47 protein-coding genes (2 of these 47 only partly in view) are annotated in these 57,671 nt (G+C 40.5%); 19 read left to right on the plus strand and 28 right to left on the minus strand.

Going from position 1 to position 57,671, the window contains the following annotated elements; all coding sequences use genetic code 11:
• The 5 genes from P162_RS07730 to P162_RS07750 form a co-directional block, all read left to right on the plus strand.
• Window positions 1–834 carry the final stretch of a M13 family metallopeptidase gene (locus tag P162_RS07730; RefSeq protein WP_031426710.1) on the plus strand. Its footprint begins 1,227 nt before the window's first position, so only the last 834 of its 2,061 coding nucleotides appear in the window; its start codon lies off the left edge, out of view; it ends in the stop codon at window positions 832–834.
• Window positions 835–1,120: 286 nt separating this feature from the next.
• A complete protein-coding gene (locus P162_RS07735) occupies window positions 1,121–4,012 on the plus strand; it encodes a WD40/YVTN/BNR-like repeat-containing protein (protein WP_051907824.1) in 2,892 nt (963 codons plus the stop codon).
• Window positions 4,013–4,246: 234 nt separating this feature from the next.
• Window positions 4,247–4,906 carry a succinate dehydrogenase cytochrome b subunit gene (locus P162_RS07740; protein WP_031426712.1) on the plus strand — a complete coding sequence of 220 codons (660 nt, stop codon included), beginning with the start codon at window positions 4,247–4,249 and terminating at the stop codon, window positions 4,904–4,906.
• A gap of 3 nt (window positions 4,907–4,909) precedes the next feature.
• On the plus strand, window positions 4,910–6,913 hold the full coding sequence (locus P162_RS07745; RefSeq protein ID WP_031426713.1) for a fumarate reductase/succinate dehydrogenase flavoprotein subunit: 2,004 nt from the start codon (window positions 4,910–4,912) through the stop codon (window positions 6,911–6,913).
• A 127-nt stretch (window positions 6,914–7,040) separates the two neighbouring features.
• Window positions 7,041–7,787, plus strand: a complete 747-nt coding sequence (locus P162_RS07750; protein ID WP_031426714.1) for a succinate dehydrogenase/fumarate reductase iron-sulfur subunit — start codon at window positions 7,041–7,043, stop codon at window positions 7,785–7,787.
• Between the two features lie 67 nt (window positions 7,788–7,854).
• Here P162_RS07750 and radA read toward each other — a convergent pair whose 3' ends face one another.
• The 4 genes from radA to panC all read right to left on the minus strand — a co-directional run bounded on the left by radA (window position 7,855) and on the right by panC (window position 11,559).
• Window positions 7,855–9,219 (minus strand): DNA repair protein RadA, encoded by a 1,365-nt coding sequence (gene radA / locus P162_RS07755; protein WP_031426715.1) that lies wholly within the window; start codon window positions 9,217–9,219, stop codon window positions 7,855–7,857.
• Between the two features lie 139 nt (window positions 9,220–9,358).
• A complete protein-coding gene (locus P162_RS07760; RefSeq protein ID WP_031426716.1) occupies window positions 9,359–10,336 on the minus strand; it encodes a YbhN family protein in 978 nt (325 codons plus the stop codon).
• Between the two features lies 1 nt (window position 10,337).
• Window positions 10,338–10,688 (minus strand): aspartate 1-decarboxylase, encoded by a 351-nt coding sequence (gene panD / locus P162_RS07765; RefSeq protein WP_031426717.1) that lies wholly within the window; start codon window positions 10,686–10,688, stop codon window positions 10,338–10,340.
• Window positions 10,689–10,707: 19 nt separating this feature from the next.
• Window positions 10,708–11,559 carry a pantoate--beta-alanine ligase gene (gene panC / locus P162_RS07770; protein ID WP_031426718.1) on the minus strand — a complete coding sequence of 284 codons (852 nt, stop codon included), beginning with the start codon at window positions 11,557–11,559 and terminating at the stop codon, window positions 10,708–10,710.
• A 194-nt stretch (window positions 11,560–11,753) separates the two neighbouring features.
• On the opposite strand from panC, the gene P162_RS07775 reads away from it, so the two are divergent.
• The 3 genes from P162_RS07775 to glmS are packed head-to-tail and all read left to right on the plus strand — an operon-like array spanning window position 11,754 to window position 16,062.
• Entirely contained in the window at window positions 11,754–12,563 is an 810-nt protein-coding gene (locus P162_RS07775; RefSeq protein WP_031426719.1) for a glycogen/starch synthase, read from the plus strand.
• A 16-nt stretch (window positions 12,564–12,579) separates the two neighbouring features.
• Window positions 12,580–14,208 carry a DUF4270 domain-containing protein gene (locus P162_RS07780; protein WP_164076234.1) on the plus strand — a complete coding sequence of 543 codons (1,629 nt, stop codon included), beginning with the start codon at window positions 12,580–12,582 and terminating at the stop codon, window positions 14,206–14,208.
• Between the two features lie 6 nt (window positions 14,209–14,214).
• Window positions 14,215–16,062, plus strand: a complete 1,848-nt coding sequence (glmS, locus tag P162_RS07785; RefSeq protein ID WP_031426722.1) for a glutamine--fructose-6-phosphate transaminase (isomerizing) — start codon at window positions 14,215–14,217, stop codon at window positions 16,060–16,062.
• Window positions 16,063–16,302: 240 nt separating this feature from the next.
• On the opposite strand, the gene P162_RS07790 is transcribed toward glmS, so the two are convergent.
• From P162_RS07790 to P162_RS07835, 10 genes are all read right to left on the minus strand, one after another.
• The gene (locus tag P162_RS07790) at window positions 16,303–17,877 is read right to left on the minus strand and encodes a SulP family inorganic anion transporter (RefSeq protein ID WP_031426724.1); all 1,575 of its coding nucleotides are present in this window, start codon (window positions 17,875–17,877) and stop codon (window positions 16,303–16,305) included.
• Window positions 17,878–18,022: 145 nt separating this feature from the next.
• Window positions 18,023–18,652 (minus strand): carbonic anhydrase, encoded by a 630-nt coding sequence (locus tag P162_RS07795; RefSeq protein ID WP_031426725.1) that lies wholly within the window; start codon window positions 18,650–18,652, stop codon window positions 18,023–18,025.
• Window positions 18,653–19,060: 408 nt separating this feature from the next.
• Window positions 19,061–19,849 (minus strand): SH3 domain-containing protein, encoded by a 789-nt coding sequence (locus P162_RS07800; RefSeq protein WP_081868392.1) that lies wholly within the window; start codon window positions 19,847–19,849, stop codon window positions 19,061–19,063.
• A complete protein-coding gene (locus P162_RS07805; protein ID WP_410471163.1) occupies window positions 19,846–21,597 on the minus strand; it encodes a BatD family protein in 1,752 nt (583 codons plus the stop codon). Before P162_RS07805 ends, P162_RS07800 begins: the two co-directional genes overlap by 4 nt.
• A 119-nt stretch (window positions 21,598–21,716) precedes the next feature.
• A complete protein-coding gene (locus P162_RS07810; protein ID WP_031426729.1) occupies window positions 21,717–22,601 on the minus strand; it encodes a tetratricopeptide repeat protein in 885 nt (294 codons plus the stop codon).
• 117 nt (window positions 22,602–22,718) lie between these two features.
• Window positions 22,719–23,777: a vWA domain-containing protein gene (locus tag P162_RS07815; RefSeq protein WP_031426730.1), complete on the minus strand. Its 1,059-nt coding sequence runs from the start codon at window positions 23,775–23,777 to the stop codon at window positions 22,719–22,721.
• A 122-nt stretch (window positions 23,778–23,899) separates the two neighbouring features.
• The gene (locus tag P162_RS07820) at window positions 23,900–24,904 is read right to left on the minus strand and encodes a vWA domain-containing protein (RefSeq protein ID WP_031426731.1); all 1,005 of its coding nucleotides are present in this window, start codon (window positions 24,902–24,904) and stop codon (window positions 23,900–23,902) included.
• Entirely contained in the window at window positions 24,904–26,619 is a 1,716-nt protein-coding gene (locus tag P162_RS07825; protein WP_051907825.1) for a hypothetical protein, read from the minus strand. Before P162_RS07825 ends, P162_RS07820 begins: the two co-directional genes overlap by 1 nt.
• Window positions 26,579–27,445 (minus strand): DUF58 domain-containing protein, encoded by an 867-nt coding sequence (locus tag P162_RS07830; protein ID WP_031426733.1) that lies wholly within the window; start codon window positions 27,443–27,445, stop codon window positions 26,579–26,581. The genes P162_RS07825 and P162_RS07830 overlap by 41 nt, the downstream gene beginning before the upstream one ends.
• Window positions 27,446–27,613: 168 nt before the next feature.
• Window positions 27,614–28,618, minus strand: coding sequence for an AAA family ATPase (locus P162_RS07835; RefSeq protein ID WP_031426735.1), 1,005 nt, complete (start codon window positions 28,616–28,618; stop codon window positions 27,614–27,616).
• Between the two features lie 420 nt (window positions 28,619–29,038).
• On the opposite strand from P162_RS07835, the gene P162_RS07840 reads away from it, so the two are divergent.
• The 5 genes from P162_RS07840 to P162_RS07860 all read left to right on the plus strand — a co-directional run bounded on the left by P162_RS07840 (window position 29,039) and on the right by P162_RS07860 (window position 33,130).
• Window positions 29,039–29,794 (plus strand): SDR family NAD(P)-dependent oxidoreductase, encoded by a 756-nt coding sequence (locus tag P162_RS07840; protein ID WP_031426737.1) that lies wholly within the window; start codon window positions 29,039–29,041, stop codon window positions 29,792–29,794.
• Between the two features lie 73 nt (window positions 29,795–29,867).
• On the plus strand, window positions 29,868–30,257 hold the full coding sequence (locus P162_RS07845) for a four helix bundle protein (protein WP_031426739.1): 390 nt from the start codon (window positions 29,868–29,870) through the stop codon (window positions 30,255–30,257).
• 57 nt (window positions 30,258–30,314) lie between these two features.
• Window positions 30,315–31,451, plus strand: coding sequence for an ATP-binding protein (locus P162_RS07850; protein ID WP_031426741.1), 1,137 nt, complete (start codon window positions 30,315–30,317; stop codon window positions 31,449–31,451).
• Window positions 31,451–32,185: a metallophosphoesterase family protein gene (locus tag P162_RS07855; protein WP_031426742.1), complete on the plus strand. Its 735-nt coding sequence runs from the start codon at window positions 31,451–31,453 to the stop codon at window positions 32,183–32,185. The genes P162_RS07850 and P162_RS07855 overlap by 1 nt, the downstream gene beginning before the upstream one ends.
• Before the next feature lie 24 nt (window positions 32,186–32,209).
• Window positions 32,210–33,130 (plus strand): oxidoreductase, encoded by a 921-nt coding sequence (locus tag P162_RS07860; RefSeq protein ID WP_031426744.1) that lies wholly within the window; start codon window positions 32,210–32,212, stop codon window positions 33,128–33,130.
• A gap of 169 nt (window positions 33,131–33,299) precedes the next feature.
• Here the strand turns inward: P162_RS07860 and P162_RS07865 are convergent, their stop codons facing one another.
• The 11 genes from P162_RS07865 to pdxA all read right to left on the minus strand — a co-directional run bounded on the left by P162_RS07865 (window position 33,300) and on the right by pdxA (window position 43,686).
• Window positions 33,300–34,373 (minus strand): PA0069 family radical SAM protein, encoded by a 1,074-nt coding sequence (locus P162_RS07865; RefSeq protein WP_031426746.1) that lies wholly within the window; start codon window positions 34,371–34,373, stop codon window positions 33,300–33,302.
• A gap of 111 nt (window positions 34,374–34,484) precedes the next feature.
• Window positions 34,485–35,399 carry a Gfo/Idh/MocA family protein gene (locus tag P162_RS07870; RefSeq protein ID WP_081868393.1) on the minus strand — a complete coding sequence of 305 codons (915 nt, stop codon included), beginning with the start codon at window positions 35,397–35,399 and terminating at the stop codon, window positions 34,485–34,487.
• 26 nt (window positions 35,400–35,425) lie between these two features.
• Window positions 35,426–36,208 (minus strand): enoyl-CoA hydratase/isomerase family protein, encoded by a 783-nt coding sequence (locus P162_RS07875; protein WP_031426750.1) that lies wholly within the window; start codon window positions 36,206–36,208, stop codon window positions 35,426–35,428.
• An 87-nt stretch (window positions 36,209–36,295) separates the two neighbouring features.
• Complete coding sequence (locus P162_RS07880) at window positions 36,296–37,771, minus strand: sensor histidine kinase (protein WP_031426752.1); 1,476 nt, start codon at window positions 37,769–37,771, stop codon at window positions 36,296–36,298.
• A gap of 29 nt (window positions 37,772–37,800) precedes the next feature.
• Window positions 37,801–38,349 (minus strand): CopD family protein, encoded by a 549-nt coding sequence (locus P162_RS07885; protein WP_031426753.1) that lies wholly within the window; start codon window positions 38,347–38,349, stop codon window positions 37,801–37,803.
• 109 nt (window positions 38,350–38,458) lie between these two features.
• Complete coding sequence (accC, locus tag P162_RS07890; RefSeq protein WP_031426754.1) at window positions 38,459–39,811, minus strand: acetyl-CoA carboxylase biotin carboxylase subunit; 1,353 nt, start codon at window positions 39,809–39,811, stop codon at window positions 38,459–38,461.
• A 72-nt stretch (window positions 39,812–39,883) separates the two neighbouring features.
• The gene (gene accB, locus P162_RS07895; RefSeq protein WP_031426755.1) at window positions 39,884–40,384 is read right to left on the minus strand and encodes an acetyl-CoA carboxylase biotin carboxyl carrier protein; all 501 of its coding nucleotides are present in this window, start codon (window positions 40,382–40,384) and stop codon (window positions 39,884–39,886) included.
• A gap of 27 nt (window positions 40,385–40,411) precedes the next feature.
• Window positions 40,412–41,407, minus strand: a complete 996-nt coding sequence (locus tag P162_RS07900) for a beta-ketoacyl-ACP synthase III (protein WP_031426757.1) — start codon at window positions 41,405–41,407, stop codon at window positions 40,412–40,414.
• A gap of 285 nt (window positions 41,408–41,692) precedes the next feature.
• On the minus strand, window positions 41,693–41,893 hold the full coding sequence (gene rpmF / locus P162_RS07905; protein WP_031426758.1) for a 50S ribosomal protein L32: 201 nt from the start codon (window positions 41,891–41,893) through the stop codon (window positions 41,693–41,695).
• Window positions 41,894–41,902: 9 nt separating this feature from the next.
• Entirely contained in the window at window positions 41,903–42,448 is a 546-nt protein-coding gene (locus tag P162_RS07910; protein ID WP_031426759.1) for a YceD family protein, read from the minus strand.
• Window positions 42,449–42,606: 158 nt separating this feature from the next.
• Window positions 42,607–43,686, minus strand: a complete 1,080-nt coding sequence (gene pdxA / locus P162_RS07915) for a 4-hydroxythreonine-4-phosphate dehydrogenase PdxA (protein WP_031426760.1) — start codon at window positions 43,684–43,686, stop codon at window positions 42,607–42,609.
• 102 nt (window positions 43,687–43,788) lie between these two features.
• Here pdxA and P162_RS07920 point away from each other — a divergent pair, with 102 nt between their 5' ends.
• A complete protein-coding gene (locus P162_RS07920; RefSeq protein WP_031426762.1) occupies window positions 43,789–44,379 on the plus strand; it encodes a riboflavin synthase in 591 nt (196 codons plus the stop codon).
• Here the strand turns inward: P162_RS07920 and P162_RS07925 are convergent.
• On the minus strand, window positions 44,360–44,581 hold the full coding sequence (locus tag P162_RS07925) for a hypothetical protein (protein ID WP_031426763.1): 222 nt from the start codon (window positions 44,579–44,581) through the stop codon (window positions 44,360–44,362). The genes P162_RS07920 and P162_RS07925 overlap by 20 nt on opposite strands.
• A gap of 500 nt (window positions 44,582–45,081) precedes the next feature.
• Window positions 45,082–49,017, minus strand: coding sequence for a hybrid sensor histidine kinase/response regulator transcription factor (locus tag P162_RS07930; RefSeq protein WP_031426764.1), 3,936 nt, complete (start codon window positions 49,015–49,017; stop codon window positions 45,082–45,084).
• 351 nt (window positions 49,018–49,368) lie between these two features.
• Here P162_RS07930 and P162_RS07935 point away from each other — a divergent pair, with 351 nt between their 5' ends.
• Genes P162_RS07935 through P162_RS07955 form a run of 5 tightly spaced genes read left to right on the plus strand, consistent with a single transcriptional unit; the run spans window position 49,369 to window position 57,012 of the window.
• Window positions 49,369–52,329 (plus strand): SusC/RagA family TonB-linked outer membrane protein, encoded by a 2,961-nt coding sequence (locus tag P162_RS07935; RefSeq protein WP_031426765.1) that lies wholly within the window; start codon window positions 49,369–49,371, stop codon window positions 52,327–52,329.
• Window positions 52,330–52,339: 10 nt separating this feature from the next.
• Complete coding sequence (locus tag P162_RS07940) at window positions 52,340–54,040, plus strand: RagB/SusD family nutrient uptake outer membrane protein (RefSeq protein ID WP_031426766.1); 1,701 nt, start codon at window positions 52,340–52,342, stop codon at window positions 54,038–54,040.
• A gap of 34 nt (window positions 54,041–54,074) precedes the next feature.
• Window positions 54,075–54,866: a SusF/SusE family outer membrane protein gene (locus P162_RS07945; protein ID WP_031426767.1), complete on the plus strand. Its 792-nt coding sequence runs from the start codon at window positions 54,075–54,077 to the stop codon at window positions 54,864–54,866.
• A gap of 9 nt (window positions 54,867–54,875) precedes the next feature.
• On the plus strand, window positions 54,876–55,946 hold the full coding sequence (locus tag P162_RS07950) for a family 43 glycosylhydrolase (RefSeq protein ID WP_035917293.1): 1,071 nt from the start codon (window positions 54,876–54,878) through the stop codon (window positions 55,944–55,946).
• A gap of 4 nt (window positions 55,947–55,950) precedes the next feature.
• Window positions 55,951–57,012 (plus strand): cellulase family glycosylhydrolase, encoded by a 1,062-nt coding sequence (locus P162_RS07955; RefSeq protein WP_031426769.1) that lies wholly within the window; start codon window positions 55,951–55,953, stop codon window positions 57,010–57,012.
• 370 nt (window positions 57,013–57,382) lie between these two features.
• On the opposite strand, the gene P162_RS07965 is transcribed toward P162_RS07955, so the two are convergent.
• Window positions 57,383–57,671, minus strand: the final stretch of a protein-coding gene (locus P162_RS07965) for a protein-disulfide reductase DsbD family protein (RefSeq protein WP_031426771.1). Its footprint extends 1,691 nt past the window's final position; only the last 289 of its 1,980 coding nucleotides appear in the window; its start codon lies beyond the right edge, outside the window; its stop codon occupies window positions 57,383–57,385.

The raw sequence follows: 57,671 nt of genomic DNA on the forward strand, positions 1-57,671 counted from the left end.
ACTAAAGTAAAAGCGATCGAAAAACTTAATAAATTCACCGTAAAAATTGGCTATCCAGATAAATGGGAAAATTATGCATCGCTTGATGTGGATGCAGATAAGAGCTTCTTTGAAAACATGATTGCGGTAAGCAAATGGAACAGGGAAGATAATTTAAGTGATTATGGTGAGCCGGTAGACAAATCTAAATGGGGCATGTCGCCGCAAACCGTAAATGCATATTTTAATCCATCATTCAACGAGATCGTTTTTCCAGCCGCAATATTGCAGCCTCCATTTTACAATTATCAGGCTGATGAAGCCGTGAATTATGGTGGCATTGGTGCAGTGATAGGACATGAGATTTCGCACGCCTTTGATGATAGTGGAGCACGTTTTGATGGTGATGGCAACCTTAAAAACTGGTGGAGTGATAAAGACCTGGAGAATTTCACCGCTAGGGGGGATGCCTTGGCACAACAGTACAGCGACATTGAAGTGGCAGACAGTCTTTATATAAACGGTAAGTTTACCTTAGGGGAAAATATAGGTGATTTAGGAGGTGTTCTTGCATCTTATGATGGGTTGCAAAAGTTTTATACCGAAAATGGAAAACCAGATAATATAGATGGTTTTACACCAGAACAGCGCTTTTTTATCTCCTGGGCAACGATATGGCGTACAAAAATGCGTGATGATGCCTTGCGCACGCGTATCAAGACAGATCCACATTCTCCAGGAATGTACCGCGCCTACGTGCCATTACAAAATGTTGATGCTTTTTACGAAGCGTTCAATATCAAGAAAGGCGATTCTATGTTTGTACCGCAGGAAGAGCGGGTTAGAATCTGGTAAGATTACCTGAAAATAACTATTCAAAAAGCCTGAAATATTGACTATTTCGGGCTTTTTTTATGTCCTTTTCTAGGCGATTTTAAACGCTATTTTTATGTTTAACCAGAATTTTTCCTCTTTTGCTTTTGAATATTAATGGCCTTTTAATGTTAGATAATGCTGATACCTGCACTTAAAATCCAGCAATTAAGGCAAAAAGAAAAATACAGGCATTTTGCTCATCGAATGCCAAAAACAGGTAATTTATCTTTAATTTGTACGTTTTTAGCAGCTAATCCACTCGTACATGAAATTCAAAGCATCCTTACTTCTACTCGCACTGTGCAGTTTTCCTTCCGTGAAAGCGCAGCAACCGGCCACTGCGGGAGAAACACTGCAAGAAGCAGTTACAAATCTTCAAAACAAAGCCGCTGCTTCCCTTGTACAAAATGTTCCGTTTAAAAATATAGGCCCCAGCATCATGAGCGGCCGTGTGGTAGACCTTGCCGTCAACCCAAAAAATTCGGCTGAATTTTATGTTGGTTATGCTTCTGGAGGGGTTTGGCATACTAAAAATAATGGAACCACCTTCACTCCCATTCTGGACAATGCGGCGACGCAAAATGTGGGGACGATCGCGGTTGACTGGTCGTCAAAAACCATTTGGGTAGGTACTGGCGAGAATAATGCCTCGCGATCATCTTACGCGGGCATTGGTATTTTAAAATCTACTGATGGCGGTAAAACCTGGGTAAATAAAGGCCTTACCGATGCACATCATTTTGGCCCTATCAGCATCAATCCCACAAATACCAGTGAGGTGACCGTTGCGGTTACCGGCCATTTGTATTCACCCAATCGTGAACGTGGAATTTATAAAACCACAGATGGCGGGGAAACCTGGGAAAAAACCCTTTTTGTGGGGGACCAGACTGGAATTATAGATCTGGTGCGCGCAAAGGACAATCCTCGTATTTTATTTGCCACAGCATGGCAAAAAGATCGAAAAGCATGGGATTTTGATGGTAGTGGTAAATATTCTGGGATTTATAAAAGTTCCGATAGCGGTACGACCTGGGATTTGATTTCTACCGAAAACAGTGATTTTCCAAATGGAGAGGGCGTGGGCCGCATTGGCCTTGCTGCCTATGATTCCAATACCATTTATGCTGTACTTGACAATCAAAATCACCGTAAACCGACAAAAAACACTAAAAAAGAGGGCTTAAATAGGGCCAATTTTGAAGATATTACCATGGATGCCTTTATGGATCTGGATGATAAAACCCTGGATGCCTTTCTACGGGATAATAATTTTGAGGACAAATATGACAGTAAATCTGTCAAAAACATGGTCAAATCAGGCACGATCAAACCTACAGATCTTGCGAAGTACCTGGAGGATGCAAACAATGCGCTTTTTGATACGCCGGTAATAGGCGCTGAGGTTTACCGCAGTGACAACGGCGGCATCAGCTGGAAAAAAATGAACGAGGATTTTATAGAAGACGTGTTTTACAGTTATGGTTATTATTTTGCATGGATTCGTGTTGACCCTTCTAACAAAAACAAGATTTACATAGGAGGTGTACCCATTATCAAGTCTGCAGACGCAGGAAAAACCTGGAAATCCATTGATGCGGAGAATGTACATTCTGACCACCACACCCTTTGGATAGATCCTAACCTGCCCGGCCACCTTATCAATGGCAACGATGGCGGTGTGAATATCACCTATGACGATGGCGCGACCTGGAGCAAAAACAATGCGGAAGCGCTGGGACAATTTTATGATATCGCGGTAGACAACCAGAAACCCTACAAAGTTTATGGCGGCCTTCAGGATAATGGTGTCTGGGTGGGCGATCATACCGCGACTAATGACAAAGGCTGGGAGTCTGACGGTGAATACCCCTGGAAAAGCATTATGGGTGGTGACGGTATGCAGGTACAGATAGATTCCCGAAATCCCGATATTGTTTACACCGGTTTTCAGTTTGGTAATTATTTCCGGCTGGATCGCGAGAAAGATACACAAACCTATATTCAGCCCAAGCATCAATTGGGCGAGTCACCTTACCGCTTCAACTGGGAAACGCCTATATTACTTTCCCCTCACAATCAGGATATTTTATATCTGGGTGCCAATAAACTCCTGCGTTCCTTTGATCAGGGCGCAACCTGGGAAGCCATTTCAGAAGACCTGACCCACGGTGCAAAAGAAGGCAATGTTGCTTACGGCACGCTTTCAAACATAAGCGAATCGCCGTTTCAATTCGGACTTATTTATACCGGTAGCGATGACGGAATCATACAGATCACTCAGGACGGTGGTGTCAATTGGGATATCTTATCTAAAGATCTTCCCGTAGATCTCTGGGTAAGCAGCGTAGTTGCTTCCCAGCATAAAAAAGAACGTGTTTATGCCACGTTAAACGGGTACCGATGGGATGATTTTACGCCCTATGTTTTTAAAAGTGATGACTACGGAAAAAACTGGGAGCCCATTGCAGAAGGATTACCGTTATCACCAGTAAATGTTATTATTGAAGATCCTGCAAAAGAAAACATCCTTTATCTGGGTACAGATAACGGTGCCTATATCTCCATGGATGCTGGCGTAACCTGGGAACTGTTCAGTAAAAACCTGCCACCAGTGGCCGTACATGACCTGGCTGTTCAGCAGGAGGAAAAAGACCTGCTCGTTGCAACCCATGGCCGAAGTATTTACCTTGCAGATATAGAACCCTTTCAGGCTACAACAAACCTAAGTTCCCTACAGTTTTTCGAGCCTAAGGAAGTGCAATTTTCTTCGCGATGGGGAAGCAAGCGCACCTGGGGAAAACCGAATATTCCAAAGACGGAATTGGTATTTCTATCCCCAGAAAAAGGAGAGGCCACGATTACCCTTCGATCTGCAAATGACAAGGAAATCAAGCAATGGAGAGTTGCGGCGGTAACAGGCTATAATTACATCAATTATGATCTTTCTATCCCCGAGAATGGCAAAAAAACCCTTGAAAACGGCAAAAAAGAGCTGGAAATCACAAAAGCGGACGATACTAAATATTATTTGCCAGCGGGCAACTATAACCTTACGATTTCCATCAATGGGAAATTCTCTAAAACCAAGCTGATCATCAAAGAAAATTCCACCACAAATCGCTATTCTGCACCTGATCCTGAAACAGAAGACTAGTTTTTAATCCAATACGTTTAGCTCTATCTTAGAAGCATACGCAAAGAGGTCTCTTTAGCGCATTCTATTTTTAGTGGTTTTGTTTAGAAATAAGCCTATTCCGCAAGCGATTGCGCGTATGGGCTTAAACAATCCTGTTCCTTATTTATACCCATTCCAAAAGGGGCGGTAAAGTTTGTAAAACAGGCTTCTGAGCCGTATTTTTGTATCCATAAATTAAAAACACTTATTTAAATGGGAATCATTTCCTCTTCTGTAGCCAGAAAGTTCTCAATGGCGCTTTCAGCCTTGTTCCTTATCGTTTTTCTGACCCAGCATTTCACAATTAACGTGACATCAACATTCAGTCCGGAAACTTTTAATTCCTGGTCACATTTTATGGGTACTAACGTACTTGTACAAGCTGTACTGCAACCCATTCTAATATTTGCGGTTGTTTTTCACTTTATAATGGGTTTTATACTTGAATATAGAAACCGCAATGCGAGGGGCGTAAAATATGTAAGCTTTAAGGGAAATAAAAACTCTACCTGGGTATCGCGTAACATGCTTATTTCAGGATTGGTAATTCTTGCTTTTCTTGGACTTCACTTTTATGATTTCTGGATTCCCGAAATTATACACAAATATATAGAAGGGCAACCCAACAATGAAGCAGAACGTTATTACCCTGAGCTGGTTGCAAAATTTGCAAGTCCGGTACGCACAGGGCTTTATTGCCTTGCATTTGTATTGCTGGCCATGCACCTATGGCATGGTTTTTCATCTACTTTTCAATCGGTAGGCTTCAACAATAAATACTCGAAAGGCCTAAGAACAGCTACGTTGGTTTATGCCGTAGCAATCCCTGCGGGATTTGTATTCATAGCCATTTACCTTCACTTTCAAAATTAAATTATGTCCATACTAAAATCACCTATGCCCGAAGGGCCACTTAAAGATAAGTGGACACAACATAAAAATGACATTAACCTGGTAAACCCGGCCAACAAGCGTAATATTGATATTATTGTTGTGGGTACCGGTCTTGCCGGTGGCAGTGCCGCGGCTACACTCGCCGAACTGGGCTATAACGTAAAAACATTTTGCTATCAGGATTCACCACGCCGTGCGCACTCTATCGCTGCACAGGGAGGGATAAACGCTGCAAAAAATTACCAGGGGGACGGGGATTCAAACTACCGCTTGTTTTACGATACCGTAAAAGGTGGCGATTACCGTTCACGTGAAGAAAACGTTTACCGCCTGGCGGAAGTTTCTTCAAATATTATAGATCAGTGCGTGGCACAGGGAGTTCCTTTTGCCCGTGAATATGGTGGCTTGCTTGATAACCGCTCCTTTGGCGGTGTGCTTGTTTCCCGTACGTTCTACGCTAAAGGTCAGACTGGCCAGCAATTGTTACTTGGTGCCTATTCTGCAATGAACCGCCAGATCAACCGTGGTAAAATCCAATCGTTTAACCGTCACGAAATGCTAGACCTTGTGCTTGTAGACGGAAAGGCGCGTGGTATTATCGCACGGGATCTTGTAAGCGGTGAGATAGAAAGACATTCTGCTCACGCCGTGGTTATCGCTTCCGGTGGATATGGTAACGTGTTTTTTCTTTCCACCAACGCAATGGGAAGTAATGTAATGGCCGCCTGGCGTACACACCGCCGTGGAGCTTATTTTGCAAATCCATGCTATACGCAGATTCACCCTACCTGTATTCCGGTTTCCGGTGAACATCAGTCTAAATTAACATTGATGTCTGAATCCCTTCGGAACGATGGCCGCATTTGGGTTCCCAAGAAGAAAGAAGATGCAGAAGCGGTTCGTTCTGGAAAGCTTAAACCCACCGAAATTAAAGAAGAAGACCGTGACTATTACCTGGAGCGTCGTTATCCTGCTTTTGGTAACCTGGTCCCTCGGGATGTGGCCTCAAGGGCTGCTAAAGAGCGATGCGATGCCGGTTATGGAGTAAATAAAACGGGTGAAGCTGTTTATCTTGATTTTGACAGCGCTTTCATGCGCTACGGAAAAGAAAAAGCCTTTAGTTCTGGTATGGACGATGCTACCGATGCGGAGATAAGGGCTCTTGGAGAAGCTGAAGTGGAAGCCAAATATGGTAACCTCTTCCAGATGTATGAGAAAATCGTAGATCAAAATCCATATAAAACCCCAATGATGATTTATCCTGCGGTACATTATACCATGGGAGGGCTTTGGGTAGATTATAACCTGCAGACCACCATCCCCGGTTGTTATGCAGCCGGTGAAGCAAATTTCTCAGACCACGGTGCAAACCGCTTAGGTGCCTCTGCACTCATGCAGGGATTAGCAGATGGTTATTTTGTGCTTCCCTACACCATAGGCGATTATCTTTCTCATGACATTCGTACGGGAACCATACCTACTGATTCGCCTGAATTTGACCAGACCGAAAAAGATGTCCGCGCCCGTATCGATAAATTGATGAATGGCAGCGGAAAGCATTCCGTAGATCATTACCATAAAATATTGGGTAAGATCATGTGGAACAAATGCGGTATGAGCCGTAATGCCACGGAACTACAGGAAGCGATGGATGAAATTTCCGCATTGAGGAAGGATTTCTGGAAAAATGTACGTGTACCAGGAACCGCCGACTCAAAAAATGCCGAACTTGAAAAAGCAGGCCGCGTAGCTGATTTCCTAGAACTGGGAGAACTTTTTGCAAAAGACGCGTTGACGCGTAATGAATCTTGCGGTGGTCACTTTAGGGAAGAATATCAAACCGAAGAAGGCGAGGCCTTGCGTGATGATGAGAACTTCTCTTTTGTATCTGCATGGGAGTATAATGTTGACCCACGTAATTCACAGTTGCACAAAGAAGAGCTCACCTTTGAGAACATCGAGGTGAAAACAAGAAGTTATAAGTAATTAATTTGCTGATGATTTTGGATCTTATAGGTAGCATATATAACTACTTAACAAGACCAAAATTGGCGAAATGAAAAGAATATAAGTCCGGTTGCAGATTATACTGGATGAAAAAATAAAACAAGCTATGAAACTCACATTAGAAATATGGCGTCAGGATGGCCCCAAAGCAAAAGGAGGCATGAAAACGTATCCCATTGATGGTATTGACGGGGACATGTCGTTTCTTGAAATGCTTGACGTTCTCAACGAAGAATTGATCAATAAGGGAGAAATTCCCGTAGAATTTGACCACGATTGTAGGGAAGGCATCTGTGGAAGCTGTGATTTGCAAATCAATGGTGAGCCTCACGGTCCAGACCGCATGGTAACCACCTGCCAGTTGCACATGCGCAAGTTTAAGGATGGTGATACGATCGTGATTGAGCCTTTTAGGGCAAAAGCATTTCCAGTGATCAAAGATCTTATTGTAGATCGTTCAGCTTTTGACCGTATTCAACAGGCGGGTGGTTATATTTCGGTAAATACCTCAGGGAATACCGTTGATGCTAATGCAACACCTATTGAGAAAGAAAAAGCAGATGAATCCTTCTATGCAGCAACTTGTATAGGTTGTGGCGCCTGCGTGGCAGCCTGTAAAAATGCAAGTGCCATGCTTTTTACCTCTGCAAAAGTATCTCAGTTTGCATTATTGCCGCAAGGTGAAGTAGAAGCCGCTGAGCGTGTTAAAAACATGGTATATCAAATGGATCTTGAAGGTTTTGGTAACTGTACCAATACCGGAGCCTGCGAAATAGAATGTCCCAAAGGAATTTCCCTTGAAAATATTGCCCGGATGAACCGAGAATATATGGGCGCTGTTTCCGAAGGATAATTTCAATACGAATTATTTAAAAAAACCCTCTCTGATCAAAACCAGAGAGGTTTTTTTTTATTTTGAATTACGCCATAACCCATTCCACAACATCGTTCATCTTTGCAACCCGAATGATTTTAATAGCATAATTCTGCTTGGGTACTTTGCAGTATTTGGAGATCATAATATGTTCAAAACCCAGCTTTTCTGCTTCCAGAATGCGCTGCTCCACACGGGGGACAGGCCGAATTTCTCCAGCAAGTCCTACTTCTGCAGCAAAGCAGATAGTCTTTGGGATGGCCATATCTTCGTTACTGGAAAGTATCGCAGCGACCACAGCGAGGTCAATCGCAGGATCATCAACAGATATACCGCCGGTTATGTTTAAAAAAACATCTTTGGCTCCCAAGCGAAAACCCGCACGCTTTTCAAGCACGGCCAGTAGCATATTAAGGCGTTTCGCGTTATAACCCGTCGCACTACGTTGTGGCGTGCCATAAACGGCGGTACTTACCAGCGCCTGGATTTCTATCATTAGCGGACGCATACCTTCCAGCGTTGCCGCGATGGCAGTCCCGCTGAGTTCTTCATCATTTTTGGAGATCAATATCTCTGAAGGATTGGAAACTTCACGCAAACCGCTGCCCTGCATTTCATAAATGCCCAACTCATGCGTGGAACCAAACCTGTTTTTATGCGCTCGTAAAATCCGGTAGACATGGTTGCGGTCGCCTTCAAATTGCAAAACGGTATCTACCATGTGCTCTAAAATCTTGGGGCCAGCTATGGTTCCATCTTTTGTAATATGTCCTATAAGGATGACCGGCGTGGAGGTTTCCTTTGCAAATTTTATGAGTTCGCTGGTGGTTTCCCGTATCTGGGAAATACTACCGGCGCTGCTCTCTATATAATCAGAATGCAAGGTTTGTATAGAATCGATTACGACGATATTAGGCTCGGTCGCTTCGATCTGTTTAAAGATATTCTGGGTTTTGGTTTCCGTAAGGATAAGGCAATTTTCGGCATTGGGGTTGATTCGTTGTGCCCGCATTTTTATCTGCTGCGCGCTTTCTTCCCCAGAAACGTAGAGCGTTTTATAGGGCAGCGTGAGGGCGATTTGCAGCATGAGAGTACTTTTCCCTATGCCCGGTTCGCCGCCCAACAGCGTGAGAGATCCCGGCACCAGTCCGCCGCCCAAAACCCGGTTGAGTTCGCCGTTGTTTGTATTCATTCGGGCTTCGGCAATCGTGGAAATTTCGTTGATTTTCTGCGGTTTGGCTACGCGTTTTGTAGACGCTGCTGCAGATTGTTTCCAGTTGCTCTTTTCTTCTTTCTGAATTACTTCTTCCGCAATGGTATTCCACTCTTTGCACGCCGTGCATTGTCCTTGCCATTTAGAATATTGCGCACCACAATTTTGACAGAAATAGGTTGTTTTTGTCTTTGCCATAATTCAATTGAAAATTAGTCTTCACTCCTCCCCACCCAAAAGGGAAGGTAAACCGATTCGGTCAACTTGAAATTGTTTCAGATTCTCATCAGAAATATTCAGAGGTTAAAATTTAATTCAAAATAACGGATTGAAAGTTTTATTTTTTAGCTCTTCTATTATTATAAATGGGAAGCAGGATAAAAGAAAGAGCCCCAAGCACGATAACCAATAAAGTTTGCGCTCCCCAAAGAATCCAGCCGAAAGCTTCACCAGAGGCCTTACTGATATCAAAAACCATCAACAGCGCGCCAATGGCAACGGGATACACACCTATACCGCCATTTGTGGCGGAAATACTGAAAGAACCTACCACAAAAGCGGCCAAAATAACACCTATACTGGCGTTTTCCAGTTCTGGAACGGTAAATTTAATCACCCAAAACATCAAAACATACATTACCCAGATAAAAACAGTGTGGAAAATAAAGGCCGCTTTGTGCTTCATCTTCAGGATGCTTTTCATTCCTTCCAGGAGTCCGCTCACAAATGTTCGCACTTTTACGATAAACGTGTTTTTTGACGTTTGTAGTACTTTAAAAAAACCGAATAAGAGCAAAAGCAGAATAGCCAATACCCCAACGGTTATCAAAGGGTTGATATTTTTAGATTCCAAATATCCCAATAGATCATCACTTTGAAAAAGAAGCGCAAGCGCGACCACCAGCAGGAGCATGATAAGATCTGCGATACGTTCTGAAATTATAGTACCAAAGGCTTTTTCAAAAGGGACTTTCTCATAGGTTGTAAGTGTCGCCCCCCGCAACACTTCGCCTGATCTGGGAATGCCCAGATTTGCCAAATAGGCAACCATAACCGCCATAAAACGATTTGCAAAAGTAGGATGAAATCCTAACGGTTCAAGCATAAATTGCCAGCGGTAGGCACGTGAAAGATGACTGAGAATCCCCAGGATTAAGGACAATATTATCCAGCCTGGTTCAACATTTACTATATTTTCCCAAAGCGTTGCCCTTTGTTCCGGCGTGGCCGAAGCCAGCGAATACCAGATCAAAAAAAGACCCAGGCCAAGGGGAATAATGGTTTTTAGTACTTTTATGAACGCTTTACGGGACACCCTATTTCAGAAGGTTGGTGTGTTCATCTGGGAAAACGAGCGTAGGTTTGAATTGTTTTGCTTCTTCTACTTCCATAAAAGCATAAACGATTAAGATAAGCATGTCGCCTTTTGCTACTTTACGTGCGGCAGCACCGTTCAGTGTAATTTCCCCACTGTTGCGTGGACCGGGGATGGCATAGGTTTCCAGACGTTCACCATTTGTGATGTTCACGATCTGTACGCGCTCGCCCTCAATGATGTTTGCAGCTTCCATAAGATCTTCATCTATGGTAATGCTGCCTATATAGTGCAGTTCTGCCCCAGTGACCTTTACCCGGTGTATTTTTGATTTTACTACGTTGACTAACATAAGTGCAAAGTTACGGTTTTTAAGTAAGGGAAAGGGTGTCGATCAAGCGTATATCTCCTGCAAAAACAGCTATAAAAGCTCTAAAATCCCCCGATTTTGATCCGTTTTTTGCGGGTTTTAAGGTGTTTTGATCTGCTATTTCAAAATATTCCAGTTTCAAAAGCTCATGCGCAGCGAAGGCTTCTTCAACCCACTGTTTTAGTTGGTCGATTGACTTTTCATTAAAATCTTCCCGTACCTGCTTTAAGATTTTATAAATAAAAGGTGCCGCTTCTGTATGTTCTGGAGTCAGACGAACATTACGGGAACTCTGGGCGAGACCGTCCTCATTTCTGTTAATGGGAGCACCTATGATTTCTACCGGGATTTGTTCTATCGCTACCAACTTTTTGATTATCTGCAACTGCTGAAAGTCTTTCTCACCAAAAAAGGCTTTATCTGGTTTGACAATTTCGAACAAATGACTCAAAACGGTGCCTACACCTTCAAAATGACCGGGACGGAAAGCACCTTCCATCACTTTATCAAGACCTTCAAAATCGTAGACTTTGCTTTTCACCTCTTCGCCGTAAACTTCTTCTGGTTCTGGGGTGAAAACAATAACTTTTTCGCCGTAAGGCTTAAGGATAGCAAGATCTTTTTCCAGGGTTCTGGGGTAATGCTCCAGATCTTCCTTATTATTAAACTGGGTAGGATTCACAAAAATACTTACGACAACTGTGTCGCACTGATGCGAAAAAGCAAAGTCAATAAGGCTGATATGCCCAGCGTGCAAGGCACCCATAGTAGGTACAAAGCCTACGATCTTACCAGATTTGCGGAGGTTTGCAACGGCCCTTGAAATCTCGAGTCTTTTAAAATAACCTTTCATCGCTTAAATTTAACAGGGCGCAAACTTACTATATTACTGGCAATCTGCATAAAATTTAGTAATTTTGCATGTTTTTTAGCCTTAATAATAATATGAAGAGTGGTTTTGTTAAAATGCCAATAGGCTTTTATAGAACGGATCAAACAATCAACTTTTAGGTAAAGGCTGACACTCTTGCCATAAATAAACAATCTATGAAAGATAAGAGGATATTATACGTATCATCTGAAGTTATACCCTATTTACCAGAAACTGAAATTGCATCAATGTCTTTTGATGCACCTCAAATGGTAAACAGTAAGGGCGGGCAGATCAGGATTTTTATGCCCCGTTATGGTAATATTAATGAACGCAGGCATCAACTTCATGAAGTTATCAGGTTATCTGGGATGAATCTTGTCATTAATGATTTTGACATGCCCCTAATCATCAAAGTGGCGTCAATCCCTAAAGAACGTATACAGGTCTATTTTATAGATAATGAAGAATACTTTAAGCGGAAAGCAACTTTTACTGACGAAGATGGAAATTTGTTTAAAGATAACGATGAACGCGCCATATTCTTTGCAAAAGGTGTGGTCGAAACCGTAAAAAAATTAAATTGGGCGCCAGATATTATTCACGTACATGGCTGGCTGGCTTCTTTGTTGCCGCTCTATTTGAAAAAATATTATGCGAGCGAACCGCTCTTTAAAGAAAGCAAAATTGTCATGTCTGTATACAATTCTGGTTTCAATGGTACGTTAAATGAGGAACTTATCGATAAGATCGCGTTTGATGGTATTGATAAAAAGGAAATCGATGAGCTTAAAAAACCCACATATGAAAATCTGATGAAAGTGGCAATAGACCATGCAGATGCTGCCATAATAGGCTCTCAGGATACTCCAGAAGAGTTGATAAATTATTTGAACACCACAAAAATACCGGTGCTTCCCTATAAAAGGAAAGAAGAATTCGCTCAGGCTTATGAGGAATTCTACACAAAAAAGGTATTAGCTTAAAAACATGTTGAAATTGTTGAAAACCACATATTACAAAGCCGTTTTTCTGGCATTTATAAGTATTTTTATATATAGCTGTCAAGATGATTACCTGGAAATAGGAAGCAACCTTGTAGATAATGTAAGTTATAAAGGGGATAGTCTTAAACTTCCAGTTATCTCTTATAACCAATCCTTCTTTAACGATGCAGGCGTTCAGACCAGTGGATTGAGTTCTGGTGCCCTGGGCATTTATAAAGATCCTGTTTATGGTAATACCATAGCTTCAACTCTATCTCAATTAGCGATTAGCCCTGCAAATCCCACGGTGGGTGAGAATGCTGAAATAGATAATATAGTGGTAAGCATCCCATATTATAGTACTGCCGTAGGAGCAACAGAAGCTGGTGGGACAGAGTATCGCCTGGATTCCGTTTACGGCAATGCTGCAATGAACATTAGAGCTTATAGATCCAACTATTTTCTAAGCGATAATGACCCACAGGATATTTCAGAATCAGCTATTTATTATAGCAACCAACTCAAGCAATTCACGGGAATACGCGGGGATCTTCTCTTTTCTATAAATAATGTAAAACCCTCTAAAGAAGAAATTGTTACGACAATTGTCCCTGATTCTACCGCTGCAGATACAACGGCAACTGTAAATAGATCGCAACCAGCATTGCGCTATGAACTTAATGCCGAAGAAATTGCTTACTTTAAATCGGCAATTCTAGACCAGGCTGGAAAGGATGTGCTTTTTAACCAGAATAGTTTTAAAAACTATTTTAGGGGACTTTATTTAGAAGCAGAACCTATTAACGATGATGGTTCCTATTTTCTATTTGACCGTTCTGGGTCACAGATTCAAATTTCATACACCGCAGACGGTAGTGGTGAATCGCGGGTACAGTCAAGTATAACACTTTCCCTTAGCCCATCTTCGGGTGCGATAGGAGTAGTGGGCTATGATAACAATTTTAAACCTGAAATTATAAGTCAAGTTACAAATGCTGATCCTATTGCAGGTGACGAAAACTTATTTTTGAAAGGTGGTCAGGGAAGTATGGCAGTTATAGACCTTTTTGGCGAAGATGCTGATGGCGATGGGATACCAGAAAGATTAGAGGAATTGCGTGCCGGATCTCAAAAGCTCATCAGGGAGGCAAACCTTACTTTTTATGTGGATCAACAAAAAATAAATCAGTTGGGCGGTTCTGCAAAAAATGCACCATTACGTATCTATATCTACGATCTAGAAACAAATCAACCTCTGGAAGATTATGTGAACGATGCTCAAAGAAATACACAAACAGGAGCTATTTTAGGAGTTGGAACAAGTCATTTGAGCCCTTTGGAAACAGATGCTGATGGTAATGGAGTTCGATATACCATTAGAATAACAGATCATATTAAAAACCTGCTTAATCCTGAAAACGAATCACCTAGCACAAAACTAGGTGTCGTGGTAGCCCAAAATTTATTAAATTTGGGCGTTGCAACTGGAGCAATCCAGAATACAGGCGCAACCCTGGTACCCAAGCGTTTGCCAATAACTTCTATCTTATCACAAGAAGGCATCATTTTATATGGTAATGCAAGTACAGATGCAAGTAAGAGATTATCTCTTAAATTATATTTTATAGAAACCCCTAATCAATAATAAATTATGTGCGGAATTGTAGGTTATATCGGAAAAAGGGATGCTTATCCCATTATTATAAAAGGTTTACAACGTCTGGAATATCGTGGATACGATAGTGCCGGCGTTGCTCTTTACAATGACAATGAAATTCATCTTTGTAAAACAAAAGGAAAGGTATCTGATCTGAAGGAAAAGGCAAAAACGGATATTTCCACAGAAGGAAAGTTAGGCATAGGCCACACGAGATGGGCTACACATGGTGTTCCCAATGATGTGAATTCGCATCCTCATTATTCTAACTCCGGTGATCTGGTAATTATCCACAATGGGATTATCGAAAACTACGAGTCCATTAAAAAAGAACTTAAGAATAGAGGGTATACTTTTAAATCTGATACAGATACAGAGGTTTTGGTTAACCTAATAGAGGATGTACAGAAAAACGAAGACGTTAAACTTGGTAAAGCCGTTCAGATTGCGCTTAACCAAACTGTAGGTGCTTATGCGATAGCTGTTTTTAGCCGTAAAAAACCTAAAGAAATCATAGTTGCACGTTTAGGTAGCCCTCTTGCTATTGGTGTAGGTGAAGATGAGTACTTTATCGCTTCAGATGCTTCTCCATTTATTGAATATACTTCAAATGCAATTTATTTAGAAGATGGAGAGATGGCTGTAGTGCGTACGCACAAACCTCTCAAAATCCTTAAAATTAAAGATGATAGTCTTGTAGCTCCTTACATTCAGGAACTACAGCTTAATTTAGAGCAAATTGAAAAAGGCGGTTATGAGCACTTTATGCTCAAGGAAATCTTTGAACAGCCACAGGCCATTAAAGATACCTTTAGAGGTAGAATGTTAGAAAAGGAAGGCATGATCAAAATGGCCGGAATGGATGAGCACATGAATAAGTTCCTAAATGCAAAACGTATCGTTATTGTTGCGTGTGGAACTTCATGGCACGCCGGTCTTGTAGCTGAATATATTTTTGAAGAGCTCGTGCGTCTGCCGGTAGAAGTGGAATATGCTTCAGAATTTAGGTACCGTAATCCCGTTTTAGAAAAAGACGATGTTGTTATTGCAATTTCTCAAAGTGGGGAAACCGCAGATACGATGGCGGCAATGAAACTGGCCAAAGAAAACGGGGCATTTGTTTTTGGTGTCTGTAATGTGGTAGGGTCTTCTATTTCACGCGAAGCTGATGCTGGTGCTTACACCCATGCTGGTCCAGAAATAGGTGTTGCTTCCACAAAAGCATTTACGACCCAGATTACTGTTTTAACGCTTATTGCGCTTAAAATGGCGTATGAAAAGGGTAAAATTTCCAAATCAGATTTTCATATGCACCTTCAGGAGCTGGATCGCATTCCTGAAAAAGTAGAAAAAGCGCTTAAATACAATGATCACATTGAAAAAGTTGCAGATAAGTTCAAAGACGCGCCTAACTTCCTTTATCTGGGAAGGGGATTCAATTTCCCGGTGGCATTAGAAGGTGCACTTAAACTAAAAGAGATCTCTTATATACATGCAGAAGGATATCCAGCTGCAGAAATGAAGCACGGTCCCATCGCCCTCATTGATGAGCAAATGCCCGTTCTCGTAATTGCCACCCGAAAGGGACATTATGAAAAGATCATTAGCAATATACAGGAGATAAAATCGCGTAAAGGTAAAATTATCGCCGTTGTGACCGAGGGTGACGAACAGGTAAAAGATCTTGCAGATTATGTAATCGAAGTTCCAGAAACAATGGACAGCATGTCCCCTTTGCTTACAACAATCCCTTTACAGCTACTTTCTTATCATATTGCCGTCTTGTTAGGCAAAAATGTAGATCAACCCAGAAACCTTGCGAAAGCGGTTACTGTAGAATAGTAAGACAAATTTATTCAAATAATTAAAACCCTCCTCAATCTACTATTGAGAAGGGTTTTTTATTTGGAAAGTATAGCGTAAAAAATATGAAAATTAGATAGTTTCCCAAATTTGGAAATCCTAATTGAAATCTTTGTCGGAAAACTAGCTATTAAATTGTTTGTTCTGACCTGGCAAAGTCAGTTAGATTTATATCAAATAAAGCTAAAATAATGGTGTTTAAAACAGATTATTAGATTATTACAGTAATTTTTCCCGCTCAAAGAACTCAAAATAACTTTCGGGATTTTCTATGTTTCCCCTTTCGGAAACTACCGTAACCGCAATATTTTTATCGTGCGCTTTAACTCTGAAGTCATCTAGAATTTCAATAATATCATTGTCAAGATATTTTGTCTTGCGGGTATCAATATACAAATGTGTTCCCGCATCTAAATTGTTAAGTTCTTTCAATATTGCGCCTTTGTTTATAAAGGTAACCTCTTCGGCAAGGGTCATTTTAACCTCCTTGTCATTTTCCCCCTTTTTATCAATATGAAGAAAATGCGAGTTTTGATAACTCTTGACAAGAATTACAAAAATACCAATGGCAAGACCCAGACTTATCCCGATAAGCAAATCTCCAAAAACGATTCCCAAAATCGTGACTATAAACGGCACGAACTGTTTCCAGCCCAGAGTGTACATCTGGATGAAGAGTTTTGGCTTTGCCAATTTATAACCCACTAAAAACAGCACCGCAGCAAGTACGGAAAGTGGAATTAGATTGAGGATATTTGGAACAACGATAACCGAAATAAGCAATAAGAAACCATGAAGGATCGCAGACATTTTTGTCGCCCCGCCAGATTGTATGTTGGCTGAGCTCCTCACAATTACTTGTGTGACCGGCAAACCACCTATCATTCCTGAAATAACATTTCCCGTGCCCTGGGCAAAAAGCTCCCTATTTGTGGGTGTGGTATTTTTATGTGGGTCCAGTTTATCTGTAGCTTCAACACATAAAAGTGTCTCGAGACTGGCAACCAGTGCTATTGTAAAAGCAGTTACCCAGATATCCATGCGTCCTATCATCGCAAAATTAGGCAGCGTAAACTGATTGATAAAGGAGTTAAAATCTTCAGGAATGGGCACGGAAACCAAATGTTCATCACTAATACCCCACTCGGTTCCCTGTGTTGCCAGATAATAGATAATTCCTAGTGCAACAGCAACGAGAGGTCCCTGTACCAGTTTAAAAATCCTGCCTTTTTTAGAAAGAACAGCATCCCACAACACAAGTATTGCCATACCTATACAGGCAATCAGTGTTGCTCCTATACTTATATTGCCTACAATATTACCTAGTTCAGAAAATGTATTTTCCCCATCTCTCTGAAAAAATCCCCAGTCCCCTTCCGGGTCGGCATCGTATCCAAAGAAATGAGGTATCTGTTTTAAGATTATTATAATCCCAATACCCGTAAGCATTCCTTTAATGACAGAAGAAGGAAAATAATAGCCAATAACCCCGGCTCTGAGCACTCCGAACAAAATCTGTATACCGCCACCCAGAACTACGGCAAGCAAGAGGTTTTCATAACCGCCCAGCGTTGTGATTGCTGCAAGCACGATGGCAGAAAGCCCCGCAGCAGGTCCACTTACACCCAGGTTAGAGCCGCTAAGGGCACCAACTATTATACCGCCTACAATACCAGAAATCAATCCGGAAAAAAGTGGTGCGCCACTCGCGAGGGCAATACCTAAACAAAGCGGTAGCGCCACAAAAAATACTACGATAGCCGCCGGAATATCATTTTTTAAATGTTTAAACATATGTGTTCCTTTAGTTTGTTTATTTGTTTTTCTTACCCTCTCATGATGGCTATTCTTTAGTTGCACGCGGCAAAAAATCGATTGAGTTTAATAATATATGTAATTGTCAACTTCAAAAAATTGACAATACAATTTTTCTGAAGCCTTAATCGTCCAATCTATAGATTTCCATAATGTTATCAAGTATGGCATCAAAATCGATTTTGAGATCTATTAATTTTCCAGAATGTATGTCAAAAACCCACCCATGTACCGTAAGACCTCGTTTACGTATTGCACGTTGCACATCAGCTGTTTTTATGACATTTACACACTGTTCCTGAACATTTAACTCCACAAAGCGTTTGTAGCGTTCTTCCTCATCTTCAATTGCATTAAGCTTGTCTCTATGCGTGCGGTACACATCCCTGATATCCCGTAACCATGGATTTAAAATCCCCAAATCTGATGATTGCATGGCAGCTTTAACTCCCCCGCAATAATAATGACCGCAAACCACGACATGATCCACTTCAAGGTGCACAACGGCATAGTTAATTACAGACATTGAGTTGAGGTCTGTATTGGGAACCATATTGGCAATATTACGGTGTACAAAAGCATCTCCAGGTCCCACACCCATAAGCTCTTCTGCAGATACACGGCTATCACTGCATCCTATATAAAGGATTTTAGGCGATTGCCCATCAGATAAATTCCTGAAATATTCAGGATCTGTGCTGATTCGTTCCTCGACCCATTCTTTATTATTTTCAAATATTTTCTTGATATCCATAGTCTGTTTTGGTTTTTATTATTGTATAAACTTTGACGCTTTCAGCGTTTTTAGATGTTGGTAGTTTGTAGAGATTTATAAGAATTTACCTTAACAAACCGAAAACTTAATAGTATTGCACTACCAGTAAGGCAAACTATATCAAAAACTGATAACACGTATAATATATATAGGAAGAATATAATGTATACAACATTACTGAAAAATGCATGATAGAACGCATGGAGGTTCTATATACAACTCAGTTTGTGATTTTACATATTAATTCCCTAAAAAATTGATTTCCCAACTTTATTAAATAACGCAGTATTATTCAGATTTAATAAGAAAGCTGATATATTATATACGCATTATTCGTAAATCTATAAAATGTTTACAAATAATACGCTAAAACGGCAATAATTAAATCTAAAGGGCTTTGATGTCTGTTTTGGGAATCCAACCTTCTTTACCATCGGCCAGCTGTATCTCGCTCCACTCTTCCCGGACAGAAAGAATGCGCACTTTAGTTCCTTCGTGCAATACAAAAGCTTCTTCACTGCTCATTTTTGGTTCTTGCCTTACTTCCACCGTGGGCGAAAAGACAATGGCAATATTATTCTCATTTGTTTGGGATTGGGATCTGAAAGCGAAGAAAAGTGCGCTTAGCCCTAGAAAAAATGAAAGACAGGTGGCCGTAAAAAACAGACGCTTTTGTGCTGTTGAATACACAAAAAAATAGACTAGGAAGCACCCCATAAAAAGCATTGTAAAAACTACTGCGGCCGTCGCCCATCCATCTATGGTAAATAAATTCAGAATGGACTTATACCATTTTGAAAATGTATTTTGTGGTAACGGCGTTATCGCATCAATGGTCATATTCTGGGCAAATACCAGGTTACTTTTTATATCTGCGTCGCCCGGTTTTAACTGAAGTGCACGTTCATAGTTATAAATACTGGGAGCAATACGGTTGAGTTTATAATTGGCATTTGCAAGGTTATAATACAACGCGGCAGATTCCTGTTTAAGTTCTAAAACCCTAGAATATTTATCAATTGCATCCTGATAGTTTTCGGCTTCGTATGCCGCGTTCCCCTTTTCAAAATATTGTGCAGCACTTTGACTTTGCACACTGCTGAAAACCAGGCAAAAAAGCATAAAAACCATCGAATAGAGCGTTATATTTTGCTTAAAAGAACTTTTATTTCTCATAACTGTTTATCCATTTCAGAAATAACCTGAGCCGCCTTGTCGTAATCTTTTTGCATGGTTACATCACTTGAAGGGGTGTATCTGGCAAATTCACAGCTTTCAAGAACACTTAAAAAAGCCGCAGAAGTTTCTTCTTTCACAGTACGCTGTTGTAGCAAACTCTTGATACGTTCTTTACTCATATCGCTGGTTTGTATATTCAGTTTGGCTTTAAGATAATTGTGCAGACAGCGTTCTAGGGCAAGGTAAAAGGCTTTCTGGTCGCCCATATTCTTTTTGGCTTCGCTCAGGAATTTACGGGCCATCCTATCTGCTTTGCGTAGCCGGTTTCCTTTGACATCTGCTTTGTATTCCCGGCGCTTTCTGTTGGCCAATAAAATCAAGGGAATAAATAGCAGCGGACTGGCCATTAATGACCAAAATGCAGTTGATCTAAAAAAACGCTTTTCACCCATAGGTTCTAAATCAGCATCTGTTTTGATGTATCTAAACTGATTGCTGGCAACTACTTCTTTTTTATTTGCTGTATCCCCATTTGCCGTAGTTACCGCCTCTGGCCCTTTTTCAACGTTTATCAATAACTCCTCTGAGGTAAGTGTGCGGTACTTATCGGTTTTTGGATCAAAATATGAAAAACTGATTTGCGGAATGGGATATTTACCTTTTACCTGGGGCACTACCGTATAACGATCTGCGATACTTCCAGACATTCCGTTGATATTCGTATTGATAGTTTCATCATGCTCCGGCTCATAAACTTCAAGGGCACTGGGGAGTTTCGGTTTGGGCAATTTAAAAAGCTTAAGGTTGCCATTACCGCTGGCGGTGATATTGAGATTCAGGGATTCACTTGCTTTTAGTTCTTTTTTAGTCGTGGTGACATTAAAGTCAAAATTACCCACAGCACCACTAAAATCTGCCGGTTTTCCCTGCTCAGGAAGCGGTTTTACGGTTATTTTTCTATTATTTGCAGCTACGGTTAGTTTTTCTGGCCGGGTAACGTATCCTCCAAAGATATCGCGGCGTTGTGTAGGTACCTCAACATTGAGGCTGAGGGCAAGGGGCTCTATGGTCAGATCTCCTGTTTTTTGAGGATATAACAGGGTCCTTCTTAAGATAACATACCGGTAAGGTTCGCCATCGTAAGTACCATCATAAACCTTAAACTGTTTCTCATCAATACTTTGACTCCAGAAATCTGCAAACTTAGGCGCATCTATTTCATTCCAACCATTGACCGCTGTTTGCGGGGAAACATAGAGTTTATAAACCACGGTAATAGCTTCATTGAGATAAGGCTTAGTATTAGAAACCTCTGCCACAAGATGTATTTTATCTTCAACCGCGTATTGCGGACCGGCCTCATCATTGGGGTTGTTTACCGCGCCGGTAACTTCAATATCAAGGGGAATGGTTTTGTAGGTATTGCCAGCGATACTAATTTCTGCCTGGCCTATTTTTAAGTTTCCGGTCGTATTTGGTGCAAGAAAATAAGAAAAGGTCTTAGAAAAACTCTTCTTTCCGTTTATCCATTGCTGACTAATGGACTGATTGGGACCTCCCACCACGGTGAACCCTTGAAAACTGGGCGGCTGAAAATTATCACCATCCTGATTCATCTCAAAATCCACACGCAGCCGTTCATTGACGCCAAGCTTGTTTTTACTTACCGTCGCATCAAACTGCACCTTCTGAGCCAGGGAATGGAATCCCACGCTCAAAAAAAGAAGTAGATATGCAAAGTTCATTTTCATTTGATATTCGTTCTAATACTGTTTTCCTTCAAGTTAGACCTACAAGGAATCGCTCATTCTTCGCGAAATACCTTGCAGGTCAAATCTTAGTTCCCCCTTAGGGCTTAGGGGGATTACCAGTCCTTGTCTGTTTTTACTTTGGCACCTTTTACCTTTTCGGCATTTATTTTATCCTGCACTTTATTCTCTTCGTTTTTCATGGCTTCTAGCAGACTCTGTACCTGCTGTGGAGAAAGTTGGCCCTGGCCTTGTTGTGGTTGCGGCTGCTTCTGGTCGTCCCCATTTTCAGGTTTTTTCTGGTCTCCTTCCTTATCATCTGGCTTTCCTTTATCATCTTTCTCATCTTCGCCTTCTTTCTTCTCATCTCCCTTATCATCCTGATCTTTGGGCTTGCCATCATCTCCTTCTTTATCGTCGCCCTTATCTTCTTTTTTATCTTTGTCCTGATCTTTGTTTTCGTCTTTGTTCTTATCATCCTTGTCATCATCACCCCCGCCACCGTTTTTCTCGTCTTCCTTTTTTGCAAGAGCCAGATTATAACGTGTTTCTTCATCTGTAGGATCGTTGCGCAGCGCGTTTTTATAAGCTTCTACCGCTTTTTTGAAATCTTTTTGCTGATACAGCGCGTTCCCCAGATTGTGAAAAGCCTGATGCTTCTCCTCTTTTGTTTTTGCAACTTCAATGGCCTGTGTATACCGGGCCATTCCTTCGGCGTACTTTTTATTTTTGTAGTAATTGTTGCCCATGTTATACTTAGCCGAAAGGTTTGCTGGGTCTTTAGCGACTGCTTTACGATAGGCCGTTTCCGCTAAAGCGAAATCATTATCCTCAAGTTCGGCATTACCTTCAGCTACAAAATTTTGCGCTTCTTTTAATGCTGGATTTTCTTCAGCATCTGCTTGTTGATCTGTAGTTGTTTGCGCAAAAATGACCGAAAGACTGCCTAGAAAAAACAGTAAAAACAAGCCATTTTTGGCTATTTTATAAGGTAAAATCATCCAATTTATTTTTTAAGAGCTTGAGTAGTAACTCCAGATATTATAAAACTAAAAAATCTTCTGAAGTTTTCATTCTATAGTTTTTGATACAAAACACCTGTAATACAAATTTAGGCATCAGCCAACTTGTTTCTCCTTTTCATTAAAAAGATTAAGTCGGGATACCCAGCCTGTTTTACGTTCCAATAGGAATATATCAAGGAATAGCAACAATAATGCCGCGCCTATAAACCATTGAAACTGATCTTTAAAATCTGCGAATTGCTTGGCTTCAAATTCTTTTTTGTCCATCGCATTGAAGTTGTCTTTCATATTATCTACGATTTCCTGCGTATTTGTACCGTCTAAATATTCGCCATTCGCCTCATCCGCGATGGCTTTTAATGTGGTCGCATCTAGTTTTGTAATAACGGTTTCCCCTTCCTGATCCTTTTTGTACGACTGAATGACGCCGTTTCTTTTTAGGGGAATGGGTCCGCCTTTTTCGGTGCCCACGCCTATGGTAAAAATGCGTATGCCTTCTTCCGTGGCAGATTCTGCAATGGCCGCGGCGTTACCTTCATGATCTTCCCCGTCTGAAACGATCACAAGCACACGATTGGTCTGGCCCTCGTCATCGTAATAGGTTTTAGCCAACTCGATCGCGTCTTTAATTGCTGTTCCCTGACTGGATAGCATATCTGTGTTCATAGAGCCCAAAAACATTTTTGCACTGCTATAATCTGTAGTGATGGGCAATTGTGGAAAAGCACTGCCGGCATAGGCGATAATGCCCACGCGGTCACTGCCCAGGTTATTGATAATCTGCCCTACCAACTGTTTGGACTTTTCCATACGGTTAGGCGCGATATCCTCAGCGAGCATACTTTTTGAAACATCTATCGCAAATACCACATCTACCCCTTCCCTTTTAACGGTTTCCAGTTTGGTGCCGATTTTAGGATTTACAAGCCCCAGACTTAAAAATGCAATCGCAAGGCAGACTACTATAATTTTTAGGGCAGGTTTGAAGCGCGACCGCTGCGGAGTTAGTTTTTGTAAAAGTTCGCGGTCACCGGTAAAGCGTTTTTGTGCACGGATTTTCCAAAGGGAAAGCCCAAAAAATAGCAGTAAAACCGCCGGAATAGCGAGCAATACCCAGAACCATACTTTCTCGTCTAATAAAATATTATTCATTATTATTCTTATTGTTCCCCCCAGCCCCCAAAGGGGAGCTAAGCGCTATTTTCATAATTGATATCGTGGAAACCACCCCTATTTTCGCTTGCTGCTAATTCCCCCTTCGGGGGTTAGGGGGATTACACAAAACTTCTAAATACCGTATTGCGCAACAAAACTTCCAGCAAAAGAAAGCCAAGGGCTAAAAGTGCCAGCGGACGATATTTTTCTTCATAATTAGTGTATTTAAACTCCTCTACATCGGTTTTTTCAAGCTTGTTGATTTCTTCATAAATATCTTGAAGCTTTTGATTATCCGTTGCACGGAAATACAAGCCGCCCGTCTTGTCTGCAATTTCCTTCAGCAAATCTTCATCAATTTCCACCGGAATATTACCGTATTGAAAACTTCCATCTGATCGAATAGAGACCGGCGATAAGGCAGTTCCGTTTGTTCCCAGACCAATGGTGTATACTTTGATACCAAACTCAACAGCGAGTTCACTTGCAGTGGTAGGTTCTATAAAACCGGCATTGTTCACCCCATCGGTCATTAAAATGATCACTTTGCTCTTTGCCTTGCTATCCTTCAATCTGTTTACCGAAGTCGCTAAACCCATACCGATAGCGGTTCCGCCTTCAATAATACTGTTGTACTGAATATCGTCAAGCGAACTCAATGCAATGGCCTTATCGCTGGTAATGGGCGTGCGGGTGTAACTTTCTCCCGCATATTCCACGAGGCCAATACGATCATTCGGCCGACCTAAAATAAATTCCCCTGCCACATTTTTAAGTGCTTCCAGCCTGTTGGGCTTCAAATCTTTTGCCAGCATACTTGCTGAAACGTCAATAGCAATTACGATATCAATCCCACGCGTGGTTTTGGTCCTTGTAGAAACATCTACGGTACGCGGCCGGGCGAGTGCGGCAATGAGAAAAGCGAGCGCAAGCAACCGAAGCACAAAGAGCACGGGGCGCAATTTTGGCAGAAGTCCGCTGCCCGTTTTAAAGCCTTTTAAGCTTGAAATTTTAACCTGAGCGGTAAGTTTATTGCGTTTCCAGAAATACCAGGCAATGGCAATGGGCAGCACAAGGAATAGCCAGAAAAATTCAGGATTTTGAAATTCAAAATTGTCAAACATCAGTTGGTCGCTTTTTGAAGTTCAACGGAATTGATCACTCGGTCTGTCATCTCATTGGCGTATTTATCGTCCTCTCGATGCACAACAATTACCTGTTGTATCACTCCGGGCGTGGTAAAGGTGAGCATAACATATTCACCGGTCCTAAAGGTTTCAGGTTTGCCTTCTACCGGAAATTCACCGGTACCAAAGGTCTTTAATCCTTCTGCGCCTTCTGGAGTGGTGTATTTTTCACTTTTTACAACCAGGTTTTTTGCGCCCTGCTGCTCCATACCCGAAATAGAACCATCTACTGATTTTTGCAGGTCGATCTCCTGCTCCCCAGGAACCCGAATGTTGTTTACCATGACTGCAAAATCATCCAGGTAACTTCCGTAGGCAAAAGCGTTCATTTCAACTTTTCCTTTTAGTTCGTCAGGAAGTGGCAATTCGGTACGTTTAAGGACTTTTGGGGTAGAAATGGTGATGGGCGGGAACCCATATTCACTCCGAATCCAGTCGCCCTCCAGCAATTCTTTTGACGGATGGCCCAAAAAGTTGTCTTTCACATAATCAAAACCTTTTGTCGCGATCAATATTCCTGCGGAAAGAATCAAAATACCCAATACACCGAAAACCCCGGTAAGGATCAATTTACGCTTTCTCCTACGCTCCAGGTTATCGCGGTATTCCGCATCGCGCATCAATTCTTCTTCTGTGGGCGGCGGTATACTTTCGTGCGTTTCTTTGACCACTTGCTCTACCACCAGACGATCTGCTTCAGATTTTCCAGCTTCGGGAGTGATGCGGGCAAATTTGGTCAGATCTGCCGTGCGCAGCACCTGCTCCAGTTTTTTAATGGTTTCGGTACTAAAATCTATATGGCCGCTCTCCTTTTCCAGGTAAAGACGTTCTATAAGTTCGCCAGTCGTACTTTCCATGGAACGGTCATAAACCTCTTCATCCAGATAATGTTTGACAATATCCGTAAGTCTTGAATAGTATGCTTTTGTCGCGGTCTGGTCTGTAGATCTCCCGGGGGTTTTATATTCTTCATCCAGCTGATGCAAGGATACAAGCGCCTGTTCAAAAGGCGGCAATTTTTTCGCTGCTTCGGCTTTTTTCCGGCTACGCCGAATGATAAAAAACAGAAAGGCACCTATTAGCGCTAAAATACCAAGGATCCACAATGCCCAGACCCACCAGTTACTAGAAGCTTTTTCTACTGCAATAATTCCTTTAATATCGTAAAGTCCCTGTTTTGTGGTATCCGTTACTACGGTATTTACCTCAACCCGTAGCGAATCTGTATAAAATGGAGTCTGCCCTATGCTGATCGTTTGCCGTGGGATGGTGTACGAACCGCTGTCAAACTGGGTAAGCCCATAGCGTTTGATGAGCGTCATTTTTTGCTGGGCGAAAGTAGTATCTACTTTGAAGGAATCTATCATTTCCAGCGGTGCAAAGGTTTGCCCTTCTGGGAACACGACCAGATCTGTAGAATCTGCAAGGATTACATTTACGGTATAATTAAGCTGCTCGCCTATTTTTATGCTGTCGCGGTCAATTGCTGCGGCAACTTCCTGAGCATTTGTCTGTAAAGTGGTGAAAAACAGGCAAAAAAGGGCGAAAATCACCTTAAAAATCTCTTTTTTTGACTTATTATGGGCTGTTTTTACTACTTTCATTCGTGTATTATCCTCTTCGTTTAAAATAACCCAGTAATTTTTTGACATAACTATCATCGGTACGCACATCTATTACGCCAGCGCCGCTTCGCGTAAAGCTCTCCCTGTAATAATTAACTTTATCCTGATAAAATTTTGAATAGTTATCGCGTACTTTTTTACTTCCCGTATTTACAAGCAGGAGTTCACCTGTTTCCTCATCTTCCATTTGCACCACGCCCAGACTGGGAATAGCCTCTTCATGACGATCATAAATACGAATACCCGTAATATCGTGGCGCTTAGCCGCGATTTTTAAGGTATCGCGGTACTCTTCTGCAATAAAATCTGATAGTACAAAAACAATGGCTTTTTTCTTCATGACGCGAGACAAAAACTTGAGCGCCTGCGCAACATCGGTTTTTTTGCTTTTGGGTTCAAATTCGAGCAGTTCTCTAATAATGCGAAGTACGTGTGATTTTCCTTTTTTAGGCGGAATATACAGTTCGATACCATCAGAAAACAAGATCAAACCGATTTTATCCTTGTTCTGCGTCGCAGAAAATGCCAGTGTAGCGGCGATTTCAGTTACGATTTCCGATTTAAATTGTTGATCTGTCCCAAAAAATTCTGAGCCGCTCACATCAGCGACCAGCATCATGGTAAGTTCGCGTTCCTCTTCAAAAACCTTGATATAAGGTTCACTATAACGGGCGGTAACATTCCAGTCAATATTGCGCACATCGTCGCCAAACTGGTATTGCCGTACTTCACTAAAGGTCATCCCACGACCCTTGAAGGTAGAATGATATTCCCCGCCAAAAATGTGATCAGACAGCCTGCGCGTCTTGATCTCAATCTTGCGTACCTTTTTTAGAAGTTCTTTAGTATCCATTCCCCCTAACCCCCAAAGGGGGCATTTAATACGTTAATATTTACATTTTTATCTGTCAATTTAAATGCTTTTTCCAATTTAAAATTTTCAGTTAATCCGTCCAAGTTGGTGTTCCCCGTATTGTCTCCGACGAGGAGGAACGATGAGAGGAAGACACAGCTAGGGGGATTAAGGTACTTCGATCTCGTTAACGATCTTGTTAATGATCTCTTCGGTAGTTACATTTTCAGCTTCGGCTTCATAGGTAATACCAATTCTATGACGCAGCACGTCGTGAACGACGGCGCGTACATCTTCAGGAATCACGTAGCCCCTGCCGCGTATAAATGCAAAACATTTTGATGCAGTCGCCAGGTTGATACTTCCCCTGGGCGAAGCGCCAAAATTTATAAGTGGTTTCAAATCCGAAAGTTTATAGTTTTCTGGATAACGTGTGGCAAAAATGATGTCAAGAATATATTTTTCGATTTTTTCGTCCATATAAACTTCACGAACGGCTTCTTGTGCACGCAAAATCTGCTCTACGGTCACCACGGGATTCACCTTCTCGTAACTGCCTTTTAAATTTTGGCGTACGATCAATTGTTCATCGGCAAGTTTTGGGTAATCAATAACTGTTTTTAGCATAAAACGGTCAACCTGCGCTTCTGGAAGTGGATAGGTTCCTTCCTGTTCTACCGGGTTTTGAGTAGCCATAACCAGAAAAGGTTTATCAAGAATAAACGTCTCATCCCCTATGGTTACCTGCTTTTCCTGCATGGCTTCCAGCAGGGCACTCTGTACTTTAGCCGGAGCCCTGTTAATCTCATCTGCAAGCACAAAATTGGCAAAAATGGGTCCTTTTTTGATACTGAAATCATTCAGTTTCATATTATAGATAAGCGTACCCACAACATCTGCGGGAAGTAGGTCTGGCGTAAACTGAATACGGCTAAAAGAACCGTGAACCGCTTTTGAAAGGGTATTAATAGCAAGTGTTTTTGCAAGTCCAGGTACACCTTCAAGCAAAATATGACCCTGGCCCAGAAGACCAATGAGCAACCGCTCTACCATGTGTTTTTGACCCACGATGACCTTATTGATCTCCATCGTAAGCACTTTTACAAAAGCGCTCTCGCGTTCTATTTTTTCATTAATGGCCCCTATATCTACCGGGTTACTGGTTTCTTCCATAACAGTTCTATTCGTTTAATGGGTTTTCAACTCTACAATCTTCGTTTTTATTGCTTCATGCCTTGTTAATAACAGGTTAAATACCCCACGCTTAACAGGCATTAAAAAATCATTTTCTAATTTCAAAATCCTATTTTTAGGAAAGCGGAATTTAGCAATTACAGCACGTTTTTTAAAGGATAAATAAGGTTTGTGCCAAAATGTTTTTAATACGTGCCTTATCCATTCACTTTATTGAAATATATAAATACAAAACAATACAATGCCTGATCCTATTTTAGGAAAGCGCTTTGTATTATTCTGATCACGCAAAGCATCAAAGGCTTTGCCCCGTTCTAAAGACGATGCATTTAATTGCATGTTGCAAAAAAGAAGTAAAACATAAAAAAAAATTTAACACCAGTTGATAACCCATTCAAAATGAACACAAAAACAGCATTAATAACAGGTGCCAGTAGCGGTATAGGCCAGGCAACTGCAAGGGAGTTTGCAAAGCAGGGCATCAATGTGATCCTTTGCGGAAGGCGGCAGGAACGACTTGACCAGTTGAAAGGTGAACTTTCAAAGCAGGTAGAAGTCACTACCCTTAGCTTTGACGTTAGGGACAAAAAAGCGGTAACTGAGGCCATTGAGTCGCTGGAGTCCCCTTTTGACCAGATTGATATCTTGATCAATAACGCCGGTAACGCCCACGGACTAGATACCATTCAGGATGGTGATAGCGACGATTGGGACGCCATGATAGACATCAACGTAAAAGGACTTTTGTACGTAAGCGATACCATAATCCCGCAAATGATAGCCCGTAATGCAGGTCATATTATCAATATTGGTTCTACTGCCGGGAAAGAGGTGTATCCTAAAGGGAATGTGTACTGCGCCAGCAAACATGCCGTTGACGCCATCAATCAGGGCATGCGTTTAGATCTCAATGGTTACAATATCCGGGTGGGCGCGGTAAACCCGGGCATGGTAGAAACAGAATTCAGTGAGGTGCGTTTTAAAGGCAATACAGAAAAAGCTCATAAGGTGTATCAGGGTTTCAAACCGCTGCAAGCGCAGGATGTGGCCGAAATTATCTATTTCGTAACCTCCCGCCCTGCACATGTAAATATTGCTGACCTTATGGTAATGAGTGTTGATCAGGCCAGTTCAACAGTGGTGAGTAAGGGCTAAAGCCGTTGCAGGTTGCAGGTTGCAGGTTGCAGGTTGCAGGTTAAAATGTAAATTCAAATAGAAAATCTAATTTATGGCAAAGGTTTCGCAATTTGAGGATTTGGAAATCTGGCAAATGGGTCGGGAAATTGCCAATGAAATATGGTCACTAATTGAAAGCTCTCCTCTTAAAACGGATTTTCCGCTAAGGAATCAAATCAATAGATCTTCCGGATCGATAATGGACAATATTGCTGAAGGTTTTGAACGCGATGGAAATAAGGAATTTAGCCATTTTTTGAGTATTGCGAAAGCCTCTTGCGGGGAAACAAGATCACAACTGTGCCGCTGTTTAGATAGAAAACATATTGATAAGGACACTTTTGATAAACTAAGAATCAAGACAATTACGACAAGTTCAAAGATTAAGGCACTCATGATTTACCTAAAAAATTCAGAACGAAAGGGCTCAAAGTTTGACTAGTTTGGAAATGTCAAACGTGCAACATGCAACCTTTAACATCAAACCTTCGAAGCAGCCATGATCAACAAACGCCTTCTTATAAAAAACCTGCTCGCGCATAATGACGAGAACAGTTTTTATGATAAAAAGCGAAAAATTGACATTGGTAATAAAGAAGGGAAGGCCAAGTTCCTGAAGCATGTTTGTGCGTTGTCCAACTCTAATCCTAAGAACAACAGTTTTATCGTGATTGGGGTAGAAGATCTCAATAATGAGATTGTGGGCGTGCCGTTTTTTGACGATAGCAAAATTCAAAACCTCATCAACGCGTATTTAACAAATCCGCCATTGGTTTCCTATGAAAATATTCCGTTTCCCAACCTGCCCTTAGATTTAGTGGTGGGACTGGTTACCATTCGGCCAACGGCAAAACTCACCGCGCTTCGCAAGAACATCTGGAAATATTGGGGCGGAAGCGTTTTTATGCGTGACGGAAGCATCTCCATGCCCAAGGTTTTTGATATACATATAGAAGATGTGAACAGTGCGATCGTTGCTTCCATTGAAAATCATGCGCGCAACAGTATTGGACTTACCCTTGACGGGGTTCTTGATTTTATTAATCACCGCCACAAAGATCTTTATACGAATTATAAAGTTTTTAAAGAACAGTTTGTGGTCTGCTGGGCCGGTAACCAGAAAAAAGTAAAGGATAAAACTTTTTACAGCCGTGTGGATATTGAACTTATCAACGAGCAGGTCAGACTTTTTTATTCTGCGCTTGACGAAGTTTCCATCAGCCTTACCGAAGATACATTTACCATTTTGGAATATGTACATTTAGGCCTTCAGAACAGTTTTAAATATTACCCTCTTGAGGAATTGACCATTCGGTTCAAGGAAAATGGTTTTTATAGTATAGACAGTAAATTAGTCTTTGAAACGCCCGAATTTGATAAAAAACTATTGCACCACATTTATAATAACAACAATGCGATCCTTGCAAAACTGAAAACCGGGAAAATCCTAAATAAAGGAGAACAGGCAGATTTAAATAATTTAGCTTCCTCGTATCTTATTTGCTATTTCAATGGTTTTGACCACGCCATGGATAAACTGGAAGAGGCGCGACCTTACCTAAGGGCCTTTGGCGAAAAGATATACGCTACCTATAAAGATAACATACGCATTCTGAGAAAAATAAAATACAATTAATGGGAAGAACACTCGCCATAGGCGACATACACGGAGGGCTAAAAGCATTAAAACAGGTACTGGAACGTGCAAAATTAACACAGGATGACCATATTATATTTCTGGGCGATTATGTAGATGGCTGGAGCGAAAGTGCTCAGGTCATAGATTTTCTGATGGAATTCAAGCAGAAACACAGCTGTACATTTATACGTGGCAATCACGACGAACTCGTACGCAAATGGCTGGAAAATGATGATCTCAATCCAAAATGGCTAAAGCACGGCGGCAGAAGCAGCATTTTTTCTTATACTGATTACACTAAGGAACGTATTGAGGAGCATATGAATTTCTTTGAAAGCCTTGAAAATTACCATATTGATGATAAAAACCGGCTCTATGTTCATGCCGGCTTTCAAAACCAGAACGGACCAGCATTTGAATGGGACCCCATCGTATTTTACTGGGACCGTACCCTCTGGGAACTTGTGATCGCCATGGATCATTCCATTCCAAAAGATGATCCTACCTACCCCAAACGACTCACGCACCATCCCGAAATTTTCATTGGTCATACACCTGTTACCAGAATAGGGGAAGAAAATCCTGCACAACGCGCCACGGTTTGGAACGTTGATACAGGCGCTGCCTTTAAAGGCCCCATCTCGATTCTGGATGTAGATACTAAAGAATTCTGGCAAAGCGATCCTGTTTTTACCTTTTATCCCGAAGAAAATGGCCGAAATGAGTCATAAATCGGTTAGTTTAGCTTGAAAATCATGAGTTTTAATTTGAAAAATATCAAATCCCAACCGCAACGCGTCGCGCTCGTAACAGGCGCTAACGGTGGTCTGGGTTTTGAAACCACACGCGTTTTGCTCAGCAAACACATGCGCGTGGTCATGGCATGCCGTGATCTCGACAAAGGTGCAAAGGCAAAGCAGAAGCTTCTTGACCATTATCCTGAAGCCAGGCTGGAACTGCTGCCGCTCGACCTGGCCAGTCTGGATTCGGTACGGAATTTTGCTGAGGCATATCTTGAAAAATACAGTCGGTTGGATCTGCTTATCAATAACGCCGGGGTGATGGTCCCACCATATAAAGTGACCGAAGATGGTTATGAACTTCAATTTCAGGCCAATTATCTGGGCCATTTTTTATTGACCGGCCTACTCCTGGAACGTTTAACAAGTACCGAAAAATCCCGCGTGGTACTATTGAGTTCTAAAGCGCACGAACGGGCTTCCATCAATTTTGAAGATCTACAAAGCGAAAAAAACTACGCCAGGTGGAAAGCATACGGCCAGAGCAAATTGGCCTGTTTGATATTCGCAAAAGAACTGAATAGAAGGCTTCGAAGGAATGATTTTCAAACTATCGCTGTGGCCGCACATCCCGGAATTTCAAACACCGGTCTTTTTCGGTATTTTCCTAAATGGTTCAACCAAACCCTAGGACCTTTGTTATCACCATTTATAAGCCATCCCCCAGAGAAAGCGGTAAAACCAACCCTAAAAGCGGCACTGGAAAAAAACATAACCGGCGGAAGTTATTATGGTCCCACCGGGTTTATGGGTTTTAAAGGTGCACCGGGTAAAGTTCAGTCTTCTGAAAATGCAAATGATGAATCTGTTGCGAAACGGCTTTGGAAAGTTTCTGAGGAATTGGTGGGATTTAAGTATTTGGATTCATCCAATTAGTCATTTCTACTCAACGAGAAATCACGCTAGCTACTAAAAAATACCTTTTTGATACTTTATTGCCTTTTTGTCTCGTGTCGTTGAAATGATCTTTTTTATTAGTTCCGAAAGATCACATTAAGACGCCATTTTCGAATAAAAATTCAAAACTTGAAATTAGCAACTTCCTTTAAAACAACGACAACTGCCCTGGCCGAAACTGCTCAAACAACTCACAATTTAAAGGTGGGATTCCACGATCTGGCATAAAACGTCTTCTTCCCAGCTCAACCTGTGCTTTTATTTGTTCGGCAAATTCCCCAGAACCTTTGATTCTTCGCCCGTATTGGGAATCATTTAAATTGCCGCCATGACATTCCGCGATCTGGTGCAGGACTTTATCCGCGCGGTCTGGCATCGCTTTCCTGATCCAGTCTTCAAAAATCCCGGCAATTGCACCATTGAGCCGCACCACGGTATATCCAACCGATTTTGCCCCACATTCCGCCGATTTCTTGATTAGCGGAAGGATTTCATGCGCGTTGATTCCCGGGATTATGGGCGCTGCCATTACACGTACCGGTATACCTGCATCGTTAAGCTGCTGCACCGCTTCAAAACGCTTTTTAATGGTAGCCGTTCTAGGTTCCAGTAAGCGGCGTGTTTTTTCCTCCAGCGAAGTGATCGAGATATTTACCTGTATCAGGTTGTCTTTAGCTAAGTCCTTTAGGATATCAAGATCCCTGGTAATTAGGGCATTCTTGGTAATAATTCCCACCGGATGGCGATATCTTTGAAAAACCTGTAGTAGGTTTCGGGTGATTTCTAGCTTCTTTTCCACCGGTTGATAACAATCTGTATTGCCAGAAAGAACAATGGGCGCGGCCTTCCAACTTTTTTTTGCCAGAAAGGTTTCGAGCAGTTCTACCGCATTTTTTTTGACCAGGATTCGGCTTTCAAAATCGAGTCCGGCATCATAACCCCAATATTCATGAGAATTGCGCGCGTAACAATAAACGCAGCCATGTTCGCAGCCCTGATATGGATTCAATGAATATCCCATGCCCACATCTGGGCTTTCCACTTTATTGACAATTGTTTTAGGGAAAGTTTCCAGAAAAAGCGTCTGAGTATTTTCGGCATCATCACCTTCTTTCTCACAATAATTGAGAAAATCATCGCGCACCTCATGGCTATGTTCAGCAAACCGATTACTGACATGTTTTTGCGCGCCCCTGCCCTTAATATGCTCTGAATGATTCAAAATAATATAGGAATAAGTTCAAATATATGGAATTATTCCTAATTTCAAGAAATAAATTTATATATCAAACCACCCTAGCCCCTCCTTGAAAAGGAGGGGAACTTTAGCCGTCTAAAGTAAAGATAGAATCTCTTCACACAATTGATGTGTTTTTAAAATATCCTGATTGCGTTCTGCATTAAAACTTCCGTCGTCTATGACGTTTAGAAAATCATCAATCATATTGACAAAACCTCTTTTATAAAGCGTTGTTTGCCAATTGTCAAAAACCAGTTTTTCCGCTTTACCTTTTTGATAGTGCCAACCCGTGTCCAATCCATCAAGCAGAATTTTATTGCCCGGGGAATAAAATTCAATACACTCTTCCGTAATGCCATTTACGCGGTTCATCGTGCCACTGAGTACGGTCTCGTTTTGTTGCCAGGTGACGTGAATACTTTCCAGAAGACCCTTTTTAAGTCTTGGGAAAACCTGAAGGTTTTTTACTTCACCCCTTGCCAAAAACCGCAAACTATCCACTACGTGAATAAAATCATCAAAGATAAACGTACGCGGATCTCCCGGTAAATTGACCCTGTTTTTCTGCCATAAAATCTGAATAGGTTCCTCCTGATTTTTCAGGTCTGCAACTAAAGGTGCAAATCGCCGATTAAACCCTAAATATAAAGGCGTCTTGTTATCTTCGGCTAAAAGCAATAGTTTTTTGGTTTCCTCAAGGGTATAGGTCAAAGGTTTATCCACAAAGGTGGGAATGCCTTCTTGAAGCAACTTTGTAACCAGCGCAAAGTGACTTTCCGTTGCACTGTGCACCATCACGGCATCCGGTTGAAGCTCTACTATTTCGTCAATTTCAGTATAGCATGCATCAATTCTATAACGGTTGGAAAGTTGGTTTAAAGTCGACTTATCGCGTGTACATAAAATAGGGGAAACGCGGGGGTGATTTGCTAAAATGGGCAAATACGCTTTCTGGGCGATTGCTCCCAGGCCTATAAGCGCGATGTTGAACTTGGGTAGGTTGGCCACTTAAAAGTATTAGTAATTAATAATATTTATTCTCCCGGGAAATTGGCTTTTCGCTTTTCCAGAAATGCGCTGGTACCTTCTTTAAAATCATCTGTGGCAAAACAGTTGCCAAAAGACTCAATTTCAATGGCAAAACCGTCATATTTAGGGTCAAAACCGGCATTTATAGCCTTAATTGCCGATTTTATGGCCACACCGGAATTGTTGCAGATCTTTTGGGCGATTTTTTCGGCAAGCGGAATCAATTCTTCCACAGAAGTCACATGATTTACGAGTCCGTATTCAAGAGCTTTTTCGGCTGGGATCATGCCGGCGGTCATGATCATTTCCATAGCGCGCCCTTTACCTATAAGCTGCGGAAGACGCTGTGTACCGCCATAACCCGGTATAAGTCCCAGCGAAGTTTCCGGAAGGCCCATTTTTGCATTGTGGCTGGCTATCCTAAAATGTGCGGCCATGGCCAGTTCGAGTCCGCCACCAAGTGCAAAACCGTTGATCGCGGCAATAACGGGCTTGTGCATGTTTTCTATAAGATCAAAAAGGTTGTTTTGCCCATCACGGGCCAGCGCGCTACCCTCCTGCCGGTCATAATCAGAAAATTCACTGATATCTGCACCGGCCACAAATGCTTTCTCACCAGACCCGGTCAAAATTACAACACGGGCATCCTTGCTCTCATTTGCTTCTTCAAAGGCATCCTGAAGTTCTGCGATCGTCGCCCTGTTTAGCGCGTTCAGTTTTTTAGGACGGTCAATGGTTATATAAATGATCGCTTCCTCATGTTTCACAGTAATGTTATCGTAACTCATATCGCGTGTAATTAAGGGTGAAAAAAGCTGCAAAACAGCACCTTTTAAGGCTAATTTTAGCTAAAAATAGTGGATTATTCTTTAAAATCAGAATGTCGTAGGGTGATTTTCCTTCGGAAATGCTACTTTAAAAACAGTTCCTTTTCCCACTTGTGACGTAAAGGTAATATTTCCACCATAGGTTTCCACAATATTCTTGACCATGGCCAGACCCAGACCCATACCGCTTGATTTTGTAGTAAACTTGGGCTCAAAAACCAGCGTGGCGTTTTCTTCGCTGATGCCCACACCATTGTCAATCACCAGTAAAAGCACTTTGTCCTTTTCAACTTTAATATCTACGCAAATCTGGGCGTTTTTGACATTTTCAGTCGCCTGAATCGCATTTTTGACCAAATTGGTCACAACCCGGATGAGCTGGGTACGGTCAAATTTTGCGATTATTTCATCCTTTTCGGCTTTAAAATGAATGTAGGGTTCATTAAAAATATCAAGGGCAAGTTTAGTTACAAAGACAACATTGAGCGTTTCATTCTGCTGTGCGGGCATTTTTGCATAATTGGAAAAAGCCGAAGCAATATTGCTCATGGTATCGATCTGCTGAATGATCGTGGCGCTGTACTCGTCCAGTTTTTTCCGAATATCCACATCATTGGGGTCAAAACGCTGCTGAAAACTCTGCACGGTGAGGCGCATGGGCGTAAGCGGATTCTTGATTTCATGTGCCACCTGTTTTGCCATTTCGCGCCAGGCTTGTTCCCGTTCTCCCTGAGCCAGTTTTGCGGCACTGGTTTCCAGTTCATCAATCATAAGATTGTAAGCGCGAACCAGGTTGCTGATCTCTTCACTGGCATCGTCAATCTCAATTTTCTGGTTGCGTTTATCAAGCCGTGTCTGGATCATTTTATCGCTTATTGTTTTTAAACTGCGGGTAATATAACGCGACAAAAAGTACGAGAGCGCGATCGCGATAAGCAGCATAAACAGATAGCCTTCCGCCAGGCGGCGCAAAAACTCATCGAGTTCCCGGGTTATAAAATCATCATCCTGAATATAGGGCAAATTCATGATGGCCAGTGGCTTGAACTGATAATCTGTGATATAGGTGTAAGAGGATTGAAATTTGATCCCATTTTTAGTCATAGAGGTAATCCACCGTTTGTTTGGTGCGCGATCCATACCATCTAAAATCGCAGCGGCAAGTTTAATGTCTACGGTATCTACGGTAAATCCTTCTTTTGACTTTAAAAGCAGGTTTCCCTGTAGGTCATAAATGTTTATAGGCAATTCATGAACGTCTGAAATGCGGTATATATCCTGCTTTTCTTTGAGAATAATGGGTATTTTTTCCGTGATGACCTCAAAGGAAGTTTTGTTGAGCACATAGGAAATCTCAGCCCTGATCTGATCTTCTTTTCTAAGGAGACGGCTGGTATGATAATCTTCTGCCTCTTCCTTATACTGAATAATGGAGATAATCCCTATGAGTATGGATGCTCCAAATATGAGCAGGATCATAGATAGAAAAATACGGGTACGCAGCGAAAGTTTATTCCTGTTCATCATTTTCCCAAGCATCAAAAATCACGCCGTTACGCATCTGGATTTTTTTCACGAATGCGTCTATACAAACGAATCCCCAGCATCAACAATACCGCAAGCGTAAGTAAACCTACGAGACCATAAATCCAGTTTACCGCACTTTTTGTGATGGCAAGAAATATTACAGCAAAGAGAATTAGGGTGGCGCCCTCGTTCCAGATACGCATAAATTTAGAGGAATAATTGCCTTCACCGCGCTGTAGTTGTTTAAAAATCTGATGATTCTTAAAATGGTAGGCAAAAAGCAAAACCACAAAACCGAGTTTGATCTGCATCCACGGAGCTTGAAAAAGCGCGGGATTAAGATAAAGCATCGTGAAAGCAAATATACTGGTTAACACCATTGAAGGCCAGGTGATGATATACCAGAGCCTTTTTGCCATAAGGGCGAGCTGCTTCCCAAGTATAGATCGCTCTGGTTCTTCTTTTTCGGCAGCCTCAATCTGATAAATAAAAAGGCGCGGAATATAAAAAAGACCGGCAAACCAGGTTACGATAAAGATAAGATGCAGGGATTTTATGTAGAGGTAATATTCCATAGATCAAATATACGTTCAGTTGGTTGATCTTTAAAAGTTCAGAAATATCAAAAAAGCTTCAAATATTCCGAAATATCATTAAAAAACCCCGATAAATCGGGGTTTTCAGTTATTCTTTTACTTCAGGTTTCATTTCGAAAGTTTCCATAAACTTGGTGGTATAATTACCAGCGATATAATCTGGATCATCCATCAACTGCCTGTGAAAAGGAATGGTCGTTTTCACGCCTTCAATAACAAACTCATCAAGCGCGCGCTTCATTTTGTTTATGGCTTCCTCTCTGGATTGCGCGGTCGTGATCAACTTTGCAATCATGGAATCATAATTAGGCGGAATCATATAACCACTGTACACATGCGTGTCTATACGCACACCGTGACCACCCGGCGCATGTAGGTTTGTGATCCTACCCGGACTTGGCCTAAAATTGTTATAAGGATCTTCAGCATTGATACGACACTCGATAGAATGCAACTGCGGAAGGTAATTCTTACCGGAAATAGGCACACCGGCCGCAACGAGTATTTGCTCCCTGATCAAATCGTAATCCACAACCTGTTCTGTAATGGGATGCTCTACCTGAATACGGGTGTTCATTTCCATAAAGTAGAAATTACGATGTTTATCTACTAAAAATTCAACCGTTCCCGCACCTTCATATTTGATATATTCCGCCGCTTTTACACCGGCTGCACCCATTTTTTCACGAAGTTCATCGGTCATGAATGGGGATGGGGTTTCTTCGGTAAGCTTTTGATGTCTGCGCTGTATGGAGCAATCCCTTTCGGAAAGATGACAGGCCTTACCGTTGCTGTCCCCTACGATCTGAATTTCTATATGGTGTGGTTCTTCCACAAATTTTTCCATATACATATCATTGTTGCCAAAGGCAGCAGCAGATTCCTGACGGGCAGAGTCCCATGCTTTGCGCAGGTCTTCTTTTTTCTGTACCGCGCGCATACCTTTACCACCACCACCAGCAGTTGCCTTAAGCATTACGGGATAACCTGTTTCTTCAGCAATACGCACACAATCGTCAAAATCTTTTATGATGCCCTCACTACCGGGAACGCAAGGTACCCCAGCCGCTTTCATCGTAGCTTTAGCGGTAGCTTTATCACCCATTTTTGCGATCATTTCTGGTGATGCGCCTATGAACTTTATATCGTGTTCTTCACAGATTTTAGAAAACTTGGCGTTTTCAGAAAGAAAACCGTAACCGGGATGGATTGCGTCTGCATTGGTAATTTCGGCAGCGGCAATAATATTGCTCATTTTGAGGTAAGATTCCGCACTGGGCGGTGGGCCTATACAAACGGCTTCATCTGCAAAACGAACGTGAAGGCTCTCTGCATCTGCCGTAGAATAAACCGCGACCGTTTTTATTCCCATTTCTTTACAGGTGCGTATCACGCGCAGTGCGATCTCCCCGCGATTTGCTATAAGTATCTTTTTGAACATGGCTTTATTAAATTGATTAACCCGATGCGTACAGATCGGGTAGATGGGATACTTCAGTTAAAAATGGAAACCTTAAGAAGGATCAACCAAGAACAAAGGCTGATCAAATTCTACGGGTGATGCATCGTCAACTAAAATTTTCACGATGATACCTTTTACTTCACTTTCAATCTCGTTGAAAAGTTTCATCGCTTCAATAACGCAAAGTACATCGCCATCCTTGATTTTAGAACCTACTTCCACAAATGTGGGTTTATCAGGGGCTGGTTTGCGGTAAAATGTACCAATAATAGGCGATTTTATGGTAATATATTTAGAATTATCTGCCTCTTTGGCTTCAATTGAACCTGACTCCTGTACAGGTGCGCCGGGTTGTGGTTGTGTTGCCTGAGGGACTGCCTGTGCCACCGGTGCTCCCTGCATGGGCACTTGTTGTAAAAAGGTTGTTTCCCCTTTTTGATCTTCACCGCCAGTCCTAATGGTGATCTTAAAATCATCCATTTCCAGTTTTACTTCACTGGCACCGGATTTTGCAACGAATTTGATCAAATTCTGAATTTCCTTTAAATCCATAATATTTTAAATTAACAAAGTTGATTTTTAACTATTATAGGCCCATTTTAAATATATGGAACCCCAGGTAAAGCCGCCACCAAATGCGGCAAAAATTATATTGTCCCCCTTTTTGAAACGCTTTTCATAATCGCTTAGAAGAAGTGGCAAAGTTGCCGAAGTGGTATTCCCATAACGTTGAATGTTCATGAGCACCTTATCATCTTCTAAATTCATCCGCTTGGCCGTAGCATCTATGATGCGCTTATTTGCTTGATGGGCAACAAGAAAATCAACATCGCTACTTTCAAGATCATTGCGTTTCATGATGCGCTCTCCCACGTCTGCCATATTGGACACCGCAAATTTAAATACGGTCTTACCATCTTGAGTAACAAAATGTTCCCGGTTTGCAACAGTTTCTTCGGTAGGTGGTTTTAGGGAACCTCCAGCTTCAATTTTAAGAAAATTACGTCCTATGGCATCAGAGCGAAGATACTCGTCCTGAAGGCCTAGTCCCTCTTCATTAGGCTCAAATAACACGGCACCACCACCATCGCCAAAGATAATGCAGGTTGTACGGTCTGTATAATCTATTACAGAAGACATCTTATCTGCACCAATGAGCAATATTTTTTTATATCGGCCTGATTCTATAAACGCAGAGGCAGTTGACATGCCGTATAGAAAACCAGAACAGGCTGCCTGGATATCAAAAGAAAATGCATTTATCGCACCTATCTGTGTGGCAACGTAGGCTGAGGTAGAGGCAACAGGAAGATCTGGCGTGGCCGAAGCGAGTAAAACCAAATCAATTTCAGCGGGATCAAGCCCTTTTTTTTCGATTAGGTCCTGAGCTGCCCTAATACCTAAATAAGAAGTTCCCTTGTCTGGGTCCTTAAGAATCCTACGCTCCTTAATGCCAGTTCTAGAAGTAATCCATTCATCATTTGTCTCCACCATGGATTCTAACATCTCATTGGTAAGAACATAGTCAGGCACATAAGCACCTACAGCGGTAATAGCTGCCTTGATTTTACTCATATAAAGTCTATTTCTGCGAAAAAAGCGGTTTTTGTAAAAAAGTGAGTTGGGAAATTACTAAATCTTAGATAAACGCGCTTAATAATTAACTTTTTTCATCTTTTGAGCATGATCTACCCTAAAAATAAATCATTCTATAAAATAACCAAAACGATCAATTTACGACAATAAATGACAGATAAACAAATGCCGTACTGATCACAGATGATCAGTACACACCGTTTAATCCCGTCATTAACAAAAAAACTCCCAGAATGGGAGTTGACTCAATTAGTCGTTTGTCACTTAAGCCGCTTCTTCAGCTTCTGCGTTGTCTATAAGCACCTGGCCTCTGTAATACAATTTGCCTTCATGCCAGTGTGCACGGTGATACAAATGTGCTTCACCAGTAGTCGCATCTACAGCGATTTTAGGCATGCTCGCCTTATAGTGAGTTCTTCTTTTATCTCTTCTCGTTTTCGAGACTTTTCTCTTGGGATGTGCCATCGCCTTTTATTATTTATCTGTTAAAAAATCTTTTAATTTTTCCCAGCGGGGATCAATTTCTGAATCATTTTCCTCTTCCGCAGGTTTTACTTTTTTTATGCTTAATTCTTCTAATTTATCCAACATGTCAGACTTTAAAGTTCCATCCTCCACTCCGGGATGTATCCTTTTAGCCGGCATTGCCAGTACGATTAGTTCGTATATATATTGCGCCACATTAAATTCATATTCACCGTGGGGTATAATAACGATATCTTCAAGCTCGTCGTTGAATTCCTGTCCAAATTTGACCACTAATTTATATGAGGCATCCAGCGGATGGTCATATGGTTCATTAGTCACATCACAATTGACATTGACCACTCCCCTAGCATCAAATATAAATTCTAACAACGTTGATTTTTTAATGAGCAAGACATCAACAACTATGTCAACCGCATTAAAATCATCATACTCATAATTCTTAAAGAACGTATTGTCAATCTTATAATCAAAGGTGTGTTCCCCCTGTTTTAAACCGACAAACTGTATTGTAAAGGCTTTCAAATTATTCATCACACTACCGCTTTCCTTGACAATTATTGCAAATACAATGCAATCACCTTATGCTAAGGCGGGTGCAAAGATATAATTTTTTATTAAGTGAAAAATTATGTGAGCTGTTTTTTTTAATGTTTAAAAGTGCACCTTTTCAAACCCTAAACTATCACCTCTTACTCAAAGCGGCCCCTTCTGGATGAAGCTGGTCGTCTTTTCTGTTTTTGCAGCACATCTTTAGTTAGCTTTTTAAACTCCTTGCGCTTTTTAAAAATACTTATGGCTGTATAGACCGCTTCCTTAAATGAATTGTGATCAGCCACCCCTTTACCAGCGATTTCAAAGGCTGTACCATGATCTGGAGAGGTCCTGATCTTGTCAAGGCCTGCCGTAAAGTTGACCCCTTTACCAAAGGAAAGTGTCTTGAAAGGAATTAAACCCTGATCATGATACGCAGCAATGATAGCATCAAAATTTTTATAATTACCACTTCCGAAGAAACTATCTGCGGCGTAAGGACCATACGCCAAATCCCCTTTTTCCCGAATTTTTTCCAACGTAGGAATAAGGATCTCTTTGTCTTCCTGACCTATTACACCTCCATCGCCCACGTGTGGATTTATACCCAGGAAGGCAATTTTTGGCTTTTCTACACCAAAATCCTTTAAAAGCGTATTGTAAATCGTCTTATACTTCTTGTTTATTAAGTCAACTGTTATTTTTTCGGCCACATCTTTTACAGGTACGTGATCTGTAAGAAGTCCTATTTTAAGGCTTTCGGTGATCATGAACATCAGACTGTCACCCTCTAATTCCTGGTTAAGGTAATCTGTATGACCGGGAAATTTGAAGTCGTCATCCTGAATATTTGATTTATTGATAGGAGCGGTAACAAGAACATCAATTTCCCCCATTTTAAGTGATTTTACGGCAGATTTCAACGATTGAATAGCATACTTGCCGCTCTCTTTAGTTTCTACACCAAAATCAATCTGGGCCTTGTCATCAAAGATATTTACAATATTCACCTTACCCTCTAATGCTTCTGCAGCAGTTTTAATTCCCTGAAATTTGATATCGATATCAAAATGTTTCAATAAAAAGCTAATCGTTTTGGCGGAAGCAAAAAATATAGGGGTACAAAAATCAAGCATGCGTTCATCCTCAAAAGTACGCAGCGCAATCTCGCCACCTATACCGTTAAGATCACCTATGCTTATACCTAGTTTAATTTTTTTGTTCTTTATCTTTTTCATAACCTGCAGCAATTTTTCAAACTTTACCAGACCAGAATAGTCTTAAAATTCTAATGGTAATGCCTAGCTTTGTGAAGCAAAAGTAACTAAATAAAGACAACTATGTTTACTGGAATAATCGAAGATTTAGGACAGGTGAGTCAACTGGAGCAGGAAGGTGGGAATTTAAATATTACCGTTACAAGTAAACTGACCCCAGATTTAAAAATAGACCAAAGTGTAGCTCACAATGGGGTGTGTCTTACGGTCGTGAACATTGAAGGAAAACGCTATACGGTAACTGCAATAGAAGAAACGCTTCAAAAAACCAATTTAAACACTTTAGAAACTGGTGATGTGATTAACCTGGAACGCGCGATGATCATGGGCGCCCGTCTGGACGGTCATATGGTGCAAGGCCATGTAGACCAGACCGGGACCGTAACCAGTGTTGAAGAAAAGGATGGAAGCTGGATCTTTAGTATCACTTACGATAGTGCACTGGGCAACCTGACCATAGAAAAAGGTTCAATAACAATCAATGGTGTAAGCCTTACAGTAATAAACACTAAAAAAGATGGGTTTAGCGTAGCAATTATACCGTATACATTTGCCCATACCACCTTTAAAGAATTAAAAGCAGGAGAAACAGTAAATCTTGAATTTGACGTTATAGGAAAATATGTGAGCAGGTTTATGTCTTTGAAAGACTAAGCGATTTTTTGATCCAGTAGTAGATCCCAAGTCCCATGCCCATTGTAAAAAGGATCCATATATGATCATCTATAGGTAACTGTAGTCCTGGAGGTGGGGGCGCATTTTCGGGTGGTGGAGGTGCGTTTTGAGCACTCGTATAGGTTCCTCCATAAAGAAAGAAAATCACAGTTAACAATACAAACTTTAATTTAAGAACCATTTTAATTTTTCTGCACTGATTACGACAAAAAATGTCGCTTTAATATTAATATGGTGATTCAATTGGAAATATACAATTGATTATAATAGTTATGATCAACCATATTTAACAAAATATTTACATTAGCAAATATAATTCACACGTATCGAAAAATGGCATTTTATCGATATAATACGTCTTTGGACTGTTAAATTTCCTTCGAAACCTGTTAATTGGATGCTTTATACCAAAATTTAGAACAACTTTCTAAGCACTTTTTAAATAGAATTTGGTCTCGAAATTAACAAATCCTATACATCCTTTCAAACTAATCAAATTTTTTGATTAATTAAAATATAATACGGTATCCCACTGAATATTAGTTGGGTTACCGAAGATTTCCATTGAACAATCGTACATGTTGCTGCTCAATTTCTAGCCAGGGATCCTGTTATGAGCAAATCAAACGAATGCTAGAAGTATACAAATATGTTAACCATGTTGCGAATTTCAAAACTCAATTACTTAAAGCTATTCATGAATTCTGAAGGTGTCATCTCAAATTGCTTTTGAAAATTACGCCCAAAACTGGTCTGCGAGCGGTACCCCACCATCTCTGCGACTTCGAAAATCTTGCTATTTGTATTCTTTAATAAAAAAGCAGCTTTTTTGAGGCGGCTTATATTAATCAACTCGTTAGGCGAAAGATCTGAAATTTCCTTGATTTTACGGTACAAAGTAGATCTGCTCATATTCAACAAACCAGCGAGTAACGCTACACTAAGATTAGGATCCTTTAGGTTATCTTCAATAATCTTATCCAATTTTTTGAGGAAATCCTGGTCATCTGCAGATAGTGACAGCGTGTGTAAATGCGCTAAGGGAGAATTGCTATAATGCTCCAGGATTGTTTTCCTATTTGAAAGTAGGTTTGATATTTGTACCTGCAAATGATCTATGGAAAACGGTTTTGAGATATAAGCATCTGCCCCAGATTCAAGACCATCAATTTTAATGTTCAAAGCGGTTTTTGCAGTTAAGATTATCACCGGAATGTGATTTGTCTTTGGGTTTTCTTTAAGTTGTTTGCAAAATGTTATGCCATCCATTACAGGCATCATAAGATCACTAATTACCAGGTGAATTTCAAAATCCTGAAAAAACCGCAAAGCTTCCTGACCCTGCGCGGCGATAAGCACATTGTATGTTTCTGATAATTCAGTATATATAAAAGAAGTCAATTCCTGATTATCTTCTACGATAAGAATCACAGGCCTGTTTTTTGTGAAGACCGGTATTTCATTGGTATAATGACTACGGTCAGCAGGTGATGCCTTGTTCAAACTTTTAATACCCGTAATCTGTTTTACCGGCATTTCCAGAATGAACGTATTCATTTTGCGCGTAGCTTTAAAATACAGTTTGCCATGGTGCAGTTCCGTTAATGAATGCGCCAGGGATAGTCCTATGCCAGTACCCACTTTTGTAGGCTCTCCCGGAACGCGGTAAAACGGTTCAAAAATGCGTTGTTGTAATTCCGTAGGGATCAATTTGCCATCATTCTTAATGATCACCTGAAAACTGCTGCCTTTTACAATAAGTTTGACTTTTACTTTCTTTTTTGAATAGTTGATCGCATTGCTAAAAAGATTGCTCAGGACTTTTTTTACCGCTTCTTCATCTACAGAGGCTATGACATTTTCCTGTGGAACTATAAGCTTGAACCTCAAATTTTTGTCCCGAACGAGCTGGCTAAAACGCACATGAGTATCCTGAAGAAGCCCAGTGATACTTACTTCGACAAAACTAAGCTGAACATGCTGCATCTCAGTTTTTCTGAAATCAAGTAATTCATTGACCAGATTGAGCAATCTGGAGGTATTTTTCTCCATAATGCCCAAATTATGCGGAATTTCGGGTGATTTATAGGTGCTTTTCAAAAGTTTTTCAAGAGGGCCTTTGATTAGGGTAAGTGGTGTTCTGATTTCATGGGCTACATTCGTAAAAAACTCGATTTTAGCCTGATAGATCTCTTTTTCCTTGGCATTTTCCAATTGCATTATGCGATGGTTGTTCTTATCATGGGTGTAATGGTGGTAATACCTAAATAAAAAAACCAACAAGAACAAAAACACCAGAAAATACAGGAAATATGCTGTTTTACTGGCAAAAAATGGCGGTAAAATCTCAATTTTCAGGCTTTGCGTATTTTTGCTCCAAACCCCATGGCTGTTTAATGCCTTCACTTTAAAATCATAATTGCCGGGAGCCAATGCCGTAAAGCTAACTTCATGGTTTTTACCCAGACTTACCCAGTTGTCATTTAAACCTTCAAGTTTGTACCAGTATTTGGTCATTTTAGGAGCGGTGTAGCTAAGGGAAGCAAACTGGAGGTCAAATGTAGATTGCTTGTTATTCAGTATTAATTCTTTAGAAAACAAAATAGAATTATCCAGCGGCGAATCAACTTCTCCTACCTGAACTTTTTTATTATTTATCTGAATATCTGTTATGTAAATGGGAGCTTGATAGGTGTTTTTAATAAATGTATCAGGATTGAATCGTATTAGACCGTTTACGCTTCCGAAGTACATCTCGCCGGAATCATCTTTAAAGGCTGAACTATAATTGAATTGATCGCTCAATAAACCGTTAGACTTAGTAAAGATTTCCATCTTTTTAGAATCAGGGTCGTAGTTTACTAATCCGCTTGAAGTACTTATCCAGAGCTCTTTGCTTTTATCTTCTAAAATGGAATAGGTGACATTGCTGGGCAATCCATCTTTTTTACCTATGCGGTTAAAATTTTGCTCTTTTGGATTAAAAAGGTTGAGTCCGTTCTCTGTAGTGATCCACAGATTTTTACTTGAATCTTCATAGATACCATTGATAACATTTGTACTGATACTATGGGGATCTTTGCTGTCGTATTTAAAAAAACCTTTTTCCCCGGTTTTTGTATTAAAATAGTACAGGCCATCCCAGTATGTACCGGCCCATAGAACGCCTTTATGATCTTCCATCATATAGGTATAATGGTAGACTTCCGGAAACCCTGTTACTACTTCAAAAGTCCTGGAATTTTCTAAAAACTTATGTATTCCAGAAGAGGTAAGAATATAAATGTCCTTATTCTCAGCCTCAAAAATATAAAGTATAAAGTCACTACGCAGCCCACCCTCATCTTTTCCTGTTCCAAAATGATCAATTATTTTTCCAGATGGGATATCCATTACGTCCAGACCGTGTTCAAAAGTCCCTATCCACAATTCAGATCCGCGGGGTAATAATCCATGTATATTATAATTAGGGAATGCGCCGTTACTTTCAATAGGGGCATAATTTTTAAATGTTTCGGTAGTACTTTTGAATTGATTTAAGCCTGCATCCTCAGTCCCTATCCATAAATTACCATAGTTGTCTTTTTTTATTTCACGTACAGCATTACCGCTTATGGAGTTTTCGCCTACCCTGGGAAAATACCGTTTGATGGGGGTATATTGTTTTGAATAGTAATTGACACCACCAAAATAAGTGCCTACCCATACTCCTTCTTCCTGATCAAGGGTTAAACAATAAATAGCGTTGTCTGAGACGGCATATGGATCGTTATAATTCTTTTTTAAATGCTCAAATTCTTTGCTTTTAAGATCATATATATAAATGCCAGACTCACTGGCAATCCATAATTCATTTTTATCTTTTCTTAAAAAATTTCTTACGAAGAGTGGATTTTCGTTTTTTGGGAATAAGCTCGTTGTGCGGGAGTTTCTAAGGCTATATGTCAATACACCTTGCGCTTTTGTTCCTATATATAAAGTGTTGTGAACGCTATCTACAGAAAGTGCTGTTATAACGATATTAGTATTTACGCCTAATTGCAAATCAATTTTCTGAAGCGAATTATTAGCTTCGATATATTTGAAAACATCTTCTCCACTAGATACATATATATCGCCAGATTTGCTTGAAGAAATAAAAGAAAAACCGGTCTGTTTGTAAATCTCTTCTTTACCGGTTTTAAGTGATTTTTTAAAAAGATTTCCGGCGGCCACAAACCAAATATTCCCATTACAATCATTTTCAATATCAAGGATAGGCTGATCTTTAGTATTTTTTATCAATTCAAAAGATTCCATCTCTTTATCATACTTAAAAAGACCAGTATCTGTACCTACCCATAACGTATGGTTATATTCTTTTAAACACCTTATAAAATTGCTGCCAATACTGGTGCTATCTCCTGCCTTATGCTGAAAGACCTTATAACTATACCCATCAAATCTATTTAAACCGTCTTTAGTACCAAACCACATAAAACCCCTTTCATCCTGTAACATACTAACCACAGAATTGTGAGATAAACCATCTTCCACCCTATAATGATGAAAAGAATGGCTTTGCCCTTGTACTTCAAACACGGTAACTAACATCAAAAGATAAAACCAAATTCTCATAAGCACAAAGCACGTTAAATAACTGTTGTTTCAACAAATCAAATCATCTCATTCTTCAACGTTTTGTTCCAAAAACCATTAAAGGTTAACACTTATTAAAGATTGAACCATTTTGATGAAAAAATGAAACGGTAAAAAGAAGAGGTTCTAATTTAAATATTCTCCTTTGTAAGGAAACAAGTTGACAAATTTATGTCTCAAAAAATGAGATTTAGATAAGATTAGTTGAGTTTAATTAATGAATTACCAAAAACCAATAACACCTATTTAAGTACGATTTTCCCTAGCCTATAGTAAAGTAGCCAATTTGTTTCATGAGGCCGATAACTAAAAATTTCTAAATGAAATTCTATGAAAACTAAATTACGTTCCAACTTAAAGTCCATACTCCTACTAAATTTAATTCTTTTTTTTACTCATCAAACGTTTGCGCAAGAAGCAACTATTTCTGGAAGCGTCAACACTACAGAGGGTGAACCTATACCCTTTGCCAACATATTGATTAAAGGAACCACACAAGGAACCACGGCTGATATGGATGGTAATTATAACATAACGGCCAGAACCGGTGATTTTATAGTATTTAGTTCTATAGGCTACAAGTCTTTGGAGATAGCCATTGAAAACCAGACTACAATAAATGCAGAATTGCAAGAAGATGTATCAGCACTGGATGAAGTGGTTGTTGTAGGTTATGGTACGTTAGATAAAAAAGAGGTTACCAGTTCCATTACCCACGTAGACGGGGATGAGCTTTTAACAGTATCATCAAATAACCCCATTATGGCACTTCAAGGTAAAGTGCCAGGCTTAACTATAGATAATAGTTCTGCAGCAGATCCCAATTCAAATCCAAGTATCCAGCTAAGGGGTGTTTCATCAAGGAATGCCGGGCTGGGACCTTTAATAGTTATCAATGGTTTTCCTGGAGGAAGTTTACAGGGAATAAATCAAAATGACATAAAATCTATAGATATATTAAAGGGCGGGGCTGCTTCTGCGATATACGGTACACGAGGAAGTAACGGTGTGATAATTATTACAACCAAGACGGGTACTGGAAAACCTTCTGCCCAATATAGTCATTATGTATCCCTCGATTTTCTTTCTGATAATACATTGCGTCCCTTGACCGCTTCACAATATCTAGAAAACGAGCGTGGAATAGATTTTGGCGGAAATACCGATTGGATTGATGCCATTACAAGAAGTAACGCCCTTGTTCAAAAGCATACTTTAAGTGTATCTGGGGGCGGGCCAAGTACGACCTATAGGGCTACAGTAGATTATAAAAAAGCTGAAGGTATTGACATAAGATCATCGCGTGAGGAATATGGCGCGCGGGTCATAGTAAATCACAAGTCCGAAAATGGCAGGTATGAAGTTGACCTGAACATTGCACCACGCTATGCAAAAAGAAATGATGCGAATTATGATGTATTTGGTAAAGCACTGACGCTCAACCCTACAATCCCGGTACGCGATGCGCAATCTCCAAGTGGCTATACTAATATCCAGCAAGGGTACGACGGCCCATACAATATCTTAGAAACACTAAGTCTTGAGGAAGATGGTTCAGAAGAAAAAATACTGGACTGGAACGGGAGCTTTACCTGGAATTTTTCACCCACATTAAACACAAAGATTTCTATAGGAGAATCAACCACCGATTATTTTGATTTCTTTTTTAGACCTTCTACTTCAAGTATTGCGATAAATTTTGATGAAGGTGAAAATTCTGCCAATAGGGCTTACAATAAATACGATACGAAGAGCCTTGAATGGATTGGCAATTATTCTCTTGATATAAAGAAAAATACTTTTAAACTGCTGGGCGGGTATTCCTATCAATATTTTCAGTCATCTGGTTTAAGCGCATCAAATCGAAATTTCCCCAGTGATGCTTTTACTTATAATAATTTAGGCAGTGGTCTCTACAATCAGGAAGAAGAAGGAAGACTAGGGCTAGGCAGTTTTAAAGACAGTTCTACATTGATAGCCTTTTTTAGTCGATTGAATTATGACTTTGATAATAAATATCTAATGTCTGCAAGTATACGTTACGAAGGTTCTTCAAAATTTGGATATGAAAACAAATGGGGGGTTTTCCCCGCAGTGTCTGTTGGTTGGCGAGTCAATGATGAGGAATTTATGGAAAATGTAACCTGGATAGATGAACTAAAGCTGAGGGCTGATTATGGTGAAACCGGCAATCAGGATTTTGGAAATTATCTTTCCTTGGATACTTATCAGGGTTTTGGATATTATCCACTGGCGGGAGAATATTACCAGGTATGGGGGCCTAATCAAAATACAAACTACAATTTGAAATGGGAGAAAGCAATTAATACAAATATTGGTGTTGACTTTGGTTTCCTTCAAAGATTTTCGGGATCATTTAATTATTATAAACGAAAAAACGAGGATCTATTAGGCTATTATCCAGTACAATTGCCTCCTAACATCGTAGATCAAACCTATGCCAACGTAGGAACTATGGAAAATTCCGGTTTTGAATTACAACTCAATGCAAGTGTTATAAAGAGTGATGATTTTAGTTATGACATAGCATTTGCCGGTTCTACTATAGAAAATAAATTTGTTTCATTTTCCAATGCCCAGTATGAAGGGCAGGACTTTATAGATGTTGTGGGACTGCCTGCCCCGGGTTCGCCAGGAAATGCACAGCGGCTGGAAGAGGGCAAAAGAATTGGGTCATTTTATATGTACAAATCAGCAGGAGTAAGTGATCAGGGCGAACTTTTAATTTATAATCAGGCTGGAGATGTTATTACCGGCGCTCAGGCAGTTTACGATGATAGACAATTTGTGGGAAATGGTTTACCTCGTTATAATTTGAGCCTAAGCAACACGTTCAAATATAAAAACTGGGATGCGAGCGTTTTCTTCAGGGGAAAATTTGATTACGAACTTTTTAATACCCTAGGCTTTTATATTGGAACACCCGTGACCCCTAATGAGGCAAATGTTCTACAATCTGCCTATGAAGGACCCTATTCCCAACTTACTAGTTTTACTACGATTTCTTCGGTTTCAGATTACTTTCTTGAATCTGGCGACTTTGTCAAACTTGAAAATATCACGCTTGGATATACGGTAGATCTTAAAGAAGGATTCGCAAATTCTTTGAGAATATATGCTTCTGCCAATAATGTTGCCACATTTACCAATTTTTCAGGAGGGGACCCAGATTCTTATCCATTTAATGGACTATACCCAGGTATAAATTCCAGTAGGCAATATTATCCTTCCACAACACAAATTGTATTTGGATTTGATTTCAACTTTTAAAATTTACACAATGAAGAATAATACCAGAACATATATAGGATTGTTGCTATTTACAATAGTTAGTTTGATCAGTTGTACAAATCTTGAAGAAGAACTGTATGACCGGGTAACTTCTGAGAATTTTATACAAACCAAAGAAGATGTATATCGTACGTTCTTGCGCTCTTTTGAACATGGTTACTGGACTGTACAGGGTGATCAATATGATATGCAGGAGAACACCGGAGACCAGTTAATGACAGCTACACGTGGTGCAGATTGGTTTGACGGAGGGAAGTACATCAGGTTGCACAACCATGAATGGAACACTGATGATGGTTTTGTAGAGGGAGGGTGGAAAAACCTATATACAGGGATAGTTTTAGCTACAAACTCTTTAGAAGACATACAGGCTCTGGATCCCTCAAGTGTGAAAATGAGCGAAGAGGAAAGATCTGAGTTAGTTTCTGAACTGAGAATTTTAAGAGCATGGTATTATCTCCGTCTGTTTGATTTCTACAGGAATATACAACTAATCACAGCGGTCAAGGGAGAAACCGAAGCAGTTGCTCAATCTACGCCAAAGGAAACTTTTGATTTTATTGAAAATGAAATTTTAGAATCGGTTCCGGCCTTGTTTGCAAAAGGAGATCCAGGAACAGAGAATTTTGATGGGCGATGGACAAAGGCAGCGGCTATGACACTTCTTTCCAGATTATATTTAAATGCAGAAGTATATATAGGAGAGGCTAAATATGAGCAGTGTGCTACTATAACACAAGATATAGTAGATGGGAAATATGGTTCCTACGGTATTGAAGAGCGATGGGATGCTCCGTTTGATTATGACAATAATTCAAGTAAAGAAACCCTATTTGCATTTCCGGGATCTTTCACGCGCACACACTGGCATTATTCAAGTGGCATGTTCTGGTGGCAGTTTCCCGCAAACATAAATTTGTATTTCAATTTTACCGCATTTGGTAATTCAAACCCCAAATATGCTTTACAACCGGGTAAGGATCTAGAGGGTAATGAATATGCCTTCCCATTAGGGAAACCATTTGTGAAGTTTGAAAAATATCCTGACGACGTAAGGCTTATAAAATATAAAAATACAGGTCTCTCCTCTCGTGAAGGCATGTTTCTGTACGGCTACCTTCCCTACAATGATGGCTCAGAAGTCTTAATGTCCAAGGATGGTTCCTATAAACTATACTTAAGGGATCAAGTAGGACAGTTCAATGATCTTGAACCAGAGCAAGAGTTACAAGGTGCTTCTACTATGCTCACCGCTGATGAAAATTCAGGTGTAAGGCTTGTAAAATATCCTTTTTATTCAGACGACTCACCAAATAGAATAGAACCAGATTTTGTTGAAATGCGTTTAGCAGAAGTGTACTACACCCTGGCGGAATGTAGGTTTAGAGAAGGTAATTTAGCTGAAGCCGCAAACCTATTGAACCTTGTAAGAAGCAGGTATTATCCTGAAGGTTCTCAAAGTCTTTACGAGGCTGGTGAGTTGAATGAAGTAGAACTTTTAGATGCCTGGGGTAGCGAGTTTTTAGGAGAAGGCCGTCGTAGAATTGACCTTATTCGATTTGGCAAATTTACAACAGGGGCCTGGTGGGATAAAGAATCAGATGGTGGAGATGATCATCTTGAGGTTTTTCCACTTTCTGAAAACACTTTGAATGTCAATCCTCAACTTGTTCAAAATCCCGGTTATTGATTACAGCATCTGATAATAATTAAATAAATCCCACATGAAAAAGTTCATTAGCACTATTGAAAATATGAGATATGGAATATTTAAAAGGTACCTGTTTGGCTTCTGTTTTTTATTAATCTTACTTACGGGATGTACAGATGATGATACTTTAGATGAGAGGCTGCCTACAATAGACGTTGAAGGTATAGAGATGAATGAAATAAAAGAGACTCCATCAACTGAAGAAGGTTTTATACTTAAAATGATAATCGCAGACAATGCCGGTCTTTTGAAGTACAAAATTGAAGTTGATTCAGCTAGTGCTGAGGTTTTCACTTTTGAAAACTCTGATCTTCAGTATAAATTAGAACATGCTGATATATCCCTTGAAAACCTCTCTACTAACTACTTGTATGATGTTAAAATAATTGTAGATGATATCAATTCAAATTCTTCGATTTTTGAATTTAAATTGAGAATAAATGATTTTCAAAAATATGATTATCTTGGCTTGGTAGGTGATGCTACAACTGCAGGTTGGAATCCTGGTGCTTCAGCAGAAATGGTACAAGATCCCAGCGATCCCGCTATATTTACCTACGAGGGCTCTCTAAAATCAACAGGTGAAGGAGCTCTTAAAATCGCAACCTTTTTAGGGGATTGGTGTGACGGAGAATGGTTATATGCACCTCAACCCAATCAAAATATTGAAGCATCTGCCGGCTTTGTCATTAACGGATGTGGCGGGCCAGATGACAAATGGCAGGTTACTGAAGAAACCGAAGGTAATTACTTAATAACCGTCAATTTGAGAGCGAAAACTATAGATTTTCAGAAACAAGACTAGGTATTTATGATTAGCACATCTTTTAAAATAGTTCTATACTTTTTTTTATCTGTCTTTACTTTTGGCAATTCACAACATAATCATCAAGACAATACAAAGGAGCGACAACAAAGCACGTTCCAAAATCCAATTTTAGATTCTGGTGCAGATCCCTATAGCGTATTTGTAGACGGGTATTATTATTACACAAATACAAGTGGTAATAAAATAACGCTATGGAAAACAAAAAACCTTGCTAACCTTAGAGAAGCAGAATCCCAAACAGTATGGACACCGCCCGCTGGGACAAACTATAGTAAGGAAATCTGGGCGCCAGAAATACATTATATCAATAATATCTGGTATGTCTATTTTGCTGCGGATGATGGAGACAATAAAAACCACCGCATGTATGTTTTAGAAAACAAATCTAAAGATGCACTGCATGGCACTTGGGATCTTAAAGGCAAAATTGCCGCCTACCCAGATCGATGGGCCATTGATGGTAACGTTTTTGAGTTTAACAATGCCTTATATATGGTATGGTCAGGATGGGAAGGTCATACAAACGGACAGCAGAATATTTATATCGCCAAAATGAAAAACCCGTGGACCATTGAGGGAGATAGGGTTTTGATTTCACAACCTACATACACTTGGGAAAAACAGGGAGATTTAGATGATCCCAACAACCCTCCACACGTGAATGTAAACGAAGGCCCTCAATATCTAGAGCACAATGGCAATAAGTTTATAATATTTTCAGCAAATGGATGCTGGACCGACTATTATTCCCTGGGAATGCTCAAATTTACCGGTAACGATTTATTAGATCCCGCTGCATGGGAAAAGCACCCTAAACCTATCTTTGTAAAATCTGAAGAGAATTCGGTTTACGCACCTGGACATAATTCGTTCTTTAAATCTCCTGACGGAAAAGAGGATTGGATTTTATATCATGCCAATGCAAACCCCGGAGATGGTTGTGGCGGAAAACGATCTCCACGCATGCAGCAAATTAAATGGAATACAGATGGAAGCCCTGATTTTGGGATTCCCGTTTCAGAAAAATCAATTTTAGAAATACCTTCTCAATTATAAAAAGATGACAAAACGATATCTAGTAGTTTTTATATTTAGCCTGAGCCTGTTAAACATTTCAGCTCAACAGCGCTGGAGCAAAGAAAAAGCAGATTCCTGGTACGCAGCGCACGACTGGATCACAGGCGCTAATTTTGTTCCCAGTACGGCAATAAATCAGCTCGAGATGTGGCAGAAAGACACTTTTGATCCCGAAACTATAGACCGCGAACTTGGTTATGCCGAAAACATAGATTTCAATACTATGCGTGTCTATCTACATAGCTTAGCCTACAAAGCAGATCCTGAAGAATTTAAAAAACGCGTCGACACCTATTTAGGCATAGCTGATAAACATAATATTAAGACCATATTCGTCATTTTTGACGATGTATGGAAAGCCGAGCCGAAAATAGGAAAACAGCCTGATCCTAAACCAGGAACTCACAATTCAGGATGGGTTCAGGACCCTGGCTATCCCGCATCTAAAGAAGAAAGTAATTTTCCAGAATTGAAAAAATATGTTCAGGACATTATTGGCACTTTTAAAAATGATGAGCGCGTATTGTTCTGGGATCTCTATAACGAACCAGGCAATAATGGGAAAAATACCGAGAGTCTTCCACTTTTAAAGCAGGTCTTTGCCTGGGCACGGGAGATAGACCCATCGCAACCATTATCTGTAGGTTTGTGGGACTGGAGCTTTACCGAACTTAATGCATACCAGGCACAAAACTCAGATATTATTACCTATCACGATTATGAAAACCCAGAATGGCACAAAAGGGTTATCCAGCTTTTAAAAGCTCACGACCGCCCTATGATCTGTACAGAATATATGGCCAGAACTCGCGATAGCAGGTTTTCAAATACACTTCCCATGCTTGCCGAATATAAAATAGGTGCCATAAACTGGGGATTGGTCAAGGGGAAAAGCAATACGATCTATGCCTGGGATACTCCTATTGGTTCTGGCGAAGAACCTATAGAATGGTTTCATGATATTTTCAGAAAAGATGGGACTCCTTATCGAGAGGATGAGGTAAATCTCATTAAAAAACTGAATGAGGAGAATAACAACAATTAACGCTCTATTTCTTAAAATTTAAGCGAATTTTGAACCAATTTCTGGCATTTTCATTCGTTTTTGGACGTTTCCCTGCGGGTCGGGCTTTACGTTGCAATCTTTTTCCCCGTACCTCACAAAAAGGATTTCCACTGCAATCCCTAACGCAAACCCGTTTTCAAATCATAGGATCGTTTTTGGCAAATTGCAAACCAAATATGGCAAGTTCAACGGAAGAAAATTTTTATAATTCTGATAACGGATATAAAGATATTTTTTAAGTAAGTAATACTTTTAAATAATCAATTTTCCACTTGTGCTCAATGACAATCCGTGTTGTAAAAAAAACTTAATATCTTGGGACTTTAGAATTTTCGGCACTAATGGAATTTTACTTTTGATAACTCTTTATCCCCTCTTTTAACCAGTCTAAATACGATTCTATATCGGGATCGTAAGCAGTGGGCTGATTTAGGTTTTCACCATTGTTATCGATCAGCACGTAGTACGGCTGCGCATTGGCTTTATAATGTTTGATCTGAAAATCGCTCCACTTGTTTCCTACGGTCTCTATCTCTTTTCCGGTGGTTTCCGAGACATACTGCTGGCTTTCCGGTAGCTCCTTTTTATCATCAACGTATAGGGAAATCAATACGACGTCATTCCTTAAAACCTGTAAA

Source organism: Flavimarina sp. Hel_I_48, assembly GCF_000733945.1.
Lineage (GTDB): Bacteria > Bacteroidota > Bacteroidia > Flavobacteriales > Flavobacteriaceae > Leeuwenhoekiella.

Excerpts from the sequence above, each read along its gene's own strand:
- P162_RS07735 (WP_051907824.1), top strand. The coding sequence starts at position 1,121 with ATGAAATTCAAAGCATCCTTACTTCTACTCGCACTGTGCAGTTTTCCT.
- P162_RS07740 (WP_031426712.1), top strand. The coding sequence starts at position 4,247 with ATGGGAATCATTTCCTCTTCTGTAGCCAGAAAGTTCTCAATGGCGCTT.
- P162_RS07745 (WP_031426713.1), top strand. The coding sequence starts at position 4,910 with ATGTCCATACTAAAATCACCTATGCCCGAAGGGCCACTTAAAGATAAG.
- P162_RS07750 (WP_031426714.1), top strand. The coding sequence starts at position 7,041 with ATGAAACTCACATTAGAAATATGGCGTCAGGATGGCCCCAAAGCAAAA.
- radA (WP_031426715.1), bottom strand. The coding sequence starts at position 9,219 with ATGGCAAAGACAAAAACAACCTATTTCTGTCAAAATTGTGGTGCGCAA.
- panD (WP_031426717.1), bottom strand. The coding sequence starts at position 10,688 with ATGTTAGTCAACGTAGTAAAATCAAAAATACACCGGGTAAAGGTCACT.
- panC (WP_031426718.1), bottom strand. The coding sequence starts at position 11,559 with ATGAAAGGTTATTTTAAAAGACTCGAGATTTCAAGGGCCGTTGCAAAC.
- P162_RS07775 (WP_031426719.1), top strand. The coding sequence starts at position 11,754 with ATGAAAGATAAGAGGATATTATACGTATCATCTGAAGTTATACCCTAT.
- glmS (WP_031426722.1), top strand. The coding sequence starts at position 14,215 with ATGTGCGGAATTGTAGGTTATATCGGAAAAAGGGATGCTTATCCCATT.
- P162_RS07790 (WP_031426724.1), bottom strand. The coding sequence starts at position 17,877 with ATGTTTAAACATTTAAAAAATGATATTCCGGCGGCTATCGTAGTATTT.
- P162_RS07795 (WP_031426725.1), bottom strand. The coding sequence starts at position 18,652 with ATGGATATCAAGAAAATATTTGAAAATAATAAAGAATGGGTCGAGGAA.
- P162_RS07800 (WP_081868392.1), bottom strand. The coding sequence starts at position 19,849 with ATGAGAAATAAAAGTTCTTTTAAGCAAAATATAACGCTCTATTCGATG.
- P162_RS07805 (WP_410471163.1), bottom strand. The coding sequence starts at position 21,597 with ATGAACTTTGCATATCTACTTCTTTTTTTGAGCGTGGGATTCCATTCC.
- P162_RS07810 (WP_031426729.1), bottom strand. The coding sequence starts at position 22,601 with ATGATTTTACCTTATAAAATAGCCAAAAATGGCTTGTTTTTACTGTTT.
- P162_RS07815 (WP_031426730.1), bottom strand. The coding sequence starts at position 23,777 with ATGAATAATATTTTATTAGACGAGAAAGTATGGTTCTGGGTATTGCTC.
- P162_RS07820 (WP_031426731.1), bottom strand. The coding sequence starts at position 24,904 with ATGTTTGACAATTTTGAATTTCAAAATCCTGAATTTTTCTGGCTATTC.
- P162_RS07825 (WP_051907825.1), bottom strand. The coding sequence starts at position 26,619 with ATGTCAAAAAATTACTGGGTTATTTTAAACGAAGAGGATAATACACGA.
- P162_RS07830 (WP_031426733.1), bottom strand. The coding sequence starts at position 27,445 with ATGGATACTAAAGAACTTCTAAAAAAGGTACGCAAGATTGAGATCAAG.
- P162_RS07835 (WP_031426735.1), bottom strand. The coding sequence starts at position 28,618 with ATGGAAGAAACCAGTAACCCGGTAGATATAGGGGCCATTAATGAAAAA.
- P162_RS07840 (WP_031426737.1), top strand. The coding sequence starts at position 29,039 with ATGAACACAAAAACAGCATTAATAACAGGTGCCAGTAGCGGTATAGGC.
- P162_RS07845 (WP_031426739.1), top strand. The coding sequence starts at position 29,868 with ATGGCAAAGGTTTCGCAATTTGAGGATTTGGAAATCTGGCAAATGGGT.
- P162_RS07850 (WP_031426741.1), top strand. The coding sequence starts at position 30,315 with ATGATCAACAAACGCCTTCTTATAAAAAACCTGCTCGCGCATAATGAC.
- P162_RS07855 (WP_031426742.1), top strand. The coding sequence starts at position 31,451 with ATGGGAAGAACACTCGCCATAGGCGACATACACGGAGGGCTAAAAGCA.
- P162_RS07860 (WP_031426744.1), top strand. The coding sequence starts at position 32,210 with ATGAGTTTTAATTTGAAAAATATCAAATCCCAACCGCAACGCGTCGCG.
- P162_RS07875 (WP_031426750.1), bottom strand. The coding sequence starts at position 36,208 with ATGAGTTACGATAACATTACTGTGAAACATGAGGAAGCGATCATTTAT.
- P162_RS07880 (WP_031426752.1), bottom strand. The coding sequence starts at position 37,771 with ATGAACAGGAATAAACTTTCGCTGCGTACCCGTATTTTTCTATCTATG.
- P162_RS07885 (WP_031426753.1), bottom strand. The coding sequence starts at position 38,349 with ATGGAATATTACCTCTACATAAAATCCCTGCATCTTATCTTTATCGTA.
- accC (WP_031426754.1), bottom strand. The coding sequence starts at position 39,811 with ATGTTCAAAAAGATACTTATAGCAAATCGCGGGGAGATCGCACTGCGC.
- accB (WP_031426755.1), bottom strand. The coding sequence starts at position 40,384 with ATGGATTTAAAGGAAATTCAGAATTTGATCAAATTCGTTGCAAAATCC.
- P162_RS07900 (WP_031426757.1), bottom strand. The coding sequence starts at position 41,407 with ATGAGTAAAATCAAGGCAGCTATTACCGCTGTAGGTGCTTATGTGCCT.
- rpmF (WP_031426758.1), bottom strand. The coding sequence starts at position 41,893 with ATGGCACATCCCAAGAGAAAAGTCTCGAAAACGAGAAGAGATAAAAGA.
- P162_RS07910 (WP_031426759.1), bottom strand. The coding sequence starts at position 42,448 with ATGAATAATTTGAAAGCCTTTACAATACAGTTTGTCGGTTTAAAACAG.
- pdxA (WP_031426760.1), bottom strand. The coding sequence starts at position 43,686 with ATGAAAAAGATAAAGAACAAAAAAATTAAACTAGGTATAAGCATAGGT.
- P162_RS07920 (WP_031426762.1), top strand. The coding sequence starts at position 43,789 with ATGTTTACTGGAATAATCGAAGATTTAGGACAGGTGAGTCAACTGGAG.
- P162_RS07925 (WP_031426763.1), bottom strand. The coding sequence starts at position 44,581 with ATGGTTCTTAAATTAAAGTTTGTATTGTTAACTGTGATTTTCTTTCTT.
- P162_RS07930 (WP_031426764.1), bottom strand. The coding sequence starts at position 49,017 with ATGAGAATTTGGTTTTATCTTTTGATGTTAGTTACCGTGTTTGAAGTA.
- P162_RS07935 (WP_031426765.1), top strand. The coding sequence starts at position 49,369 with ATGAAAACTAAATTACGTTCCAACTTAAAGTCCATACTCCTACTAAAT.
- P162_RS07940 (WP_031426766.1), top strand. The coding sequence starts at position 52,340 with ATGAAGAATAATACCAGAACATATATAGGATTGTTGCTATTTACAATA.
- P162_RS07945 (WP_031426767.1), top strand. The coding sequence starts at position 54,075 with ATGAAAAAGTTCATTAGCACTATTGAAAATATGAGATATGGAATATTT.
- P162_RS07955 (WP_031426769.1), top strand. The coding sequence starts at position 55,951 with ATGACAAAACGATATCTAGTAGTTTTTATATTTAGCCTGAGCCTGTTA.